At 74.5% G+C, this 50,811-nt stretch carries 45 protein-coding genes and 2 pseudogenes; 23 read left to right on the top strand and 24 right to left on the bottom strand.

Annotation, left to right across the window (positions count from 1 at the left end; genetic code table 11):
- Positions 1-134: 134 nt before the first annotated feature.
- Positions 135-560, bottom strand: coding sequence for a MarR family winged helix-turn-helix transcriptional regulator (locus tag E1300_RS19055; RefSeq protein WP_131758369.1), 426 nt, complete (start codon positions 558-560; stop codon positions 135-137).
- A 355-nt stretch (positions 561-915) separates the two neighbouring features.
- On the opposite strand from E1300_RS19055, the gene E1300_RS19050 reads away from it, so the two are divergent.
- Positions 916-1,431, top strand: coding sequence for an ATP-binding protein (locus E1300_RS19050; protein ID WP_165502905.1), 516 nt, complete (start codon positions 916-918; stop codon positions 1,429-1,431).
- Between the two features lie 14 nt (positions 1,432-1,445).
- On the opposite strand, the gene E1300_RS50130 is transcribed toward E1300_RS19050, so the two are convergent.
- Positions 1,446-1,604 (bottom strand): hypothetical protein, encoded by a 159-nt coding sequence (locus E1300_RS50130; RefSeq protein ID WP_165502904.1) that lies wholly within the window; start codon positions 1,602-1,604, stop codon positions 1,446-1,448.
- Positions 1,605-1,946: 342 nt separating this feature from the next.
- Here E1300_RS50130 and E1300_RS19045 point away from each other — a divergent pair, with 342 nt between their 5' ends.
- The 3 genes from E1300_RS19045 to E1300_RS19035 all read left to right on the top strand — a co-directional run bounded on the left by E1300_RS19045 (position 1,947) and on the right by E1300_RS19035 (position 6,366).
- Positions 1,947-3,512, top strand: coding sequence for an LCP family protein (locus E1300_RS19045; RefSeq protein WP_131758367.1), 1,566 nt, complete (start codon positions 1,947-1,949; stop codon positions 3,510-3,512).
- Positions 3,513-3,620: 108 nt separating this feature from the next.
- Complete coding sequence (locus E1300_RS19040) at positions 3,621-4,712, top strand: hypothetical protein (RefSeq protein ID WP_131758366.1); 1,092 nt, start codon at positions 3,621-3,623, stop codon at positions 4,710-4,712.
- 37 nt (positions 4,713-4,749) lie between these two features.
- Entirely contained in the window at positions 4,750-6,366 is a 1,617-nt protein-coding gene (locus E1300_RS19035) for a CocE/NonD family hydrolase (RefSeq protein WP_131758365.1), read from the top strand.
- A gap of 36 nt (positions 6,367-6,402) precedes the next feature.
- Here the strand turns inward: E1300_RS19035 and E1300_RS19030 are convergent, their stop codons facing one another.
- From E1300_RS19030 to E1300_RS19015, 4 genes are all read right to left on the bottom strand, one after another.
- Positions 6,403-7,476: a hypothetical protein gene (locus tag E1300_RS19030; RefSeq protein WP_207399840.1), complete on the bottom strand. Its 1,074-nt coding sequence runs from the start codon at positions 7,474-7,476 to the stop codon at positions 6,403-6,405.
- The gene (gene def, locus E1300_RS19025) at positions 7,473-8,018 is read right to left on the bottom strand and encodes a peptide deformylase (RefSeq protein WP_131758364.1); all 546 of its coding nucleotides are present in this window, start codon (positions 8,016-8,018) and stop codon (positions 7,473-7,475) included. Before def ends, E1300_RS19030 begins: the two co-directional genes overlap by 4 nt.
- 325 nt (positions 8,019-8,343) lie before the next feature.
- Complete coding sequence (locus E1300_RS19020) at positions 8,344-9,600, bottom strand: PucR-like N-terminal domain-containing protein (RefSeq protein WP_131758363.1); 1,257 nt, start codon at positions 9,598-9,600, stop codon at positions 8,344-8,346.
- A 109-nt stretch (positions 9,601-9,709) separates the two neighbouring features.
- On the bottom strand, positions 9,710-10,138 hold the full coding sequence (locus E1300_RS19015; RefSeq protein WP_131758362.1) for a MarR family winged helix-turn-helix transcriptional regulator: 429 nt from the start codon (positions 10,136-10,138) through the stop codon (positions 9,710-9,712).
- A gap of 131 nt (positions 10,139-10,269) precedes the next feature.
- Here E1300_RS19015 and E1300_RS19010 point away from each other — a divergent pair, with 131 nt between their 5' ends.
- The 3 genes from E1300_RS19010 to E1300_RS19000 all read left to right on the top strand — a co-directional run bounded on the left by E1300_RS19010 (position 10,270) and on the right by E1300_RS19000 (position 13,346).
- The gene (locus tag E1300_RS19010; RefSeq protein WP_278045366.1) at positions 10,270-12,057 is read left to right on the top strand and encodes an ABC transporter ATP-binding protein; all 1,788 of its coding nucleotides are present in this window, start codon (positions 10,270-10,272) and stop codon (positions 12,055-12,057) included.
- Positions 12,058-12,280: 223 nt separating this feature from the next.
- Positions 12,281-12,526: a hypothetical protein gene (locus E1300_RS19005; protein WP_131758360.1), complete on the top strand. Its 246-nt coding sequence runs from the start codon at positions 12,281-12,283 to the stop codon at positions 12,524-12,526.
- A 10-nt stretch (positions 12,527-12,536) separates the two neighbouring features.
- A complete protein-coding gene (locus E1300_RS19000; protein WP_131758359.1) occupies positions 12,537-13,346 on the top strand; it encodes a hypothetical protein in 810 nt (269 codons plus the stop codon).
- 58 nt (positions 13,347-13,404) lie between these two features.
- Here the strand turns inward: E1300_RS19000 and E1300_RS18995 are convergent, their stop codons facing one another.
- Complete coding sequence (locus E1300_RS18995) at positions 13,405-13,602, bottom strand: hypothetical protein (protein ID WP_131758358.1); 198 nt, start codon at positions 13,600-13,602, stop codon at positions 13,405-13,407.
- An 87-nt stretch (positions 13,603-13,689) separates the two neighbouring features.
- Between E1300_RS18995 and E1300_RS18990 the strand changes: the two genes are divergently transcribed.
- Complete coding sequence (locus E1300_RS18990; protein WP_131758357.1) at positions 13,690-13,944, top strand: hypothetical protein; 255 nt, start codon at positions 13,690-13,692, stop codon at positions 13,942-13,944.
- Between the two features lie 174 nt (positions 13,945-14,118).
- Entirely contained in the window at positions 14,119-16,455 is a 2,337-nt protein-coding gene (locus E1300_RS18985) for a thiamine pyrophosphate-binding protein (RefSeq protein ID WP_131758356.1), read from the top strand.
- 21 nt (positions 16,456-16,476) lie between these two features.
- On the opposite strand, the gene E1300_RS18980 is transcribed toward E1300_RS18985, so the two are convergent.
- Together E1300_RS18980 and E1300_RS18975 are read right to left on the bottom strand one after the other, a co-directional pair.
- Entirely contained in the window at positions 16,477-17,145 is a 669-nt protein-coding gene (locus E1300_RS18980; RefSeq protein WP_131758355.1) for a response regulator, read from the bottom strand.
- On the bottom strand, positions 17,142-18,512 hold the full coding sequence (locus E1300_RS18975; protein WP_242619235.1) for a sensor histidine kinase: 1,371 nt from the start codon (positions 18,510-18,512) through the stop codon (positions 17,142-17,144). The genes E1300_RS18980 and E1300_RS18975 overlap by 4 nt, the downstream gene beginning before the upstream one ends.
- A gap of 196 nt (positions 18,513-18,708) precedes the next feature.
- Here E1300_RS18975 and E1300_RS18970 point away from each other — a divergent pair, with 196 nt between their 5' ends.
- Both E1300_RS18970 and E1300_RS18965 read left to right on the top strand, forming a co-directional pair.
- Complete coding sequence (locus E1300_RS18970) at positions 18,709-19,536, top strand: ABC transporter ATP-binding protein (RefSeq protein WP_131758354.1); 828 nt, start codon at positions 18,709-18,711, stop codon at positions 19,534-19,536.
- Positions 19,533-21,881 carry an ABC transporter permease gene (locus E1300_RS18965; RefSeq protein WP_131758353.1) on the top strand — a complete coding sequence of 783 codons (2,349 nt, stop codon included), beginning with the start codon at positions 19,533-19,535 and terminating at the stop codon, positions 21,879-21,881. Before E1300_RS18970 ends, E1300_RS18965 begins: the two co-directional genes overlap by 4 nt.
- Before the next feature lie 54 nt (positions 21,882-21,935).
- Here the strand turns inward: E1300_RS18965 and E1300_RS18960 are convergent, their stop codons facing one another.
- Positions 21,936-23,411, bottom strand: a complete 1,476-nt coding sequence (locus E1300_RS18960) for a DEAD/DEAH box helicase (protein WP_131758352.1) — start codon at positions 23,409-23,411, stop codon at positions 21,936-21,938.
- A gap of 349 nt (positions 23,412-23,760) precedes the next feature.
- Positions 23,761-23,964, bottom strand: coding sequence for a cold-shock protein (locus tag E1300_RS18955; protein ID WP_131758351.1), 204 nt, complete (start codon positions 23,962-23,964; stop codon positions 23,761-23,763).
- 370 nt (positions 23,965-24,334) lie between these two features.
- Between E1300_RS18955 and E1300_RS53460 the strand changes: the two genes are divergently transcribed.
- Positions 24,335-24,469 carry a hypothetical protein gene (locus E1300_RS53460; protein WP_278045365.1) on the top strand — a complete coding sequence of 45 codons (135 nt, stop codon included), beginning with the start codon at positions 24,335-24,337 and terminating at the stop codon, positions 24,467-24,469.
- A 123-nt stretch (positions 24,470-24,592) separates the two neighbouring features.
- On the opposite strand, the gene E1300_RS18945 is transcribed toward E1300_RS53460, so the two are convergent.
- The 6 genes from E1300_RS18945 to pdhA all read right to left on the bottom strand — a co-directional run bounded on the left by E1300_RS18945 (position 24,593) and on the right by pdhA (position 29,531).
- Positions 24,593-24,991 (bottom strand): STAS domain-containing protein, encoded by a 399-nt coding sequence (locus tag E1300_RS18945; RefSeq protein ID WP_131758349.1) that lies wholly within the window; start codon positions 24,989-24,991, stop codon positions 24,593-24,595.
- Positions 24,992-25,092: 101 nt separating this feature from the next.
- Positions 25,093-25,482, bottom strand: a complete 390-nt coding sequence (locus E1300_RS18940) for a DUF4180 domain-containing protein (protein ID WP_131758348.1) — start codon at positions 25,480-25,482, stop codon at positions 25,093-25,095.
- Positions 25,475-25,966, bottom strand: a complete 492-nt coding sequence (locus E1300_RS18935; RefSeq protein ID WP_207399839.1) for a helix-turn-helix domain-containing protein — start codon at positions 25,964-25,966, stop codon at positions 25,475-25,477. Before E1300_RS18935 ends, E1300_RS18940 begins: the two co-directional genes overlap by 8 nt.
- A 46-nt stretch (positions 25,967-26,012) precedes the next feature.
- Positions 26,013-27,347, bottom strand: coding sequence for a dihydrolipoamide acetyltransferase family protein (locus tag E1300_RS18930; RefSeq protein ID WP_131758347.1), 1,335 nt, complete (start codon positions 27,345-27,347; stop codon positions 26,013-26,015).
- Positions 27,344-28,426: an alpha-ketoacid dehydrogenase subunit beta gene (locus E1300_RS18925; RefSeq protein ID WP_131758346.1), complete on the bottom strand. Its 1,083-nt coding sequence runs from the start codon at positions 28,424-28,426 to the stop codon at positions 27,344-27,346. Before E1300_RS18925 ends, E1300_RS18930 begins: the two co-directional genes overlap by 4 nt.
- Position 28,427: 1 nt before the next feature.
- Positions 28,428-29,531 carry a pyruvate dehydrogenase (acetyl-transferring) E1 component subunit alpha gene (gene pdhA, locus E1300_RS18920; RefSeq protein WP_131758345.1) on the bottom strand — a complete coding sequence of 368 codons (1,104 nt, stop codon included), beginning with the start codon at positions 29,529-29,531 and terminating at the stop codon, positions 28,428-28,430.
- A 121-nt stretch (positions 29,532-29,652) separates the two neighbouring features.
- Between pdhA and E1300_RS18915 the strand changes: the two genes are divergently transcribed.
- Positions 29,653-30,144: an Lrp/AsnC family transcriptional regulator gene (locus E1300_RS18915; protein WP_131758344.1), complete on the top strand. Its 492-nt coding sequence runs from the start codon at positions 29,653-29,655 to the stop codon at positions 30,142-30,144.
- Between the two features lie 54 nt (positions 30,145-30,198).
- Here the strand turns inward: E1300_RS18915 and E1300_RS18910 are convergent, their stop codons facing one another.
- Complete coding sequence (locus E1300_RS18910; protein WP_131758343.1) at positions 30,199-30,504, bottom strand: EthD family reductase; 306 nt, start codon at positions 30,502-30,504, stop codon at positions 30,199-30,201.
- 1 nt (position 30,505) lies between these two features.
- Positions 30,506-32,557 (bottom strand): phenylacetic acid degradation bifunctional protein PaaZ, encoded by a 2,052-nt coding sequence (gene paaZ, locus E1300_RS18905; protein ID WP_131758342.1) that lies wholly within the window; start codon positions 32,555-32,557, stop codon positions 30,506-30,508.
- 155 nt (positions 32,558-32,712) lie between these two features.
- Here paaZ and paaA point away from each other — a divergent pair, with 155 nt between their 5' ends.
- The 5 genes from paaA to paaE are packed head-to-tail and all read left to right on the top strand — an operon-like array spanning position 32,713 to position 36,498.
- Complete coding sequence (gene paaA / locus E1300_RS18900) at positions 32,713-33,672, top strand: 1,2-phenylacetyl-CoA epoxidase subunit PaaA (RefSeq protein WP_131758341.1); 960 nt, start codon at positions 32,713-32,715, stop codon at positions 33,670-33,672.
- Positions 33,669-33,962, top strand: a complete 294-nt coding sequence (gene paaB / locus E1300_RS18895; protein ID WP_131758340.1) for a 1,2-phenylacetyl-CoA epoxidase subunit PaaB — start codon at positions 33,669-33,671, stop codon at positions 33,960-33,962. Before paaA ends, paaB begins: the two co-directional genes overlap by 4 nt.
- A 10-nt stretch (positions 33,963-33,972) precedes the next feature.
- Complete coding sequence (paaC, locus tag E1300_RS18890; RefSeq protein ID WP_131758339.1) at positions 33,973-34,902, top strand: 1,2-phenylacetyl-CoA epoxidase subunit PaaC; 930 nt, start codon at positions 33,973-33,975, stop codon at positions 34,900-34,902.
- Positions 34,896-35,405 carry a 1,2-phenylacetyl-CoA epoxidase subunit PaaD gene (gene paaD / locus E1300_RS18885; protein WP_131758371.1) on the top strand — a complete coding sequence of 170 codons (510 nt, stop codon included), beginning with the start codon at positions 34,896-34,898 and terminating at the stop codon, positions 35,403-35,405. The genes paaC and paaD overlap by 7 nt, the downstream gene beginning before the upstream one ends.
- A gap of 1 nt (position 35,406) precedes the next feature.
- The gene (gene paaE / locus E1300_RS18880; RefSeq protein WP_131758338.1) at positions 35,407-36,498 is read left to right on the top strand and encodes a 1,2-phenylacetyl-CoA epoxidase subunit PaaE; all 1,092 of its coding nucleotides are present in this window, start codon (positions 35,407-35,409) and stop codon (positions 36,496-36,498) included.
- Here the strand turns inward: paaE and E1300_RS18875 are convergent.
- Positions 36,486-37,124, bottom strand: a complete 639-nt coding sequence (locus tag E1300_RS18875) for a TetR/AcrR family transcriptional regulator (protein WP_131758337.1) — start codon at positions 37,122-37,124, stop codon at positions 36,486-36,488. The two genes, paaE and E1300_RS18875, sit on opposite strands and share 13 nt — an antisense overlap.
- 12 nt (positions 37,125-37,136) lie before the next feature.
- A complete protein-coding gene (locus tag E1300_RS18870; RefSeq protein WP_131758336.1) occupies positions 37,137-38,051 on the bottom strand; it encodes a LysR family transcriptional regulator in 915 nt (304 codons plus the stop codon).
- A gap of 192 nt (positions 38,052-38,243) precedes the next feature.
- On the opposite strand from E1300_RS18870, the gene E1300_RS18865 reads away from it, so the two are divergent.
- A complete protein-coding gene (locus E1300_RS18865) occupies positions 38,244-39,179 on the top strand; it encodes an SDR family oxidoreductase (protein ID WP_131758335.1) in 936 nt (311 codons plus the stop codon).
- Positions 39,176-39,940, top strand: a complete 765-nt coding sequence (locus E1300_RS18860; RefSeq protein WP_131758334.1) for an LLM class flavin-dependent oxidoreductase — start codon at positions 39,176-39,178, stop codon at positions 39,938-39,940. The genes E1300_RS18865 and E1300_RS18860 overlap by 4 nt, the downstream gene beginning before the upstream one ends.
- A gap of 105 nt (positions 39,941-40,045) precedes the next feature.
- Here E1300_RS18860 and E1300_RS18855 read toward each other — a convergent pair whose 3' ends face one another.
- Together E1300_RS18855 and E1300_RS18850 are read right to left on the bottom strand one after the other, a co-directional pair.
- The gene (locus E1300_RS18855) at positions 40,046-40,450 is read right to left on the bottom strand and encodes a helix-turn-helix domain-containing protein (protein ID WP_207399838.1); all 405 of its coding nucleotides are present in this window, start codon (positions 40,448-40,450) and stop codon (positions 40,046-40,048) included.
- A 512-nt stretch (positions 40,451-40,962) separates the two neighbouring features.
- A complete protein-coding gene (locus E1300_RS18850) occupies positions 40,963-41,760 on the bottom strand; it encodes a bestrophin-like domain (protein ID WP_131758333.1) in 798 nt (265 codons plus the stop codon).
- Between the two features lie 384 nt (positions 41,761-42,144).
- Between E1300_RS18850 and E1300_RS18845 the strand changes: the two genes are divergently transcribed.
- From E1300_RS18845 to E1300_RS53985, 3 genes and pseudogenes are all read left to right on the top strand, one after another.
- Positions 42,145-44,175, top strand: coding sequence for an AGE family epimerase/isomerase (locus E1300_RS18845; RefSeq protein ID WP_131758332.1), 2,031 nt, complete (start codon positions 42,145-42,147; stop codon positions 44,173-44,175).
- A 30-nt stretch (positions 44,176-44,205) separates the two neighbouring features.
- Complete coding sequence (locus E1300_RS18840) at positions 44,206-45,876, top strand: DJ-1/PfpI family protein (RefSeq protein ID WP_131758331.1); 1,671 nt, start codon at positions 44,206-44,208, stop codon at positions 45,874-45,876.
- Positions 45,864-46,859, top strand: a pseudogene (locus tag E1300_RS53985) (thiamine pyrophosphate-binding protein); the annotation flags it as partial. The gene E1300_RS18840 and the pseudogene E1300_RS53985, both read left to right, overlap by 13 nt.
- 828 nt (positions 46,860-47,687) lie before the next feature.
- Here the strand turns inward: E1300_RS53985 and E1300_RS54205 are convergent.
- A pseudogene (locus E1300_RS54205) lies at positions 47,688-50,657 on the bottom strand (alpha-(1->3)-arabinofuranosyltransferase domain-containing protein); the annotation flags it as partial.
- Between the last annotated feature and the right edge of the window lie 154 nt (positions 50,658-50,811).

Here is a 50,811-nt window from a genome sequence, read left to right as displayed (position 1 = left end):
CCCCCGGATCCGGACGCAGGCCATCACTTCCAGTAACGCTTCACAGCTCAGCGTAGTTGGTGGTCTCGCGGGGGCACCGCGCGCCGTCCGGACGCCGCCCCGGCGGACGCGGCGCTACCGCCGGTGGCGAGGAGCTAGTTGGCGAGGCGCGCCAGCAGGCTCCGGACGTCGTCCTGCAAGGCGGGCGGAATCGCGTCCAGCAGATGCCGCCGGACCGCTTCCGCGTGGATCGGGCGGGCGACCGCGTGCAGCTCGTCGCCCCGGTCGGTGACGACGACCTCCACCCCGCCGTCCACCTCCACCCTGGTGATCAGTCCCCGCTGCGCCATCCGGGTCAGATGGTGGGACAGCCGGCTGCGGTGCCATCCCATCGAGGCGGCCAGCTCGTTCTGGCGGAGCCGCCCGCCGCCCAGTTCGGACACCCGCGCCAGCACGCCGAAGTCGGGGTCCGACAGCCCGGTCGCTCTCGCGATGTCCTCCGCCACCCGGACCCGGACGGCCTCGGCGGCGCTCCTCCACGCCTGCCAGAGCTCCATCTCCGTGGTGTTCAACGCGACCATGCGTCCAGCATAAAAACGACGGGCGCGCCGCTGTCACGGGCGAACGGCCGAAAACCGCGGGGCTGACGCGGACGGGGCGCGGTGTCATGGGAAGCGTCAACCCGGACGGGGTCGCCGTGATGTCACGGTGCGTGTGGGGCGGGCGGTGCGATCTGCGAAAACGTTCGCGCGGGATTCGGCGGGAACTGAACGCCGGAACGCTCCCCAGCCGTACAGCGAGGGTGACAGGCGACTTTCCGGACCGGAGGGAGCCGTCGCGGTGGGCGTCGAGGACGCGTTGCGAGCAGCTGGTCGGATCGGGGTCGAAGGGGCGGGCCTCGTGGCCGGCCCCACCCGTCATGGGGGAGGCGGTGCTGTGGGGGACGGGCCGGGAGGCGATCGTGCGGACGGCGGGAGTCCCGGGCCCGCCGTCGCCGCGGACGGGCGCGGCGGTCTGGTGGTGCTCGGCGAGATCACGCTGCCGGGGGTCCGGCGGTCCGTCGGGTACGCGCGGAGCTTCGTCCGCGACCTCCTGGCGGGCAGCCCGGCGGCGGACGACCTCGTGACGGTGGTGAGCGAGACCGTCGCGAACGCGGTCACGCACACGGCGTCGGGACGGGACGGCGGGCGGGTGTCCGTGGTCCTCGCGGCGGGGCCGGGCGTGTACCGGCTGGAGGTCGCCGACGACGGCGCGGCGGGCGGGCGGCCCTACGTGAAGGCGGAGGTCGGCGCGGAGACGGGGCGCGGGATGCGGATCGTGGACGGGCTCGCGTCCCGCTGGGGGTACCGGGCGGACGGCGCGCGCACGGTGGTGTGGGCGGAGTTCCCGGCCCCGGCGGCGGAGGACCGCCGCCGGGGCCGGGACGGGCTGCCGGAAGGCGGCGCCCGGTGAGGGCGCCGCGCGCGTCAGCGGCCCCGGTTGAGCTGCCGCGTGGGCAGCTGGCGGGCGTTGCGCCGGCCGTTGCCCGCGGCGAAGGCCGCGGAACGGACGTCGGGCGTCCGCCGCTTTCCCTTCTTCTTGGCCTTGGAGAAGGGGTCGGATTCCTGGTTGTGAATGGCACGCATAAAGAAACCACCTCCGAGCACGTCGAATTCGGCCGCGCAGGGGCCGACGAGAAAGAAAGGATGGAAAGGGGCGTGGGCGCACCGGACGTCGCTGGTCGCGGCACCTGCGGGCGAGCAGGGGGCCGGGACCGGCGAAAGAGTGGGGGTGCGCCGTGGCGCCGAGGGTGGGAGCGGGCCGCAGCAGCGCTGCGAGCGGCTCAACCGTGGGATATCAGAGCTCCATGGGGAATAGTTATCCATGAAGCACCCCGCGGTGTCAACCCGTTAGATCTCCTTTTTTCGTGAACCCGGAACGGGGCGAGAGGAGAGACATTGCGACACCGCACAGGGAGGGTCCCTCCGATGGGAAATCCGCGGCCCGACGGGTCTCGCGCAGCGTTCTACGACGCGTCCCGCAGCGCGCCCTACGACAGATCCGACGGCGCGGGCTACCGCACGTCCGACGGCGCGGTCTACGACTCGTCGCGCAGCGGGCCCTACGACACGTCCCGCGGCGGGCGTTCGCGCGGCGGGCGTTCCGGCGCGCCGCGCCGCCGGCGCCGCGGTCTCCTCCGTCCGCTCGGCCTGGCGGGCATCGCGGTCGTCGGCCTGATGGTCGCCGGGAGCCTGTCGGCGTACGGGTACTACTGGAAGCTCCAGAACGCCGTCCAGCACGAGGACGTCGACCGGCTGATCGACGGCAGCCGCCCCGCGAAGCTGAACAAGGCGCTGAACATCCTCGTGATCGGGTCCGACACGCGGGAGGGCGCGAACGCCCGGTACGGGCGGGGCCTGCGGAACAAGCCGCCCGCGTCCGACACGATGGTGCTGCTGCACCTGTCGCCGGGCGGCGGCCAGGCGATCGGGGTGAGCTTCCCGCGCGACCTGATGGTCCCGATCCCCACCTGCACGCGCAAGGACGGGACGAAGGTGCCCGGCAGCGCCGTCGCGATGCTGAACGAGGCGATCGCGCGGGCGGGCCCCACCTGCACGGTCAACACGGTCGAGCAGGTGTCGCGCGTCCACATCGACCACTTCGTGCAGGTGGACTTCACCGGCTTCAAGAAGATCACGTCGGCGGTCGGGGGCGTACCGGTCTGCGTGACGGGCGACGTCTACGACAAGGACGCGGGGTTGCGGCTCACGAAGGGGACGCACCGGCTGGAGGGCGAGCAGGCGCTGGCGTTCGTGCGGAGCCGCAAGGGGTTCGGCGACGGCTCGGACACCCAGCGGATCACGCGGCAGCAGCACTTCTTCGGCGCGCTGGCGAAGGAGGCCATGAGCCGCGGGGTGCTCACCGATCCGAAGCGGATGAACCGGCTGCTCAGCGCGACCGCCGAGTCGCTGACGACGGACAAGGGGCTGTCGGTCCGGGAGATGCTGAGGATCGGGCAGGGGATGCGCGACCTGAACGCGGGGAAGCTGCGGTTCGTGACGGTGCCCTCAGGCCCGTACGCGCCGGACAGGAACCGTGTGGCGCTGACGCATCCGGCGTCCGACCAGTTCTTCACCGCGCTCCGCGAGGACGTGCGGCTCCCGGCGCCGGCCGCGAAGGCGAGCGTGCCGCCGGGCAAGGTCCGGATCTTCAACGGGTCGGGTGTGGACGGGCGCGGGGCGCAGGTCGCGGCGCGGCTCAGGTCCGGCGGCTGGCAGGTCGGCGGGGTCGGCACCCTCAGGTCGGGCGCGACGGCCACCACGGCGTTCTACGGGGCGGGCGCGCAGGCGCAGGCGGCGGCGCTGGCGCGCCAGATGCCGGGCGCCCGCGTCGCGCCGCGCGCGAAGTCCGCTCCGGGCGTCGTCGATCTGGTCATCGGGACGTCGTTCCAGGGCTTCAAGGCGTCCGGCGGATCGGGGGCGTCCGGCGGGGTCCCGGTCCAGCAGGGGGAGAGCCGCGCGAGCGAGGCGGTGTGCGAACCGGTCCGGACCTGACGGCGCGAGCGGCGGACGCCCGCCGGACCGGTCCGTTGAGCAGAACGACCTCGAACGAACATTCCGCCACACCGGTGATGATCTTCGCTTATCGGCATAATCACGCGAATGGCGATGACGCTACCGGTGCGCTTCCGCGGTGACGGCGCGCGCGTGGCCGTGGAGACCGACGCCGCGCACGCGCCGCTGCGCGACTTCCTGCTCAACGACCTGGGCGACGACGCCGCCGCGATCGCCCGGGCCCGGGTGCGGCTGAGCGGCGACCCGTCCGTGCCCTGGCAGGAGCACCACCGCTTCCACCGGCTCGACTACGACGGGTCGGCCGTCCACATCCGCGACATCGGCGGCTGGGCCTCCTGCGCGGTGCACCCGGCCGTCCTCCGGCAGGTGCTGGAGGAGTACCAGCGGCAGGTGGACGAGGCGCGGCACCGCCGCGTCCCGCCCGCCGAGGACGTGGCGACCTCGCTCGCCCTCGGGGCCGCGTCCCCGCGCACCCAGGGCTGGACGCTCGTCCAGACGCCGCGCGCCGCGCTGGAGGACATGGCGGGGCTCACCCCGCACCCCGACCGGTGCCTGCCGCACGGCGTCATGGGGACGGGCTCCGGCGCGTGCTGGGCCGACCTCGCGGTGCTGGACGGCGCGGGGCGGCTGCGCGGCGGCACCAAGACGTTCATGCCGCGCGGCGTGGACGTGGCCCGGCTCGTGATGGAGCTGGGCGAGGCGCTGCCGCGCGCCCGGTTCCTCACGTCCGTCCCCGGCGCGTGGACGGCGGTGATCGCGGGCGTGCCGGTGCACGGCTACGTCGATCCGGACTCCGTCCTGCGGCTGCCGTGCGAGCCCATCCAGGTCGCGGGCGTCGCCAAGCACGTCCTCGTGTTCTTCCCCGAGCTGGCCGGGTCCGGCGTGGACCTGGAACCGGCCGCCGCGCAGGCGGCGGGCTCGGTCGCGACGGTGAACGGGCCCCGGCACGTGCTGACCGCGTTCCTGCTGCACGACGTGCAGTGCCACCGCCACCACCTCGACGTCGTGCGGGCCGCCCGTCCCGGCTGGGAGCACACCGGGAACGCCTGCCACCTCCGGGTGGACGTGCGGACCGTCCGGCTGGAGCACCTCTGGCTCCCCGGCCACGCCTGCGAGCTGCCCACCGGCGACTTCGCCAAGGTGCTCCGGGCCTACGAGGGCCTCATCACCGCCCAATGACCGCCTACCGTAGGGGAAACGATCTAGGAGGGGCGCGATGGCCGTCGCCGGAGACCTCATCGACCGGTTCCTCGGGCTGCCCCGCACGGCGCCCGTCGACTACGGGGTGGCGCGGGACCTGCGCGTGCCGATGCCGGACGGCGTCGCGCTGGTCGCCGACCTGCACCGCCCGCGCGAGGCCGGGCCGCTGCCGGTCGTGCTGATGCGCACCCCCTACGGCAAGCACAGGGCGGACGCGCGGCTGTTCGCCGGCGTCCTCGCGAGGCGCGGTTTCCAGGTCGTCGTGCAGAACACGCGCGGGGTGTTCGGGTCCGGCGGCGAGTTCCGGCCGTTCCACGACGAGAAGGACGACGGGCTCGCCACCCTGGCGTGGCTGCGCGCCCAGCCGTGGTGCGACGGGCGCGTCGCGGCCGCCGGGGGCAGCTACCCCGGGTTCGCCGTGTGGGCGATGGCCCCCTACGCGGACCCGCCGCTGGCGGCGATCGGCCTCGGCGCCACCGCGTCCGAGTTCGCCGGCTCCTTCTATCCGGGCGGCGCGCTGGCGCTGCACAACACGCTCGTCTGGTCGGCGAAGCTCGGCACGCGGGACCCGGCGCGGACCGGCCGCCGCGCGCCCGGCCCGCTGCACGACCGGCGCGTCCGCCGCGCGATGCGGCACCTGCCCGTCGGCGAGGCGGACACGGCGGCGATCGGGCGGCCCGAGCCGTTCCTGCGCGAGGTCACCGCGCACGCCGAGGACCCCGGCTTCTGGGCGGCCACCGACCACAGCGCCGCCGTCGCCGCGACGACCGCGCCCGCCACCATGGCGACGGGCTGGTGGGATCCGTTCCTGCGCCGGCAGCTCCGCGACTTCGCCGCGCTGCACGAGGCCGGACGGCAGGCGCGCATCACGATCGGCCCGTGGGGGCACGACGCGAAGGCCATGTTCGCGATCCTCGCCGACCAGGTGGAGTGGCTGGAGGGCCACCTCATGGGCGACCGCGCGGCGCTCCGCCGCGCGCCCGTCCGGCTGCACCTCCAGGAGTCCGGCCGGTGGCTCGACTTCGAGCGCTGGCCGCCGCCCGGGACGCGGACCACCCCGCTCTACCTCACCGGCGGGCTGAGCTGGGAGCCGCCCGCGGGCACCGCGGACGAACCGGTCGCGTTCACCTACGACCCTCTCGACCCGACGCCGAGTGTCGGCGGCCCGCTGCTGCTGCCCGGGCGGGGCGGGCAGCGGGACAACACCGCGACCGAGCGCCGCCCCGACGTCGCCGTCCTCACCGGCGCGCCGCTGGACCGCGACCTCGACCTGATCGGCCCGGTGTCGGCGACGGTCCACGTGCGGGCGGGCACCGGCCACGGCGACCTGTTCGTGCGGCTCTGCGACGTGGACGGGCGCGGCGTCTCCCGCAACGTCACCGACGGCGTGCTGCGGATCTCCGCGCCGGGGACCGTCCGCGCCGAGGTCGAGATGCACCCGACCGGCTACCGGTTCCGCCGCGGGCACCGGCTCCGCGTCATGCTGGCGGGCGGCGCGTTCCCGCGCTTCGCCCGCAACCTCGGCCGGGGCGAGCCCGCCGGGCGGGCGGTCGCGTCGCGGCGCGTCCGCTTCGAGATCCTGCGGGACGCCGCCCACCCGTCGGCCCTGCACCTGCCCGTCTGGCACGGCTGAGCCCGCGGGGACGGCTGAGCCTGCGGGGGCGGCCGGTCAGCCCATCCGGTCGTACATCTCCTCGGTGCGCCGGACGCGCTCCGCGTCCGCGAGCACGATGAGGATCCGCACCAGCCGGCCGTCCTCCCCGTACTCGGCGTGGACGGGGAACAGCCCGTCGCCCCAGCTCGTCATGAGGCACATCGTCCGCGTGCCGCCGACCTCGATGACGCCCGCCTCGTGCTCGGACGCCCTGACCCGCGCGAGGACCTGCCAGTGGTGAGAGTGGGGGCGGAAGTCGTAGGCGAGGCGGCGGTCCGGCCCGGCGTCGACCCAGGCGCCCACCGCCCGCGCCCGCCGGACGGCCTCCGGGACGTCCAGGCCGGCCCACCCGTACACGCCGTCCTCGCCCGGCGTGCCGAGCGGCGGCGCCTGGAACTCCGCCGCCGCCTCGCCGGCCGAGCGGCCCCAGAACGCGACGTCCGCGCGCCCGTCCACCGGGTTCTCGTGCTCCCACGCGGCGAGGCCGTCCGCGTCGATGAGGCTGAGGCGGGCCGCGTCCACGCCGACCACGCCGAGCCGCCGGAACGTGAAGATCGGGACGTCCTCCACCTCGACCGCGACGACGTCCCAGCGGGCGCCGACGCGGCCGAAGTCGCGCCGGACCGCCGAGACCGTCAGCTCCCGGTCGGTCGGCAGCCCGGCCGCGACCACCATCGGGACGCCGTGCACGGTGAAGCCGTCTCCGCCGGCCTCCGCGGCCCGCTCGGCGCGCTCCCGGTGCGGGACCCGCCGCCCCTCCGGGACGAGCCGCGCGTCCAGGCCGTGCGCGCGGCGGTGCGCCTCGAACGCGGCGACGGTCTCCTCGAGGGCGTGCGCGGGGACGTCGTACAGCCACCGTCCCGGCTGACGGTCGAAGCCGCGCGCCGCCCGTTCGGCGTCCGGGCCCGCGACGGCGAGATCGACGGCGTGCGCCACGCTCTCCCGCGCCTCCGGGGGCAGGCCGTCGAGCAGCTCCGCGGGCATGGCCGGGGCCGCGTCGCCCGACCAGAGCCCGAGGTATCCGGTGTCCGCGACGACCAGCCGGCCGGACGGGCAGGTGATCGTGCCGAGCGCCACCTCTGTGATCATTCGGGCAGTATGTCGGCCTCCGTGCCCGCGCGCAGCTCCTCGTACTCCCGCAGCACCTTCTTGCGGGCCCGCGCCGAGAGGCGGTCGATGTAGACCCGGCCCTCCAGGTGGTCGGTCTCGTGCTGGAGGCAGCGCGCGAGCAGGCCCGTCCCCTCGACCGTCACCGGCTTCCCGGCCACGTCGAGGCCGCGCACCGTGGCCCGGTCGGGACGCGCGACCCGCGCGTGCGGCCCCGGCACGGACAGGCACCCCTCCTCGTCGTCGTCCAGGCGCCGCTCGTCCAGCGGCGGCAGCTCCAGGACGGGGTTGACGACCACGCCCTTGCGGCGCTCGCCGCCGTCGTCCGGGCAGTCGTACACGAAGATCCGCAGATCGACGCCGACCTGGTTGCCCGCGAGCCCGACGCCCTCCGCCGCGTACATGCTCGCGAACATGTCCTCGGCCAGCTCCGCCAGCGCCGCGTCGAACTCCTCGACCGGCCGGCACGCCCGGTGCAGGACCGGAGTCCCCACCAGGGTGATCGGCCGCACCCGTCCCGCCATGCCCGTCCTCCTCAAGGCTCGTGTCGCACCGGTGTCCATCTTCGCGGTTCCGGGCGCCCGGCCCGCACCGTCCGAGGGGGACACCGCGCGCACCTGCCTCTCGTCGCCGCTTCGTCGCGCCGGGCGGGCCGCTCGGCGCAGGCGCCGGGCCGTTCGTCGACGCGGGCCGCCGAAGCGTCCCGGAGCGGGTGCGGGGTCGCTACTTTCGACTCATCCGCCGGCCGGCCGACGTGATCCCGCTCCATGGAGAGCGGGCCGCTTCGGGGGGAGCGGTACGCCCGGTGAAGGGCGCCGCGGCCGGGCCGGTGGAACGGGGGGAGAGGGGTCACTTCGGGGGGAGTGGCCCCTCCGCCCGTCCCCGGCCGGCGGGGGACAGCCGCCTGTCGCCCGGGTCCAGGCGGACGAGGTGGTGCAGCAGGAGCAGCAGCTCGATCCGGCGGTCGGGGTCGGTCATGACGCCGCCGAGGACCTCCTCCAGGCGGCGGATCCGGTACCGGACGGTCTGCTCGTGCACGAGGAGCCGCTCCGCCGCCGCCACCGCGTTGTCGCGGCACTCCATGTAGGTGAGCAGCGTCCGGGACAGCGCGTCCCGCCGGTGCGGCGGCAGCGCCATCAGCGGCGCGAGCCGGTTGCCGAGCGCGACGTCGAGGAGCTCCTCGCTCTGCGCGGCGACGAGGCTCGGCAGGTGGTCCAGGCAGCGCAGCGGCTCCTTGCCCGGCAGCACGCCGCGCTCGATCAGCGCGAGCCCGCACCGCGCCCAGCGCAGCGACAGCGCCGCCCGCGCCGGCGGGACGGTCGGGCCGATCGCCGCCGAGCGGGCCGTGCCGATCGCGGCGAGCCGCCGGTCCCGTCCCGGGCCGTCCGGGTCGGGCCAGATCAGGTACGGGGCCGGAGCGTGCCAGTCGGCCAGGAAGGCGGGCGGCAGCACCGGCACGGCCCGGTCCGGGTCCGGCCGGACCGCGACGGCGGCGAGCGTCCTCGGCGTCTGCCAGCCCGCCGACCGCGCCAGCTCCTCGATCGCCTCCGCGCTCGCCGGCGGGTCCATGACCAGCAGGTCGCGGAGCCGCCCGCGGTACCGCTCGCGCTCGCCGGCCAGCTCGCCCTGCGCCCGCGCGTACCCCTGCCCGGCCGCGCTCGCGACCCGCTCCAGGAACACGAACAGCGACTCGGTGATGAGGCCGAGGGTGTCCAGCGACCAGCCGAGCCGCCGCGCGTCCTTGATGAACCGCCGGCACGCGACCTGGCCGCACACCCGGATCGCCGTCTGGAGGCCGTCCAGGCTGCGCCCGGAGCGGGCCTCGTGGGCGCCGATGCGCTCGAAGATGCGGGTCACGGCGTCCCAGGCGATGTCCTGCCGGCCGAAGGCGTCCACGAACAGCCGGACGGCCTGCTCGACGGCCCACCGCATCCGGCGCCCGTACCGGCTGTCGGCCGGGCGCGCGTACTCCGGCACGAGGCCCTGGATCTCCTGGACCATCTCCAGCGCGGCGGCCTCCAGGTGGGGGCGCAGCGGTTCGGCGAGCCCCACGGGTACGTCGCGGAGGGGGAAGTCCGAGGCGGCGGACGAGCTGGAGCGTCCCATGGCGCCCTCCCGAGACAGCGTCCCCCGTGCGGATTCCGGCCCTCTCAGGGTCGGCTCCCGCCGGGTCGAGCGATAGCGGGCGCGGTATGTTTCGGCACCCGCGGATTTGTCACCTCGGTGACGAATGCTCGCGACCGTCGATGACGGCGAGGAGCTCCCGCAGGGTCTCGCGCTGCTCGGCGGACAGGGGTGCGAGCACCTCCCGCGCGGCCTCGCGGCGGATCCCGTGCAGGCGCTCGCGGACGGCCCGCCCCTCCCCGGTCGGCTGGACGAGCAGCGACCGGCGGTTGGCCGGGTCGGGCGTGCGCGTGACGAGCCCGGACGCCTCCAGGGCGTCCACGAGCGTGGTGACCGAGCGCGGCACCACGCCGAGCCGGTCGGCGAGCTCGACCATCCGCAGCGGCCCGTCCGCGCCGACGATCACCCGGAGCGCGCGGGCCTGGGACGGGGTCAGCCCGAACGGGGCGAGCCGCTCGGACTGCTGGTGGCGCATCCGCTTGGCCGCCCGGAGGAAGAGGTCGGCCAGGTCATCGTCCATGATTCCGAGTCTAGCTCATGATTCAGCGGAATAATTGTGAGCTAACCTCAGTTAGAGTGGCATCGCCTGCGGCGTCGGCGCCCCCCCGGCGCCGGCCCGGCGGGCACGTTCCCTACAGCAAGGAGCCCCCCGTGCGTCCGACCGATCATCCGAGGGACGGCGAGCGGCGGGTCGACCGCCGCCGGATCCTCCGCCTGTTCCGCCCCTACCGCGGCCGCCTCGCCGTCGTCGCGCTGCTCGTCGGCCTGTCCTCGCTCGTCTTGCTCGCGTCCCCGTTCATGCTCCGCCACGTCCTGGACGTCGCGCTGCCCGAGGGCCGCACCGGCCTGCTGACCCTGCTCGTCCTCGGCATGATCGCGGTGGCGGTCGCGACCAGCGTCTTCGGCGTCCTCCAGACCTACATCTCGACCGGGGTGGGGCAGCGGGTCATGCACGACCTGCGCACCGCCGTCTACGCGCACCTCCAGCGGATGTCGCTCGCGTTCTTCACCCGCACCCGCACCGGCGAGGTGCAGTCGCGGATCGCCAACGACATCGGCGGGATGCAGTCGACCGTCACCTCCACCGCGACGTCGCTGGTCTCGAACTTCACCTCCGTCACCGCCACCGTCGCCGCGATGCTCGCGCTGGACTGGCGGCTGACCCTCGTCTCCCTCACCACGCTCCCGTTCTTCGTGTGGATCAGCCGCCGGGTCGGCAACGAGCGGCGGCGCATCACCGGGCGGCGGCAGCGCCAGCTCGCCGCGATGTCGGCGATCGTCGAGGAGTCGCTGTCGGTCAGCGGCATCCTGCTCGGCCGCACGATGGGCCGGTCCCGCGCCCTCACCGACCGGTTCGCGGACGAGTCGCGCGGCCTGGTCGACCTGGAGATCCGCGCGAGCATGGCCGGGCGGTGGCGGCAGTCGACGATCCAGATCGTCATGTCGGCGATGCCCGCGCTGACCTACTGGGCCGCCGGGCTCACCGTCTCGCGGGGGCACCCGCTCGTGTCGATCGGCACCCTGGTCGCGTTCACGACGCTCCAGACCAGCCTGTTCCGCCCGACCGTCCAGCTCCTCCAGACCAGCGTGGACGTGCAGAGCTCGATGGCCCTGTTCGGCCGCATCTTCGAGTACCTGGACCTGGAGCCCGACATCGAGGAGCCCGCCGAGCCGCGCCCGATGCCGCGCGTCCGCGGCGACGTCCGCTTCGACCACGTCGGCTTCTCCTACGAGCCCGGGAAGGACGGCGCCGACGCGCTCACCGACATCGACCTGACCGTCCCGGCGGGCACGTCCCTGGCCGTCGTCGGCGAGACGGGCGCGGGCAAGACGACGCTGAGCTACCTGGTGCCGCGCCTGTACGACGTGACGTCCGGCAGCGTCTCCATCGACGGCGTGGACGTGCGGGACATGGCGTTCGCCGACCTGGCCGCCGCCGTCGGCGTCGTCTCCCAGGAGACCTACCTGTTCCACGCCTCCGTCGCCGACAACCTCCGCTTCGCCAAGCCGGACGCGTCCGACGCGGAGCTTCGGGCGGCGGCGCGCGCCGCCCAGATCCACGACCACATCGCCGGGCTCCCCGACGGCTACGACACGCTCGTCGGCGAGCGCGGCCACCGCTTCTCCGGCGGCGAGAAGCAGCGCCTCGCGATCGCCCGCACGATCCTCCGCGACCCGCCGGTCCTCGTCCTGGACGAGGCGACCAGCGCCCTCGACACGCGGACCGAGCACGCCGTCCAGCAGGCCGTGGACGCCCTCGCCGCGGGCCGCACCACCATCACCATCGCCCACCGGCTGTCCACCGTCCGCGACGCGGACCAGATCGTCGTCCTCGACGGCGGGCGCGTCGCCGAGCGCGGCACGCACGCCGAGCTGCTCGCGCTCGGCGGCCGGTACGCCGCGCTGGTCTCCCGCGACGACGCCCTCACCGCCGCATGAGAAAGGCCGGGATTCCGCAAAGAAACCGCCTCCGCGCTGCACGAATCGTTCAAGCGGCCACCCGCGAGATGATCTCTCCATTATCTTGTTCGGGTCGCCTCTGTGAGAATCTCGACGGCGTGTCGAATATGACGTCCGCTCATTTACCGGACCCTTGCGGATCTCAGAAAACTTGACGCGGCGGACGTCGACTTCACCGCCGCAATGCGGAATCGTTCACCGCATGGATTCACGAATTCGAGCCGCCGCCACGGCCGGTCCGACCGGCTGGCTGCTGACCTTTCTCAACGCCCGCGAGCATGCCCTGCGCACCCACTCCGGACTCGCCGCCGGACCGGCCGAATGGCTGCTGGTCTTCCTGGAGGTCGAGCGCGCCGAACTGGCCGGCCGGCAGCGGCCCGCCCTGCTCTCCCGCCGGGGCCGGTCCGAGGAGTACCCGTTCGGCCGCCTGAACGCCCGTAGCGCATAGAGCGGAAGCCATGATCATCGAAATGTTGCTCGCCGCCCTCATCGGCGGCGCGGTCGGGGTCGCCGAGCTCGTCGCCCGGTACCGCGACAAGCCGATCGCGGCGCTGCTGTCGCCGGGCGGGATCCTGTTCGTCTTCGTCAACACGAGCGCCTCCATCGTCGCCCTGATCGCCATCACGGCGCTCGGCTGGACGTTCGGGCTGCCGGAGACGATGCCCCCGACGACCGCCGTGGTCGTCCGCGTGCTGGCCGCCGGGATCGGCTCGGCCGCCATCCTGCGCATGTCGTTCGCCCCGGCGCAGAGCCGGGCGACCGGCACCGGCCCGATCGCCCTGCTCAACGGCATCCTCCGCATCGCCGACGGCGAGCTGGAGCGCAAGCGCGCCCTCAGCCGCCTCTCGCACAACGACCTGTCGGGGCTGTCGTTCGAGCACGACCACGCGGCCCTCGCCGAGCTGTGCTGCCACCTCATGCGCGAGTTCGACCTGAGCGAGGCCCAGCGGCTCGGCGGGCTCGCCGCCGAGCTCAGCCACCGCGAGGACCTCACCGACGCCGACAAGCTCGACTGCTGGGGCCTGGAGCTGACCCGGCTGGTCGGCGAGCGCGCCCTGCGCCAGGCCGCGCGGCGGCTGCGGGACCGGCCGCGCGAGGAGGCCCGCGTGCCCGTGCCCGAGGACGAGCGGCTCGCCCCGGTGGCGGCCGAGAGCGACTACTCGGCCGAGCCCTCGGCGGGGCCGCTGCGCCCGCCGGCGGCGAAGGCGTCCCGGCTCGCCGCCAGCACCGCGGGGCGGATGGAGCGCAAGTCCTTCAGCGACGCCTGACCCGACGTGAAATGCCGGTGTGCCCGCACGGGGGCACACCGGTTATTTCATACCCGCACTATTTCTGCCGGGAGGTCAGCGGTGACGCGTTCTCCGGCTTGTCCCTTTCTTCCAGGGCCGCGGCGATCCGATGCAGTGCCTCCGCCATCGAGATCAGCGCCTGCACCTGGGCCGCCGCCATGAGATTACGCGGCGAGGGATCGGCCGCCTGCGCCTCCGCCGCCGCGTCGCACGCCTGCTGGCTCCACCAATGCACCCGGCGATTCTATTCGGGACGCACGGCGCGGAACATGCCGCCGCGCCGCCGCCCGCCGGGGCCACGACTCAGGAAAGGCATTGCCAGGTGAACACATGGCCGCGGGTGCCCGCGGATCCCGGGCCGGCGAACGCGGCGCGGGCCGAGCCGGGCGCGGGGCACCCCCGCTGGGCCGCGAAGCCGGTCCGGCGGCTGACGGCGGGCGAGCTCGCCGAGGCGCTGGAGTACCTGGAGCGGCACCACCCGGACGACGACGTCCTGGGCCGCGCGCTCGCGGGCGAGTTCGCCCGGCGCACCGCCGCCGAGTACCGCACCGTCCCGGCCAAGCACGCGCGCCCCTGACGGCCTCCGGGCGAGCCCGGGGGCCTACGGGTTCTGGGCGAGCGTCCTGGACGCGGGTTCGCGGGCGGGTGGGGGGTAAGAGGCCGTTCGTCCCTTATCGTTCCTGTCGGGCCGTCAGCGCCGACGGCCGCCGGCCGCTTGGGCGCCGATGCCGCCGCCCCAGGAGTGATGCACATGAACACGCCTCCCGTTCAGCCCTCCGTCCCGCCCTCCGCGGCGGGGGCGCCCGACCGCGACGCGGTGCTGCGGGCCGTGGAGCGGCGGGTCCTCTGGCTCGCCACCGCGATCATCGACCACGCGAACCGGGTCCGCCCCAACCGCACCGGGCTGAAGGTGGGCGGCCACCAGGCGTCCAGCGCCTCGATGGTGTCGATCATGACGGAGCTGTGGTTCGAGCGGCTCCGGCCCGGCGACCGGGTCTCGGTGAAGCCGCACGCGTCCCCGGTGCTGCACGCGATCAACCACCTGCTGGGCGAGCTGGACGCGGAGTACCTGACGACGCTGCGGTCGTTCGGCGGGCTCCAGAGCTACCCGTCCCGCGTGAAGGACCCCGACCCCGTCGACTACTCCACCGGCTCGGTGGGCATCGGCGCGACCGCGCCGATCTGGGGCGCGCTCGCGCGGCGCTACGTCTCCTCCGTCGCCGGGGACGCCGGCACCGGGCGGCAGTACTCGCTGGTCGGCGACGCCGAGCTGGACGAGGGCGCCTGCTGGGAGGCGATCCTCGACCCGATGGTCCGGGACCTCGGCGAGGTCGTGTGGATCGTCGACCTCAACCGGCAGTCGCTCGACCGGGTCGTCCCGGAGATCGGCGCGGGCCGCCTCCGCGGCATGTTCGCCGCCGCGGGCTGGCAGGTCCTCACCGTCAAGTACGGGCGCCTGCTGGAGGAGCTGTTCCGCCGCCCCGGCGGCGACGCGCTCCGCCGCCGCATCGACGAGATGACGAACCCCGAGTACCAGCGGCTGCTGCGCTGCGACGCCGCGCAGCTCCGCGAGCGCCTGCCCGACGGCGACGCGCTCCGCGACCTCGTGAGCACCCTGGACGACGCGACCCTGCACGCCGCGATCCGCAACCTGGGCGGGCACGACCTCGGCGCCCTGCGGCAGGCGTTCGACGAGATCGACGACACCCGCCCCACCGTCGTCTTCGCCTACACGGTGAAGGGCTACGGGCTCGCCACCGAAGGCCACCCGCAGAACCACTCCGCCCTCCTCACCGCCGACCAGCTCGCCGAGCTGGCGGCGCGCGTCGGCGCGGACCCGGCCGACCCGTGGGCCCCCTTCCCGGAGGACGGTCCCGAGGCGGCCCTGTGCGCCGCGACCGCGGAACGGCTGCGCCGCGAACCCGTCGCGCCGTCCGTGCCGCCCGCCGTCCCGGCCGACCTGGGACGGACACCGTCCGGGAAGAAGTCGACCCAGGCCGCCCTCGGCCGCACCCTCCTCGACCTCACCCGCGCCGCCCCGGACGCCGCCCGCCGCGTCGTCACCCTCTGCCCGGACGTCAGCTCGTCCACGAACCTGGGCGGCTGGGTCAACAAGGTCGGCGTCTGGGCCGCCCGCGAGCGCCGCGACTGGTTCGAGGACGACCCCGAGACGATCCTGCACTGGCGCGAGCGGCCCACCGGGCAGCACCTGGAGCTGGGCATCGCCGAGACCAACCTCGTCGGGCTCCTCGGGGAGCTCGGCGCCACCTGGTCCCGCTGGGGCGAGCCGCTCCTGCCGATCGGCGTGCTGTACGACCCGTTCGTGGAGCGGGCTCTGGAGCCCTGGTCGTTCGGCATCTACGCGGGCGGCCAGTCCATCCTCGTCGGCACCCCGTCCGGCGTCTCGCTCGCGCCGGAGGGCGGCGCCCACCAGTCGATCACCACGCCGTCCGTCGGCCTGGAGCAGCCCGGCTGCGTCACCTACGAGCCCGCGTTCGCCCTCGACGTCGAGTGGACGCTGCTGGCGTCCCTCGCCCGCCTCGGCCGCCCGGACGGCACGTCCGCGTACCTGCGGCTGTCCACCCGCCCCGTCGACCAGGCCCTCGCCGCCGTCCCGGACGACCCGGCCGCCCGCGAGCGGCGGCGCCGCCAGGTCGTCGCGGGCGCCTACCCGCTGCGCCGGTCCCCGTCCGCGGACGCCCCGGCCGTCACGATCGCGGCGATGGGCGCCCCGCTGCCCGAGGCCCTCGCCGCCGCCGACCGCCTCGAATCCCTCGGCACGCCCGTGGACGTGGTGTGCGTGACCAGCCCCGGCCTGCTCTTCGACGCCGTCCAGGCCCGGACGGGACGCGCCGGCGCCGAGACCTGGATCCTCGACGCCGCGTTCCCCGCCCGCCGCGCCGCGCCGCTCGTCACCGTCCTCGACGGGCACCCCCACACGCTGGCGTTCCTGGCCGGGGTCAACGGCGTCCGCTCCGTGCACCTGGGCGTGTCGAGCTTCGGGCAGTCCGGCGACCTGGACGACCTCTACCGGCACCACGGCATCGACGCCGACAGCATCGTCGCCGCGGCCCTGGACCTGCTCTAATCCCGAGCGCCCCCGGCCGGGTCAGGGCTGGCCGGGGACGATGAGGCCGGTCTCGTAGGCGACGATGATCGCCTGGGCGCGGTCGCGGAGGTCGAGCTTGGACAGGATCCGCGCGACGTGCGTCTTCACGGTGGCCTCGCTGAGTCGCAGCTCCCGCGCGAGCTCGGCGTTGCTGAGCCCGCGCGCCAGCCGCTGGAGCACCTCCAGCTCGCGGGACGTCAGCGGGGACAGGTCGCGGTGCAGCGCGGCGTCCCGGTCGTCGCGGGCGGCGAACCGCTCGACGAGCCGCCGGGTGATGGACGGGGCGAGCAGCGCGTCCCCGGACCGGACGAGCCGGACGGCGGCGACCAGGTGCTCCGGCGAGACGTCCTTCAGCAGGAAGCCGCTGGCGCCCGCGGTCAGCGCGGCGTACACGTACCGGTCGAGGTCGAAGGTCGTGAGCATGATGACGCGCGGCGGCCCGGCGGCGCCGGACAGGATCCTCCGGGTCGCCTCCAGGCCGTCCATGCCGGGCATCTGGATGTCCATGAGCACCACGTCCGGCCGGGTGCGGCGGACGGCGCCGACGGCCTCGGCACCGTCGGCGACCTCGGCGACCACCTCGATGCCCGTCGCGCTGAGGATCATCGAGAAGCCGGTGCGGACGAGCGCCTGGTCGTCGGCGATCAGCACGCGGGGCGGGTCGGTCACCGCGCCTCCAGCGGGAACCTGGCGCGCACCCGGTAGCCGCCGCCGGGCCGGGGCCCGGCCTCCAGCGTGCCGCCGTAGACGGCCGCCCGCTCCCGCAGGCCGATCAGCCCGTGCCCGCCGCCCGTCCGGGCCGCGGGTGCGGCGCCGCCGCCGGTGTCGGTCACCTCGACCAGCAGCGCGCCGGGGCCGTGCTCGACGGAGATCCGCACGGCCGCGCCCGCGGCGTGCTTGAGCGCGTTGGTCAGCGACTCCTGGACGACCCGGTACGCGGCGAGGTCGATGCCGGCGGGCAGCTCCGCCGGTGTCCCGGTCTCGGTCAGCTCGACGTCCACGCCGGTGGCGCGGACCCGCTCGGCCAGCGCCGGGACCTGGTCGAGGCCGGGCTTCGGGGCGAGGTCGAGGTCCTCCGGCGGACGCGCGGCGTCGCCGTTCATCGTCAGCAGGCCCATCGCGTGGCGCAGCTCGGTCATCGCGGCGCGCCCGCCCGACTCCACCGCGAGCAGCGCCTCCTGCGCCCGCTCGGGCGCCTCGCGCATCACCATGCGGGCCGCACCCGCCTGAACCACCATCACGCTGACATTGTGGGTCACCACGTCGTGGAGCTCCTGCGCGATGCGGGAACGCTCCCGCTCGACCGCGCGGAGCGTGGCGGCGTCCCGCTCGGCCTCCAGCGTCCGGACCCGCTGCTTCCACGTGTGGATCGCGTTCGCCGCGAGGCCGATCGGGATCAGCACGATGAGGGTGACCAGGCCGGGCCGCAGCTCGGGCACGTTGGCGTCGTGGCCGGCGGCGATGAGCACCGCCCCGACCGCCGCGGCCGTCACCGCGGGGCGGTGGTAGGGGCTGTACATCGCGGCGCTGTAGGCCGCGATCACGCACGAGGCGAAGGTGAAGGTCGGATCGAACGACCGGCCGGAGTGGTACAGCAGCGTCGCCCACAGCACGACGGAGAAGGCGGCGAGCGGGTAGCGGCGCCGCAGCACCAGCGGCAGCGCGGTCAGCGCCGCCAGCAGGACGTACAGGGTGAGCTGGGCGTGCGAGGGCGGACGGTCCCCGATGGAGATGTCGGCATGCGGGCCCCGCTCCGGCGGCGAGAACCGGTCGGGCGGCAGGGGCGCGTCGGGCGGCAGGGGCCGGTCGGGTGGCGGGGGGCGCTCGCCGTCCACGCGGAACACGGCGGGCGGCGCCGGCCCGTCCTGCGCGTTCGCGTTCAGCGTCCCGTTGACGGTGGCGAGCAGCAGCAGGACCGCCAGCACGGCGTCGGCCGCCCACGCCCAGCGGGACAGGCGCGGGGGCAGCCCCATGGCCGGCCGCCGCAGCGCCCGCCACAGCTCCCGCCGGCGGTCCGCGAAGCCGGGTCTCTGCACGGCACCAGAATCGCAAAGCGGCCGGACCGGTGCATCCTTCCGGCGGTGGGCTCCCGCGTCCGCGCGGACTACATCGCGGGGATGACGCCCCGCGGCGTCCGCCGCGCGGTGTACCGGATTGCATCAGCGCGGGCGACGCGGCGGCCGCCTCCGCCTCCCTACCGTCGGGGTCCCACCGGACGGCGAGGAGCCCCTCATGATCGAGATACGCGGCGTCAGCAAGGTGTACGACGGGAGCAGACCCGCCCTGGACGGTCTCACCCTGGACGTGCGGGCGGGGGAGGCGCTCGCGGTGCTGGGGCCGTCCGGCAGCGGGAAGTCGACGCTGCTCAACCTCGTCGCCGGGCTCGACAAGCCCAGCGCCGGCAGCGTCACCGTGGACGGCGTCCGCGTCGACGAGCTGGCCGAGGCCGCGCTCGCGCGCTACCGGCGGGCCCGGATCGGCATGGTGTTCCAGTTCTTCAACCTGCTGGACGACCTGACCGTCCTCGACAACGTGCTGCTCCCGGCGCAGCTCGCCCGGACCGCCCGCGGTGAGGCCCGCTCGCGCGCGGCCGAGCTGCTGGAGCGGCTCGGGATCGCTGGGCACGCCCGCGCGTTCCCCGGCCGCCTCTCCGGCGGCGAGCGGCAGCGCGTCGCGGTCGCCCGGGCGCTGATGAACCGGCCGCCGCTGCTGCTGGCCGACGAGCCGACGGGCGCGCTCGACACCGCGTCCGCGGCCGACGTCCAGGAGCTGCTGACCGGTCTCAACGCGGACGGCCAGACGATGCTGCTCGTCACTCACGACACCGCGCTCGCGACGGCCTGCGCGACCCGGACGATCGAGCTCGTGGACGGCCGGATCGCCGGATCCACGACCCCGCGGGGCTTGGACCCCGGAGGCGGTGGCGCTCCAGCCGGAACCGGGCTCCAGGCCCCCGAAGGCTCCCGGCCGGAACTCGGCGGCGTCCCCTCCAGGGACGGGCACCCGGGCTCCCAGGGCTTCCGGCACGGAAGCGGGACCGGCGGGCGGGCCGGACGGTGAGCGCGCTCGGCAAGGTGGTCCGGGCCGGCGTCGGCCGGCGCCGCGTCCAGACGGTCGTGACGGTCCTCACCACGATGATGGCGGTCACCGCGTCGGTGCTGGCCGCCGGGCTGATCGTGGAGTCCAGCGGCCCGTTCGACCGTGCCTTCGCCCGGCAGCACGGCGCGCATCTGGCGGTCCGCTTCGACGGCGCGAAGGCGACCCCCGCGCAGCTCGCCGCGACCGCCCGCGTCCGCGGCGTGACGGCCGCCGCCGGTCCCGGCCGCGTGTTCTCGCTGCGCCCGCGTCCGGAGGGCGCGCCGGAGGGCGCCGACATCCCGCCGCTCACCGTCGCCGAGCGCGCCGCCGCGGGCGGGTCCGTCGACGTCCTCGACGTGACCCAGGGCCGCTGGGCCGCCGCCGCGGGCGAGATGGTGGCCGCCGCGAACACGCCGTTCCGGGTCGGTGACACGCTGGCGTTCCCGGACGCGCCGGGCCGCCCCCGGCTGACCGTCGTCGGGAAGGCGCGGTCGGTGGGCAGGACCGCGGACGCCTGGGTGGCGCCGGCGCAGGCCGCGGCCCTCGTGCCGCCGGGCACGGCGCCCGCCTACCAGATGCTCTACCGCTTCGCCGCCGCGGACACCGACGCCCAGGTCGCCGCCGACCGCGCCGCGGTCACCGCCGCCGTGCCGCCCGGATCGGTGACCGCGGCGGGCTCCTACCGGACGGCCCGGCACCTCGTGACCCGCGAGTCCGCCGTCTACGTGCCGTTCGTCGTCGCCTTCGGCGTGCTCGGCCTGTGCATGTCCGTCCTCGTCATCAGCGTCGTGGTCAGCGGCGCGGTCGGCTCCGCCACCCGCCGCATCGGCATCCTGAAGTCGCTGGGCTTCACCCCGGCGCAGGTCGTCCGGGCCTACGTGGCGCAGGCGGTCATCCCGGCGGCGGTGGGCACGATCCTCGGCACCGTCTGCGGCAACCTGCTGGCGATCCCCGCCCTGCATCACGAAGGCGACGCCTTCGACACCGGCACCGACGCGACCGTCCCCCTGTGGATCGACATCGCCGTGCCGGCGGCCGCCCTCGCCGTCGTCGCCGTGACCGCGCTCGTCCCCGCGCTGCGGGCCGGGCGGCTCCGGGCGATCGAGGCGACCGTCCTCGGCCGCGCCCCCCGCGCCGGGCGCGGCCGGGCGGTCCGGCGGCTGCTCGGCCGGCTGCCGCTGCCCCGCCCGGTCAGCATGGGCCTCGCCACCCCGTTCGCCCATCCGGCACGGTCCGCCGGGATGGTCGCGGGCGTGGTGCTCGGCACCGTCGGGATCACCTTCGGGCTCGGCCTCGGCCTCTCCCTGGACCGCATCGACGCGGGCCTCGAACGCCGCTCGCCCGGCGCCGTCGAGGCGCACACGATGGGCCGGCCCGAGCCGGGGGCGCCGCCCAAGGCCGCGGACCCGGACGCGGTCGCCCGCGCGATCGCCGCGCAGCCCGGGACCCGGCGGTACGTGCGCATCACGCGCAGCGAGGTCGGCGTGGCCGGGCTGTCGGGCTCGGTCGCCGTCAGCGCCTATTCCGGCGACGCGTCCTGGGCGTCCTACGAGATGATCTCCGGGCGCTGGTTCACCGGCCCCGGCGAGGCCGTCGTGCCGTCCGGCTTCCTGAAGACCACCGGGACGCGCCTCGGCGACACGGTCACGCTCACCAACGGCGCACGCCACGTCACGCTGCGGCTCGTCGGCGAGGCCCTCGACCTGAGCGACGAGGGCAGGTCGGTCCTGACCGACGCCCGCTCGCTCACGGCCCTCGGGCTCAGGACGGACACGCCGATGACGCGGTTCGCGATCGACCTCGCGCCCGGTACCGACGCGCGGTCCTACGCCGACGGGCTCGACCGCGTCCTCCGGCCGATCGGCGGTGGCGCCGAACCCGACGAGCAGGAGTCGAGTCCCGTGGTCATCGCGATGGACAGCCTGATCGGCATGCTGACGCTGCTGCTCGCGGCCGTCGCCGGGCTCGGCGTCCTCAACGCGATCGTGCTGGACACCCGCGAGCGCGTCCACGACCTCGGCGTCCTCAAGGCCCTCGGCATGTCGCCGCGGCAGACGGTCGCGATGGTCATCACGTCCGTCGCCGGGATCGGGCTGGTCGCCGGCGCGATCGGCGTCCCGCTCGGCGTCGCGGTGCACTCGGCCGTGCTGCCCTCGATGGGCGACGCGGCGGGCACCCGGATGCCGTCGTCGGTCCTCGCCGTCTACGACGCGCCGCTGGTGGCCCCGCTCCTGCTGGGCGGCGTGGCCATCGCCGTCCTGGGCGCCCTCCTGCCCGCCGGATGGGCCGCCCGCACGAGGACCGCGACCGCCCTCCGCACCGAGTGAGAAAGCGGCGGACCCTGGAGGCCCCCGTCCGGGCCTCCAGGGTCCGCCCGGCGGTCAGCTGTTCCGGGACGACGCGGCGCGCCGCGGCCTGCGCCGCGGCGAACCGGCCCGCGCCCGCTGCGGCTCCCGCTGGGAGTCCCGCTGCGGCTGCGGCTGCGGCTTCCGCTCGGCGCGGCGCGGCTGGGGGGCGGGCCTCGTCGCGGGGGCGAGCGGCTCGTCCGACGGGGGCCGGGCGCCCGTGACGCGCGCCAGCTCCGGGTCGCCGGGACGCACCGACGCCGTCGCCGGGACGATCCCCGCCGCGGCCATCAGCGCCTTCATCTCGCGGCGCTGCTCGGGCAGGACGAGGGTCACGACCGTGCCCGTCCGCCCCGCGCGGGCGGTGCGGCCGCCGCGGTGCAGGTAGTCCTTGTGGTCGGCGGGCGGGTCGATGTTGACGACCAGGTCGAGGTCGTCGACGTGGATGCCGCGGGCCGCGACGTTGGTGGCGATCAGGACCGGGACGTCGCCCGTCCGGAAGCCGTCCAGCGTCCGGTTGCGCTGCGACTGGGTCTTGCCGCCGTGCAGCGCCGCCGCGCGGACGCCGCGCGACGACAGCTTGCGGACGAGCCGGTCCGCGGCGTGCTTCTTCGCCACGAACATGATGACGCGGCCGTCGCGGGCGGCGATGTGCGCGGCGGTCTCCTGCTTGTCGTCCTCGGCGACGTGGAGCACGTGGTGCTCCATCGTGGTGACCGCCCCGGCGGACGGGTCGACCGAGTGCGTCACCGGGTCGGCCAGGAAGCGGCGGACGAGCTGGTCGACGTTGCGGTCCAGCGTCGCGGAGAACAGCATCCGCTGCCCGCCCGCCGGGGTCCGCTCCATCAGCCGGGTGACCTGCGGGAGGAAGCCCATGTCGGTCATCTGGTCGGCCTCGTCCAGGACGGTGATCTCCACCCGGTCGAGCCGGCAGTCGCCGCGCTCGATCAGGTCGGCGAGCCGTCCCGGGGTGGCGATCAGCACCTCCGCGCCCTGCCGCAGCGCGGACGCCTGGCGCGCGATCGACAGGCCGCCGACCACGGTCGCGGCCCGCAGGCGCACGGCCGCCGCGTACGGGGTGAGCGCGTCGGTGACCTGCTGGGCCAGCTCCCGCGTCGGGACGAGGACCAGCGCGAGCGGGCACCGGGACTCGGCGCGGCGGCCCGCGAGCCGGGCGAGCGCGGCGAGGCCGAAGGCGAGGGTCTTGCCGGAGCCGGTGCGGCCCCGGCCGAGGACGTCGCGTCCGGCGAGGGCGTTCGGCAGCGTCGCCGCCTGGATGGGGAACGGCGCCGTCACGCCCTCGCGGGCGAGCGTCGCGAGCAGCGCCTCGGGAAGCGGCAGATCCTGGAACGCGGCGACGGGCGGCAGCCCCGGCGTGGACGGACCGGCGGGCGCCGGCTCGGCGGCACGGCCCGGCCGCTGGGCGGGACGCTGGGCGGGGCGGCGGCGGGCGCTGTCGGAACGGGGCCGCGGGGAGCGGCCTCCGGCGTTCGGGTGGGCGGTACGGGGCATGGCGAAAGCCTTCCTCGGTGATGGCACGTGTCGAGGAGTGCTCCGCTGCTCCGAACCGGGCGGCCTCAGCGGGCCGGGCGAAGAAATCTCAGAAACGAACCGGGTACGGCGCGCGGCGGTCGTGCCGCGCATGTGCTGGAGCGCCCTGAGATCACTCTGGGACGCTCTGAAGCGCTTCGGGGCGCCCTGGATCACTCTGGGGCGCTTGAGGTGCTTGGGGGCGCACAGGGCGCCGAGAGGCCGGATACGCCGGCCTCGGGGTGCCGAAGCCGTCCGGACGGACCGGACGCTCCGGCGAGCCGGTGCCGTGGCGGGCGGGCACGGGGCCGCGCCCGCCGCGGCGCGGGCGTCACGCGGGAAGGATGTTCTCCGCCTGCAGGCCCTTCTGGCCCTGGGTGACGTCGAACGACACCTTCTGGCCCTCCTGCAGCTCACGGTAGCCCTGCCCCGCGATGTTGGAGTAGTGGGCGAAGACGTCGGCGCCGCCGCCGTCCTGCTCGATGAAGCCGAAGCCCTTTTCCGCGTTGAACCACTTGACGGTACCGGTGGCCATGATGGTCTCCTCTGGGGTCTCAAGTCCCGGTCCCGCGCCTTAGGGGAGCCGGAGACGCCGCGATGGCCCATCCGGAAGATCCAGAACAACAAAAATGCGCCTGACGAAGGATCCGGCAGGCGCACACAAATGTCTATGGGAACCGCAACGGCCACCACACTACCACACGGTTCACGGAACCGGCCCCGCAACGTGCACACCGGGCCTCCGCAGGATGAAAATCCAGATCAGAAGCCGATGCGGGTCCCGTCACGGCCCGGACGGGCGCATACTTGCGGTAATGAAACCTTCCGGAGCCGCGCGACGGCGACACCTGCCCACCAGTCCCTTCCAGCCACCGCCACCGGCCGCGCCCGCCAAGGAGTTCGGCGTGTCGGACCGGGTCACCCACGACAAGTACGGCCTCGGCCGCGTCGTCGAGGTCGAGCGCAACGCCGTCCTCGTCGACTTCGGCGAGCGGACGGTGCGGATCAGCGCGCCGTACGCGAAGCTCTTCCTGCTCTGAGACCCCACCGGCCGCGCCGCCCCGCGTCCGGTGGCGTCCGGCCGCGCGCCCTGCCGTCCGTCCACGCGGACGGGACCGGGCGGCGTCCGCGACGCGCGCCCGGCGCCGGGGCCTCCGGCGTGCTCAGGCCGCGGCCGAACCACCGTCGTCGGCCGGGCGGAGCGCCGCCTCCGCGACGGACCCGCGGACCGTGAAGGCGTCCCGCAGCCCGGTCATGCTCAGCAGCCTCGTGAGGTGCGGGTCGGGGGCGGCGAGGACGACGCCCGCGCCCCTCGCCTCCGTCCGCCGGCGCGCGCCGACGAGCATGGCGAGGCCGGACGAGTCGCAGAAGGTCACGCCCGAGAGGTCGATGACGACCAGCGGCCCCGGGTCGCGCATGACGGTGTGCAGGCGCTCCCTGAGGTGCGGGACGGAGGCGGCGTCGAGCTCGCCGTGGAGGGCGACGACCGTGTGGTCGGTGAACCGCTCGCGGGTCAGCGCTGCCGTGCCGGTGGAGGTGGTGCCGGGGTGTTGCGGCGTCATGGCGCCGTACCTATCCGAGCCCCCGAGGGAGATCATTGTGTGGGACCAGGGTGGCGCCGGCTTGGCCGCCCGCGTCGGGAACCCCTCGTCCGCGCCAGAGTCTACGCCTCCCGCCCCGCACGGTGATCGAGCGCGCGGAGGCGGGCGTCGAGGGCGTCCAGATCGGTGACGAACCACACGTGCCCGCCCGCGTTCGACTCGCGGACCAGCGCGCGCAGCGCCGAGCTCGCCGCCAGATGCTCCGAGATGTCGCCGACGACGGCGAGGCGCAGCCGGTAGTTGGCGAACTTCTGCATGAGCTCCCCGGCGAAGCGGGTGCCGAGGGAGAAGAACCCCTCGTCCAGCCGGGTCGCGGGCACGGCGACGACCTCGGCGCCGAGGAACGCCGCGCCGATCAGGTCCAGGCCGTCCCGCTCGGTCGCCACCGGCGGCCCGTCCGGGTCGCACACGAGCACCTGCGCGCCCGCCCGCTCCTCGATCACGTCAGGCATCCCCGTCCTCCCCGCGCGGCAGGCCGCCGCCCTCGCCCAGCAAGCCGCCGCCCTCGCCGAGCAGACCGCCGCCCTCGCCGAGCAGGCCGTCGATGAGCCCCAGGACGCCGGCGGTGGTGGCGGCGTCGCCCAGAATCACGATCTTCATCCGCTCCCGTTCCTCGTCGTGCACGACCTGGACGCGCAGCGGCACGGCGGAGTCCCGCCGGCCGTTGACCCCCGCCAGCACGAGCGTGCCGATGCGGTCGGCGGCGGCCCGGCCGACGCCGTCCACCTGCACGATGCTCGACACCTCGACCGGCCCGGCGGGCGCCGCGGCCGGGGACCGCCCGGTCAGCTCCGCCAGGTCGCGGTGCGCGATCCGGTACTGCTTGCCGATCCGGACGGCCTTGAGCCGCCCGGCGCGGATGTAGCCGCGCACCGTCCGCACATGCAGGCCGAGGAGGTCCGCGACCTCCTCGACCGAGTACATTCTCTCCGTCATCACTCCCTAAATTACCGTCTATAGGGAGTGATAGGGAAGTTTGAGGCTAGACCTCCGCGAGGAGGATCGCGGGGTTCTCGACGAGGTCGGCGACGTGCCGGAGGAAGCCGCCCGCCGCGCCGCCGTCGCAGACGCGGTGGTCGAAGGTCAGGGAGAGCTGCGTGACCTTGCGCGCCACCACGTCCCCGTCCACCACCCACGGCCGGTCGGTCACCCGGCCGACGCCGAGCAGCGCCGCCTCGGGATGGTTGATGATCGGCGTGGACCCGTCCACGCCGAACACGCCGTAGTTGTTCAACGTGAACGTCCCGCCGGTCAGCGCCGCGGGCGGCAGCGCCCCCGAGCGCGCGAGCCCGGTGAGCCGGGACAGCTCCGCGGCGAGCCGCGCGGTCGTCATCAGGTGCGCGTCCCGGACGACCGGCACGACGAGGCCCCGGTCGGTCTGCGCGGCGAACCCGAGGTTCACGTGCCCGTACCGGACGATCTCGCCGCGCTCCGCGTCCACCGACGCGTTCAGCTCGGGGAAGCGCCGCAGGCCGTCCACGCAGATGCGGGCCAGCAGGGCGAGCAGCCCGATGCCGAGCCCGGGCCGGGACCTCCGCAGCCCGTCCCGCACGGCGAGCAGGCCCGTGGCGTCGACGTCCACCCAGGTCGTGGCGTCGGGGATCTCGCGGCGGCTGCGGCTCAGCTTGTCGGCCACCGTCCGCCGGAGTCCGCGCAGCGGGATGCGCTCGGCGGTGAACCCGCCCGCCGTCCCGGAAACGGCCGGCGCGGCGGCCTCGCGGCCCCGCTCGGCGGCCGTCTCGGCGGCCGTCTGGATGGCCGCCTCGACGTCGCGGCGCAGGATCACACCGCGCGGCCCGGTGGGCTCGACCGCCGCGAGGTCCACGCCGTGCTCGCGCGCGATCCGGCGGACGAGCGGCGAGATCACGCGCGGCGCCTGCCGCCGCCCGAACGGCACGGTCTCGGACGCCGTGGTCCCGGCGGGCTTCCTCGCGGCGCCTCGGCGCCTGCGCGTCCTGCGCGTCCCGGGCGCGTGGCCGGTGCCGTACCCGATCAGGACGTTGCCGGAGCCCGCCCGCTCCTCCTCGCGGTACCGGGCCGCCGCCGGATGCACGTCCGCGGCCTCCGGCGCGCCGACCTCGATCAGCGGCGCGCCGACGTCGAGGACGGTCCCCGCCTCGGCGTGCAGTTCCAGCACCGTCCCGGCGAAGGGGACGGGCACCTCCACGGCCGCCTTGGCGGTCTCGACCTCCACCACGACCTGGTCGACCTGGACGGTGTCGCCGACGGCGACCTTCCACTCGACGATCTCGGCCTCGGTCAGGCCCTCGCCGAGGTCCGGCAGGCGGAAGACCTGCCGTGCGGGAGCGGTCGTCACGACGCCTCCCGCACGCGGTTCACCGAGCCCGGCCCCGCAGGCGCCCGGGTGCCCGGGGAAGGCCGCTCCGAGGCCGACTCCAGGTAGAGGACGTCGGGCTCATCGTCGAACTGGAGCCGGTCCACCGCGTCGAGGACCCGGTCCACGTCCGGCAGGTGCGAATGCTCCAGCTTCGGCGGCGGGTAGGGGATGTCGAAGCCGGTGACGCGCAGCACGGGCGCGGCCAGCGAGTGGAAGCAGCGCTCCTGCACGCGCGCCGCGATCTCCGCGCCGACTCCGGCGAACCCCTGCGCCTCCTGGACGACCACGCAGCGGCCCGTCCTGCGCACGGACGCCACGACGGTCTCGTCGTCGAACGGGACGAGCGTCCGCAGGTCTACGACCTCCAGGGACAGGCCGTCCCGCGCGGCGGCCTCGGCGGCCTGGAGCGCCACCGGGACGCCGGGCCCGTAGGCGACGAGCGTCGCGTCGCCGCCCTCGCGCCGTACCGCCGCGCTGCCGAACCGTGGGGCGCGCCGGTCCCCGGTAGAGGTCTCGTCCTTGGCCCAGTACAGCCGTTTCGGCTCCATGAAGACCACCGGGTCGGGGTCGTCGATCGCGTCGCGCAGCAGCCAGTACGCGTCGTCCGGGGTGGCGGGCGTGACCACCTTCAGCCCCGGCGTGTGCGCGTAGTAGGCCTCGCTGGAGTCGCAGTGGTGCTCGACGCCGCCGATGCCGCCCGCGAACGGGATGCGGATCACCATCGGCAGCGCCACCCGGCCGCGGGTGCGGTTGCGCATCTTGGCGACGTGCGAGGCGATCTGCTCGAACGCCGGGTAGGCGAAGGCGTCGAACTGCATCTCCACCACGGGCCGGAACCCGCCCATCGCCATCCCCACGGCGAGGCCGACGATGCCGGACTCGGCGAGCGGGGTGTCGAAGCACCGGTCCTCGCCGAACTCGGCGGTCAGCCCGTCGGTGATGCGGAAGACGCCGCCGAGCGGGCCGACGTCCTCGCCGAAGACGAGCACCCGCTCGTCCGCGCGCAGCGCGTCCCGCAGCGCGGCGTTCAGCGCCTGCCCCATCGTCATCGCGGTCATCTCAGCCCTCCGCGCTCAGCTCGGCGAGGAGCCGCGCCCGCTGCTCGCGGAGCTGGGGCGTCGGCTCGGCGAAGACGTGCTCGAACAGTTCGGCCGGCTCGGTGTCCGGTTCGGCGCTCATCCGGTCGCGGAGGCGGGCGGCGAACTCCTCGGCGGCCTCCCCGGCGGCGGCGACGTCCGCGGCACTGAGCAGCCCGCGGTCGCGCAGGTACGTCTCCAGGCGGGCGATGGGGTCCGCAGACTCCCACCGCTCGACTTCCTCAGCGTCCCGGTACCGGGACGCGTCGTCGGCGTTGGTGTGCGCGTCCATGCGGTACGTGTGCGCCTCCACCAGGAACGGTCCATCGCCCGCGCGCGCGTACCGGACGGCCTCCGTGAGGACGGCCAGCACCGCGACGAGGTCGTTGCCGTCCACCTGCTCGGAGCGGACCCCGTAGCCGACGCCCTTGTACGCGAGCGCGGGCGCCGCGCTCTGCTTGGCCAGCGGCACCGAGATCGCGTACCGGTTGTTCTGGACGAGGAACACCACGGGCGCGCGCAGCACCGCGGCGTAGTTGAGCGCCTCGTGGAAGTCGCCCTCGCTCGTGCCGCCGTCGCCGACGAACGCCATCACGACGCCGCCCGTCCCGCGGCGGCGCAGGGCCTCGGCCATGCCGACCGCGTGCACGGTCTGCGTGGCGAGCGGCGTGCACTGCGGCGCGGTGCGGACGGCCTCCGGGTCGTACCCGCAGTGCCAGTCGCCCCGCAGCAGGGTGAGCACCTCGACGGGGTCGATGCCGCGGGCGACCAGGGCGACCGAGTCGCGGTAGGTCGGGAACAGCCAGTCGTCCGCGCCGAGCGCGAGGACGCCGGCGACCTGGCAGGCCTCCTGCCCGCGGCTCGACGGGTACACGGCGAGCCTCCCCTGCCTGGTCAGCGCGGTCGCCTGGCGGTCGAAGCGGCGGCCGAGGACCATCCGCCGGTACGCGTCCACCAGCCGCGCGTCCGCGGGGGGCGGGTAGCCCTCCGGCGGCGTGCCCGGGCTGCCGTCCTCCTGGACGAACCGCACCGGGACGGGCGAGGGGAGCAGACCGTCGACGCTCGGACCGGGTCTCCGTACGGACATGGCGACGCTGCCTTTCCGCTGGACGTTTGTCAGGAGCAGCGTCCGCTTCCACCGCCAGCCGTTCAAGACATCGGGCACAATGAGCGACAAAGTGCTCTGATCTGGGCCGATGGGAGGCCGAATGTCGATCGAAGAGGGCACCGGCGGCGCGTGGCCCGGACGTTCTGCCGCCCGGCTCGACCAGGTCGACCGCGCGATCATCGCTGAGCTGCTGCGCGACGGCCGGATGTCCGTGCGCGCCCTCGCCGACCGCGTCCACATCTCCCGCGCCAACGCCTACGCGCGCCTCACCCGCCTGACCGACGACGGGATCATCACCGGATTCACCGTCCGGCTCGACGCGCAGAAGGCGGGCCTCGGCACCAGTGCCTACATCTCGGTCACCATCGAGCAGAACGCCTGGCGCGCCGTCTCGGCCCGCCTCAGGGACATCCCCTTCGTCGAGCACTTCGCCATGGTCGGCGGCGACTACGACGTCCTCGTCCAGGTCAGGACCCCGGACAACGCCGCACTCAGGAACGTGGTCCTCGAATGCATCCAGGGCATCCCCGGCGTCCGCTCCACCCGCACCTGGCTCGTCTTTGAAGAGGCCCAGGGAAGGGGGAGTTTCTGACCGGCCGGGAGCGTCACGACGTTCTCAGTGCCGTCGTGACGCTTCCCGGCGCGGTTACAGGTCGATTTCGGTTACTTCGCCGCTGAACATTACGGTGCTGGCGACGTCGTAGGTGGCTGCGTCCTGGGCGGCGGCGCCCATCTCCGGGCTCGTCAGCGACGCCTTGAGGGCGTCGGCGTCCTCGAAGTACAGCTCCGCGACGAGGTAGGGCGCGTCGCCGCCGAGGGCCTGGGGGTGCGTGAGCGTGAACCTCTTGAGCCCCGGGACGGCGCGGACCAGCGGGACGTGCCGCTCCTGGTAGCCCTTGTCGAACGCGTCCGGGTCGGCGGGCGAGAAGTACTGGACGGTCAGGCGCTGCATGTCAGTCCTCCGGTGTGGGCGCGGGCCAGGTCTTGGCCACGAGGGTGAGCACGTCGTACGTCGCGACCGGCTGGCCGTCCTGGTTGGAGACGACGGCGTCCCAGCGGACCTCTCCGTAGTCCGCGTTGCTCCGCGGAGTGATCTGCTTGACGGTCAGGGTCACCTGAATGGTGTCATCCGCCTTCACCGGAGTCAGGAAGCGGAGTGTGTCGACGCCGAAGTTGGCCAGGACGGGTCCGGGGTCCGGGTCGACGAACAGGCCCGCGGCCAGGGACACCACGAGGTATCCGTGGGCCACGATGCCGCCGAAGAGGGGGTTGCGGGCGGCGGCCTCGGCGTCGGTGTGCGCGTAGAACGTGTCGCCGGTGAACTCGGCGAAGTGCTCGATGTCGGCGAGCGAGACGGTCCGGGGCGCGGAGGCGATGGTGTCGCCGATGCGGAGCTCGGCGAGGGACTTGCGGAAGGGGTGGACGCCCGTCTCGGTGCGCGCGGCGCCGGTCGTCCAGTGCCCGGTGACGGCGGTGAGCAGGTCGGGCGACGCCTGGACGGCGGTGCGCTGCATGTGGTGCAGGACGCCTCGGATGCCGCCCAGCTCCTCGCCGCCGCCGGCCCGGCCGGGACCGCCGTGGACGAGGACCGGGAGCGGCGAGCCGTGCCCGGTGGACTCCTTGGCGTCGTCCCGGTCGAGGACGAGGACGCGGCCGTGCCAGGGTGCCAGCCCGAGGACGACGGAACGGGCGACGTCCGGGTCGTGGGTGGCGACGGACGCGACGAGGCTGCCCTTGCCGCGGGCGGCGAGCCGGGTCGCCTCGTCCAGGCCGTCGTAGGGGAGCAGGGTGGCGACCGGGCCGAACGGCTCCACGTCGTGGGGTTCGGTGGCGCCGGGCCGGGCGCGCAGGACGAGCGGGGTCATGAAGGCGCCGCGCTCGGGGTCGCCGTCGAGGAGGGGCGCGCCGGCGGGGTCGCCGATGACGACCTCGGCGCTCGCGCGGAGCGCCTCGACGGCCTTGCGGACCTCGTCGCGCTGGCCGAGGCTCGCGAGCGCGCCCATCCGGACGTCCGGGTTGCGCGGGTCGCCGACCGTGACGGCGGCGAGGCGCGCGGCGAGCGCGTCGGTGACGTCGCCGGCCAGCGCCGAGGGGACGATCACGCGGCGGATGGCGGTGCACTTCTGGCCCGCCTTGACGGTCATCTCGGTGACGACGCCCTTGACGAACAGGTCGAACTCGGGGTCGTCGGGCCGCACGTCCGGGCCGAGGATCGAGCAGTTGAGGGAGTCGGCCTCGACGCCGAGGACGACGCCGCCGTCCAGGACGCCGGGGTGGCGGCGGAGGATGCCCGCGGTGTGGGCCGATCCGGTGAAGGCGACGGAGTCCTGGACGGTGAGCGCGTCCAGGAGGCCGTGCGGGCTTCCGGCGAGGAGCTGGAGTGTGCCCTCTGGGAGGATGCCCGACTCGATGATCAGCCGGACGGCGCGCTCGGTGACGTAGGCGGTCTGGCTCGCGGGCTTCACGATCGAGGGCAGCCCGGCGAGGAACGCGGGGGCGAGCTTCTCCAGCATCCCCCAGACGGGGAAGTTGAAGGCGTTGATCTGGACCGCGACGCCCGGCCGGGACGTGTAGACGTGCCGTCCGACGAACGTTCCGCCCTTGCCGAGGGGCTCCAGGCCGCCGTCGAGGACGATCGTGTCGTTGGGGAGCTCGCGCACGCCCTTGCTCGCGTAGCTGAACAGGGTGCCGATGCCGCCGTCCACGTCGATCGCGGTGTCGCGCTGGGTGGCGCCCGTCCGGACGGAGAGGGCGTACAGCTCGTCCTTGCGCGCGGTCAGATGCTTGGCGAGGGCCTTGAGCAGGGCGGCCCGCTCGTGGAAGGTCAGGGCTCGCAGCGTGGGGCCGCCGGTCTCCCGGGCGTGCCGGACCATCTCGGGGACGTCCAGGCCGCGGCTGGAGACGCGCGCGACCTCCTCGCCGGTGGCGGCGTCGAGCAGTGGTTCCCCGTCGTCCGCCGCCCGGAACCATCGTCCGGCGGCGTAGCTCTCCAGTAGCGCGCTCACACTGTCTCCTCTCCCAGGGCGGGACGGGGCACCGGGGGCAGGGCCCCCTTTGGTGTGTTTTCGGTGGTCACGCCTGGTTGCGCGAACCGGCCGTTCCATGCGACCTTATTACTGACCGAGCGATAAGTAAATAAGCCCGCCGTTACGGAGGGACCATGACCACGACCCCGGCGGAGCCGGATATGGAGGGCCTCCAGGAGGCGTTCGACGCGACCATCGCGCGCAACGACCGCATCGAGCCCCGCGACTGGATGCCGGACGCCTACCGCCGGACGCTCGTCCGCCAGATCGCCCAGCACGCCCACTCGGAGATCATCGGCATGCAGCCGGAGGGCGCCTGGATCGGGCGCGCCCCGTCGCTGCGGCGCAAGGCGATCCTGCTCGCCAAGGTGCAGGACGAGGCCGGGCACGGCCTGTACCTGTACTCGGCGTGCGAGACCCTCGGCGTCTCCCGCGCCGAGCTGACCGAGCTGCTGCTCGCCGGCCGGCAGAAGTACTCGTCGATCTTCAACTACCCGACGCTGTCCTACGCCGACGTCGGGACGATCGGCTGGCTCGTCGACGGCGCCGCGATCTGCAACCAGGTGCCGCTGTGCCGCACGTCCTACGGCCCGTACGGCCGCGCCATGATCCGCATCTGCAAGGAGGAGTCCTTCCACCAGCGGCAGGGCTACGAGCTGCTCATGACGATGATGCGCGGCACGGACGCCCAGCGGGAGATGGTGCAGGAGTCGGTGGACCGGTTCTGGTGGCCGTCGCTGATGATGTTCGGCCCGCCGGACGCGCAGTCGACCAACACGGAGCGGTCGATGGCGTGGGGCGTCAAGCGCAACTCCAACGACGAGCTGCGCCAGAAGTTCGTCGACATGACCGTCCCGCAGGCGGAGGCGCTCGGCGTGACGCTGCCCGATCCCGAGCTGCGCTGGAACGAGGAGCGCGGCCACTACGACTTCGGCGAGCCGGACTGGGACGAGTTCGCCGCCGTCATCCGGGGCGACGGGCCGTGCAACGCGCAGCGGCTGGCGCACCGCCGCGCCGCGCACGAGGACGGCGCCTGGGTGCGCGAGGCCGCGACCGCGTTCGCGGAGCGCTCCGCCGGGGAGGCGGCCCGATGAGCGCCGACCGGCGGGAATGGCCGCTGTACGAGGTGTTCGTCCGCGGCAAGCGCGGCCTCAACCACGTGCACGTCGGGTCGCTGCACGCCCCCGACGACGCGATGGCGCTGCGGCACGCCCGCGACGTCTACACCCGGCGCAACGAGGGCGTGAGCATCTGGGTCGTGCGCGCCGACGCGATCACCGCGTCCAGCCCGGACGAGAAGGACCCCCTGTTCGCGCCGAACGGCGACAAGGTCTACCGGCACCCGACGTTCTACGAGATCCCCGAGAACGTCCCGCACATGTGAGGGGGCACCCATGAGCGACGACCACGGCAGCGTCTTCGACGGGCTGATCGACGGGGATCTCGGCGGCGACTCCTCGCAGTGGGCGTTCGGCACCGGCTTCGAGGACCCCCTCGCCGGCGTCGACACCACCGTGCCGGCGGGCACCGACCCCGCCGAGCTCGCCGCGTACTGCCTCATGCTCGGCGACGACGCGCTGATCATGTCGCAGCGCCTCGCCGAGTGGTGCAGCCGCGCGCCGGATCTCGAAGAGGACATCGCGCTCGCGAACATCGCCCTCGACCTCCTCGGGCAGGCGCGCCTGCTGCTGGCGCGGGCCGCCGCCGCCGACCCCGGCGCCGTCCCCGTCCTTCCTGAGGGCTCGCCGGTGCCCGCCGAGGACGCGCTCGCCTTCTTCCGCGAGGCGGGCGCGTTCCGCAACGTCCGCCTCGCCGAGGTGCCGAACGGCGACTTCGCCCACGCCGTCGTGCGGCTGCTGCTGTTCTCGGTGGCGCGGCTCGCGCTGCTGGAGCGGCTCCGCGGCAGCGCCGACGCGGTGCTCGCCGCGGTGGCGGGCAAGGGCGTCAAGGAGGTCGCCTACCACCGCGACTGGGCCGGACGCTGGTTCCTCACCCTCGCGCAGGGCACCGAGGAGTCGCGGCGCCGTCTCGTCACCGCCCTCGACGCCCTGTGGCCGCTGCTGGACGAGCTCGTCACCGCCCATCCGGTCGAGGTGTCCGTGGCGCGCGCCGGCGCCGGCGTCGATCCGGCGTCCCTGCGCGGCGAGGTGGACGCCGTCCTCGACCAGGTCCTCGCCGTGAGCGGCGTCGACCGCCCGGACCGCCCGCCGCTCGCCGGCGTCGCCGGGCGGACGGGCCGCCACGGCACGCACACCGAGGCCTTCGGCCTGCTCCTCGCGGAGATGCAGGTCGTCGCCCGCGCCCATCCGAACGGGCGCTGGTGAGCGCCGTGACGGCCCGGGAGCGCGCGGTCGAGGCGGCCGAGCAGGTCCGCGACCCGGAGATGCCGATGCTGACCCTCGCCGACCTCGGCGTCCTGCGCGGCGTCGAGCTGGACGGCGACGCGGTCGTCGTGTCGATCACCCCGACCTACACCGGCTGCCCCGCCATGGCGACCATGCGCGACGACCTCGTCCACAGGCTGAACGACGCCGGGTTCGCCCGCGTGGAGATCCGGGTCGTCCTCGACCCGCCGTGGTCCAGCGACTGGATCTCCGAGCGGGGCCGGGCCGCGCTCCGCGACGCCGGGCTGTCGGCGCCCGGTCCCGCGCCCCGCCGCACCGGGCCCGTGGCGCTCACGCTCGGCCCGCCCCGCCGCGCCCCGTCCTGCCCGCGCTGCGGCTCGGCGGCGACCCGGCTGACCTCGGAGTTCGGCGCCACCGCCTGCAAGGCCCTCTACCGCTGCACCGGCTGCCTCGAACCGTTCGAGCACGTCAAGGAGATCTGACATGCCCACCCCCGCGCCGGCCGCCGCGCCGTCCCGGTCGGCCGCCTTCCACACGCTGACCGTCGCGGCGGTGGACCGGCTCTGCGACGACGCCGCGGCGATCACGTTCGCGGTGCCGGACGGGCTGCGCGACACGTTCGCGTTCCGGGCGGGCCAGTCGCTCACGCTGCGCCGCGTCATCGGCGGGCGGGAGGAGCGCCGGTCCTACTCGATCTGCGCGCCGGCGGGCGCCGCACCGCGGATCGGCGTCCGCGAGATCCCGGACGGGCTGTTCTCGTCCTGGCTCGTCCGCGAGGTCGTGCCGGGCACGCGGATCGACGTGCAGGCTCCCTCCGGCTCCTGGCAGGCCGACCCGGAAGGCGGCGAGCGGCACCTGTGCATCGCCGCCGGATCGGGCATCACCCCCATGCTGTCAGTCGCCTCGACCGTCCTCACCCACCCCCGCGCGCAGGTCTCCCTCCTCTACGGCAACCGGACGAGCCGCACCGTGATGTTCACCGAGGAACTCGGCGACCTGAAGAACCGGTATGGCCCCCGGCTCCAGACCGTCCACGTGCTCTCCCGGGAGCCGCGCGAGGTCGAGCTGTTCTCCGGCCGCCTCGACGCCGGCCGGCTGCGCCGCCTCCTCACCGGACTCGTGCCCGTCGAGGTCTTCGACCACGTCTGGGTCTGCGGCCCGCTGCGGATGGTCGAGGACGCGCGGACCGTCCTCACCGACCTCGGCGTGCCCGCGGACCGCGTTCACGTCGAGCTCTTCTACGTCGACGCCCCGCCGCCCGAGCCCCGCCGCGTCGAGGACGGCCTCCCGTCCGGGGCGACCACCGAGCTCACGACGATCCTGGACGGCCTGCGCACCACCACGACCGTGTCCCGCGCGGCGACGATCCTCGACGGCGCCCAGGCCGCGCGCGCCGACCTGCCGTTCGCCTGCAAGGGCGGCGTCTGCGGGACGTGCCGCGCCGCCGTCCGCGAAGGCGAGGCCGACATGCGCCGCAACTACGCCCTGGAACCGTCCGAGGTCGCCGCCGGTTTCGTCCTGACCTGCCAGTCCTTCCCGGTCGGCGACCGGGTGACGGTGGACTACGACGCCTGACCGCGCTCACCACGGGCGAGGCCGTCGAAGGCGAGGGTCGTGATGGCGTCGGCGACCGTCGCCGGGTCGTAGGCGCCGTCCGGCCGGTACCACTCGACCAGCGAGTTCACCATGCCGAACAGCAGCCGGCTCACCAGCGCGGGCGGCACGTCGGCGCGCAGCGCGCCCTCCGCGACCGCGTCCGCGACGAGCGCGGCGAGCCGGTCGTCGAGCCAGCGCCGCCGCTCCAGCGCGGCCAGCTCGACCTCGCTGTTGCCCCGCACGCGCAGCAGGAGCGTGACGGACGGCTGGTGCGCCACCAGCACCTCGACGCTGCGCCGCACCACCTCGCGCAGCCGCTCGTAGGCCGTGGCCCCGGCGCGCTCCCGGGAGGCCTCGGTCACGACGGCGGTGAGCTCGTCGAGCGCGTCGTCCAGGGCCTCGCCGAGCAGCTGCTCCTTGCCGGTGACGTGGTGGTAGATGGCGGGCTTCGTCAGGCCCAGCTCCTTGGCGAGGTCGCCCACGCTCGTGGCGTCGTACCCCTTGCGGTTGAACAGCTCCACCGCCGCGCGCAGGATCGCCGACTGGTCGTAGCCGGGGCGCCCGCGCCTGCGGCGCGGCGGCGGTTCGGCGGGCCCGGTCGTCATCCGTGCAGCATCTCACGCTGTTCCGGGCGTTCCGCCACCGGTGATGTGCGCGCGTGCGCACCTGCGGAAGGCCGCGACGAGGCGGCCGCGGTCGCCGGCGCGGGTGGCCAGCACGACGTGGCTCGGCTCGACGCCCTCCAGCGGGACCAGCGTGAGGTCGGGACGCAGCACGGCGCCGGCGCGCCCGGCGACGATCGCCACGGCCTCCCCGGCGGCGATGACCTCGAACTTGTCCTCCACGGCCTCGATGAGGGGGCCGTCGGGCGCGGGCCGTCCGCCGGGCCGGGGGTCGATGCGCCAGTAGGCGTTCAGGGCGGGGTCGGAGCGCCGCACCCGCGGGACGGGCTCGTCGGCGATGTCGTCGAGGGTGACCGACTCCTTCCCGGCGAGCCGGTGGTCGCGCGGCACCAGCAGCATCCTGGGCTCGTCGTGGAGGACGGTCACGTCGAGCCGGTCGGTGGGGAACGGCAGCCGGGTCACGACCGCGTCCACGCGGTGGTCGAGGAGGGCGGCGCGCGGCTCGTCCCAGCGCAGGTGCAGGGTGCGCACCTCCGCGTCGGGATGCCGGCGCCGCAGCTCCCGCACCGCCGCGGTCACGATCAGGCCCGCCGTGTACCCGACCGTGACCAGGTCGGGCCGCGCGGCGGCCCGGGTCCGCGCCGCGGCCTCGGCGGCCGAGCTCAGCAGCGCCGTCGCGAGCGGCAGGAACACCTCGCCCGCCGCGGTGAGGCGGCTGCCCCGCGGGGTCCGGTCCACGAGGCGGGCGCCGAGCTGCCGTTCGAGCCGGCGGAGCTGCCGGCTCAGCGACGGCTGCGTGAGGTGCAGCGCGGCGGCGGCCCGCCCGAAGTGCCCGTGCTCGGCGACGGCGGTGAAGCACCGCACCAGCCGCAGGTCGAGGTCGCCCGCGGTCTCGGACGCGTCGGTCATGCCCCGAGCGTACCCGCGGCCTCCCCGGACGAGCCCCGGGCCAATGACCGTGACCTGCGGTGATACGCGAACCGTAACGCGCCTTGCGAAACATTCATTGGACCCGCCGCGCTCCGCGGACGCACAGTGAGGGCACCGGCCCGGGGCACCGACCTCCGGGCCCGGCTCCCCATCCTCGAACGGAGTGCACCCATGCGTGTTTTCGTCACCGGCGCGACCGGGTTCATCGGCACCGCCGTCGTCCGCGAGCTGCTGGACGCGGGACACGAGGTCCTCGGCCTCGCGCGGTCGGACCGGGCCGAGGCCGCCCTCGCGGCCGCCGGAGCCCGTGCGCACCGCGGCGATCTGGACGACCTCGACAGCCTCCGTGCCGGGGCGGCGGCGTCGGACGGCGTCGTCCACACGGCCTTCGACCACGGGCTCGACGACCGCACCGCCGGCGAGGGCGTTATCGACGGCGCCGGCATCGACTTCGCCGGCGCGGCCGCCAAGGACCGCCGCGCCGTCGAGGCGCTCGGCGAGGCGCTCGCGGGATCCGGCAAGCCCCTCGTCATCACCGGCGGCACCAGCGGGCTGGCGGCCGGCCGCCTCGCGACGGAGGACAGCGTGCCCGAGCCGGACTCCCTGGCGGGCCTGCGGTTCGCTGTCGAGGAGGCGGCGATGCGGTTCGCCGGACGCGGCGTCCGCGTCTCGGCCGTCCGGCTCCCGCCGACCGTCCACGACGAGGGCGACCACGGCTTCGTGCCGATGCTCATCGCCGTCGCCCGCGCCCGGGGCGTCTCCGCCTACCCGGGCGACGGCGCCAACCGCTGGCCCGCCGTCCACCGGCCCGACGCCGCGCACCTGTACCGCCTGGCCGTGGAGCGCGCGCCCGCGGGCTCGCGGCTGCACGGCGTCGGCGAGGAGGGCGTGCCGGTCCGCGACATCGCCGAGGCCATCGGCCGCCACCTGGACCTGCCGGTGACGGCCGTCCCCCACGAGGAGGCGGCGGACCACTTCGGCTTCCTCGGCCCCATCTTCTCGATGGACGTCCCGGCGTCGAGCGAGGCGACCCGGCGGCGGCTCGACTGGCATCCCGCCGGCCTCGGCCTTATCGCCGACCTGGACAAGGGGCACTACTTCTCGTGACCACCACCGCGGTCGAGACGGCTCGCCAGGCCCTCGGGGCGGTCGGCGTGGGCCTGCCGGTCTCCTTCACCAGCCTGCCGCCCTACGACGCCCAGCGCGCGGCGGCCGTCCGGCTGGAACGCGCCGGCTACCGCGCGGCCTGGACGAACGAGGTCGTCGGCGGCAAGGACGCCCTCGTCCAGGTGGCCCTGCTGCTCGGCGCGACCGAGCGGATGGTGTTCGGCACCGGCATCGCGAACATCTGGGCCCGCGAGCCGCAGACCGCGCACGCCGCCGCGGCCCTGCTCGCCGAGGCCCATCCGGGCCGCTTCGTCCTCGGCCTGGGCGTCGGGTACCCGGAGCAGGCGGCCGCCACCGGCCGGGAGTTCGGCAGGCCGCTCGCCATGCTGCGCGACTACGTCGGCCGGATGGACGCGCCGACCTCACCGCCCGCGCCGGACGCCCCCTACGCCCGGGTCCTCGGCGCGAACGGCCCGAAGATGGTCGCGCTGGCGGGCGAGATCGCCGACGGCGCACTGCCCGCCATGCAACCCCCGGCCTTCACCGCACAGGCCCGGGAGACGCTGGGGCCGGACCGGCTCCTCCTCGTCGGCCAGCGCCTGGAACCGGACCAGGCCCCAGACGCCGCCGCGGCGGCGATCCGCGCCCACGTGGCCGCGGGCGCCGACCACGTGATCCTCATGGCCCCGATCAACACCGACTTCACCGAAGGCGTGAACCAGTTGGAAACCCTGGCCCCCGCCCTAACCGCCCTCACCTGACCGCTCTCACCTGACGCGCGCCCCGGCGGGCGGGTGGCCTGGTGGACGCTCGGCCGCGGCGGCTGTGTCGTGAGCTTCGCTCGTCGGGCACCCGCGCGGGGTGGGTCAGGCTGTGCGGGTGGCGTCGCTTTCGCGGGGGTCGGCGCCGGTCGCCGCGGTGGGGGCGACCGGGTAGCGGCGCCGGCGCGGCGGGCGGGCGTTCGACTGGACGTGCGCGCCCGGTGGCGGGCGGCCCACCACGTGGCCGCCGGTGCCCTTGGCGGTGAACGCGCTCTGCACCCGGAAGTTGCACAGGTCCTCGACGGTGCAGTCGAGCGCGTCGGTGAGCGCGCCGAGCAGGAGCAGCGACATGCGCTCGGGACGGGTGCCGATCTGGCGGTAGATCTGCGAGGCCGACAGCGTGATGCCGCGGGCGGTCAGCATGGGGATCAGTTCGGAGATGTTGTACAGGCCGCGGGTCGCCATGACCTCCCGCAGTCTCCAGGAGTAGGCGATCGTATGGTCGGTCACGGGGTGTCCTCAGTGGGTGCGGTGCCGCGGCCGGAGGCGGGAAGGACCTCCCGTGGCCGGCGGTCGCTGCGGGCTGGGGGCGCGAGCCTGCGGGACGGCCGCCGAAAAGGCCCGGCACGCCCGCTCTCGACGGAATGTTCGACAAGGGAGGGGGCACAGCGGCCGAGGAATGCAGCGGGCGGTCGATCTTCTCGACGTGGTCGCAACGGTAGCATCGAATCCTCGCTTGCCATGCGAAACTTTCGCGCATCCTGCGAATACTGATCAACTGGATCGCGTGGAAAACTCACTGTGCCACACCTACCCTCTGATTATTTTCGACGAACGCCGGTCAGGCAAGTGGACGTTCGCTCCTTCTGCGAGACATTCGCACCTCCTGCGAGATGCACCAATGTCGCCGTCCGCGTGCCATCCGCCCGGCCGCGGTTCGCCGGGTTCAACCGGGACCAAAGCCCCGGAATTCGATTTGCCGCTATCATCCGGCCGCGGTGCCATTTCTGGGGCGTCCCGTGTCAGGCACGCGGCAGTCCGTTCCGGTCGCAGGGGATCTGGGCGGCGTTGTAGTGCTTCAGGAAGTCCCGGTTCGCCTCCTGCTCGGTCCGCCGCATCGAGCTGGGCGAGATCGGGACGAGCCCGCGGAACGGGCGGTCGATGTCCCAGATGAGGTACAGCGACGCCACCAGCAGCCCCGCCAGCACCCACAGTCCGGCGAGCTGGAGACGGTGCCTGCGCCGCGGCAGCGAGAGCGCGTACCCCGCCACCATGGCGATGACGGTGAGGACCATGAACCAGAAGACCGCGCCCGGGATGGCCGGCGCCGACTGCTCGATGCGGTCGCGGCGCTCGGAGAGGCGGCTCCGGTCCGCGTTCGTCAGCATGCCCAGCACCGTGGGGTCGTGGACCTCCTGGAAGTCGTCGTGGAGCGCCTCCGTCCAGTGGTCCACGGTGGGCGAGGGCGCGTTGTGGGCGCCCATCGAGTGCCACTCCTTGGCGATGACCGCCCGGGCATAGCAGAGGGAGTCGGCCTTGACCCTCTCCCTGGCCGGCTCGGGGAGGAGGTCCGCCGTGGCGTGCAGGCTGTCGATCGCGGCCGCCTCGGCGCTGGCGGCGCTCCCGGCGCCCGAGTAGGACTGCGCCGCGAGGACCAGGACGAACGCGATGACCAGCACGGCCAGCGTCTCCAGCGGGCCGACCAGGTCCCGGACGGAGATGCCCTCGTCGGGGTCTTCCGCGTACCTGTATCGGCGTCTGAAGAGAAGTGCGAGCGTTATCGCCGCCACCACGAAGACGGTGGCCAGGATGATGTCCATGCGGTGAGCCTAAGGAGCTCAATGCATTGCCGTCACCGGAAGTCGGTAGGCGGATCGCCATGCCTGATTCGCATTTCCTGCGAGCGTGTTCGCGCTTTCCGCTAAAACCACTCCGGTGCGCTCGGGGCTCCCGCGCGCTTGAACGACAAGTGACGTTCGGCTGCGATTAAACGGCTCGCGGAAGCGGTAGAAGTGGCTCTGAATGGAAATGGTCGACGACCAGGCGGGGAGGGGATAGCGGCAGAACTCCGGGCGGGACGTGTGCGAACGCCCGTCCCGGAGGCCGCCTCTCCCGCCGCGTCCCAGGGACGCGTATTCCGCAGACACCTCGTTAACAGGCCGCGGCCGGCGTCCGTCCCGCCGCGGCGACGAGCAGGGGGAACCATGGCTTTCAAGAACCAGGCCGAGACGATGACGGTGGCCGGCAAGGTCACCGGCGTCGACCAGGAGGCCGGGACGTTCACGCTGCGCTGCCGCAGCGGGGACGACGTCGTCGTCAACGTGGGCGTGACCACCTACTACGAGGTCATGTCCAACGTGGACGGCGTGCCGCGGGACCGGACGCAGGCGCCGCCCGACGACGGCGGCAACCCGGGAAAGGCGGGGCTTGCCCGCTATCTGGCCGAGGACGCGCTGGTGTTCGCGCGCGGCAACCACATGGAGGCCGACGGCAAGGAGCGTTTCGACGGCCGCACCATCTTCGTCCTGAAGTCGAGCCCGGACAGCAAGTACGGGTTCGAGGAGACGCACTGGTGGATCGACCAGATCAGCCGGCTGGCCGACCGGTGGCTGGACCAGCTGATGAGCGGCGACCGCAACTACACTAGCGAGGACTGGGCCCGCGCGTACCGGACGCAGCGGAATGCGGTGGGGCAGGCCGGTGACGACACCACCCAGGAGTGCGCGACCCTGTCCCGCCTCATCTACGGCCTTTCCTCGGCGTACCTGATGACCGGCACCGACCGGTACTTCGACGCCGCCAAGGCCGCCGTGGACTACCAGCGCCAGGCGTTCCGGTCGCTGTCGCACGACGGCCGCCACTGCTTCTGGGCGTTCGGCCGGCGGAGCGGGTCCGGGGGCGAGAAGCTGCTCGTCGCCTCCGAGTTCGGCGACGACTACGGCGCCATCCCGCTGTACGAGCAGATCTACGCGCTCGCCGGGCTCGCCCAGTTCTACCGGATCAGCGCGGACTGGGCGGCGCTGGACGACATCCGCCGCACGGTGCGGACGTTCTTCGACTTCTACCGCGACGACGAGGCGGCGAAGGAGCGCGGCCTACCGGGGTACGGCGGCTACTTCTCGCACCTGGACCCGGTGACCCGGCGGCCCGACGTGCCGGCGCTCGGCGACAACGCGTCCCGCAAGAACTGGAACTCCGTCGGCGACCACATCCCCGCCTACCTGGTCAACCTGATCCTCGGGCTCGACCCGCTGCCGCGCCGCGCCAGCCGCCAGGAGCTGGACGCGCTGCAGGACGAGTCGATCGGGCTGCTGGAGGAGACCGTCACGCTGATCATCGAGAAGTTCCCGGACGAGTCCAGCGACTACGTCAACGAGCGGTTCCACGCCGACTGGACGCCCGACCACGCGTACAAGTGGCAGCAGAACCGCGCGGTGGTGGGCCACAACCTGAAGATCGCCTGGAACCTGACGCGCTGCTCGTTCTACCTGGACCGGCGCGTGCAGGACCTGACGTCGCACGGGCGGCGCGACGAGGCCGAGCGCAACAAGCGGCTGAGCGAGCGGTGCATCGAGCTGGCGACCGAGCTCGGCGACCGGATGGCGGAGATCGGCGCGGTGGACCCGGTCCGCGGCGGCATCTTCGACTCGGTGGAGCGGGAGCCGGGCAACGGCATGCCGATCGAGTTCAGCTGGGGCACCACCAAGGACTTCTGGCAGCAGGAGCAGGCCATCCTGGCCTACCTGATCCTGCACGGCGCCACGCAGGAGGAGCGGTACCTCGACCTCGCCCGCGAGTGCTCGGCGTTCTGGAACCTGTTCTTCCTCGACCGCGACAACCAGGGGATCTACTTCCGCACCGACGAGGACGGGTCGCCGATCACCGAGGGCATGTTCGGCGGGAAGGGCGGCCACTCGGTCTCCGGCTACCACGCGTTCGAGCTGAACTACCTGGCGCACCTGTACACCCGCGCCTACGTGGACGCCGGCGGGACGGGCAGGTTCAGCCTGCACTTCAAGCTGCTCGACTCCCGGGGCCAGGACACGATCAACGTCCTGCCCGACTTCATGCCGGTCAACAAGGTCGAGATCGCGAGCGTGTTCGTGGACGGCGTCGACTACACCGACTCCCTCAAGCCGGACGACCCGAACAACTTCCAGATCGCCGTCGACGACCTGACGGCGAGCGCCCGGGACGGCGCGATCGACCTCATGGTCGAGTTCGCGGTGCATTGAGCCGTCCGACTCACGGGACAGGAGAACGTCATGACCGACCAACCGACCGATCGCTCCCTGGCCGGCGCCCGGGTGGCCGTCCTGGTGGAGAGCCAGTACATCCCGGGTGAGCTGCGCCAGCTCCAGGAGGGCTTCGCCGCCTATGGCGCCGAGGTCGACCTGGTATCGCGGCTGTGGGGCCAGCCGAGCCTGCACTTCTACTCGACGGTCGAGCCCGCGGGCGAGGACGACGTCCCGCCGATCGAGTGGATCGAGGTGAGCATCGACGTCGACGACGTGCGGCCGTCCGACTACGACGCGGTCGTCGCGGTGGCCAACTACCCGACGGTGCGCATGCGCTACCTGGAGGCGCCCGAGTCCACCGAGGCGGCGGCCGAGGCGGTCCGGCAGGTGCCGGCGGTGCGGTTCATGCGCGACGCCATGCGCGACCGGCGGGTGGTCAAGGCGGCGCCGTGCCACGCGCTGTGGCTGCTGACCCCGTGCCCGGACGTGCTGGCCGGGCGCCGGGTGACCTGCAACGGGGTGCTGATCGCCGACGTGCTGAACGCGGGCGCCGTCTACACGCCGCCGCCCGCGGGCGCGCCCGCCGCCGAGCAGGTCGTCGTGGACGACGACCTGGTGACCAGCACGTCGTGGCACGCCACGGCCAAGCTCATCGACACGGTGCGCGACCTGGTCGTGGACCGGCGCCGGTCGGGCGTGCCCGAGCGGTCCGGGCGCGGCCGCGGCGGGCGCGCCGGGCGGGCGGACCGGGGCGGGGAACCGGACTCCGTGGTCGCCCGCGCGTTCGACCTCGGCGCCGAGCACGCCGAACCGGCCCGCCGCGAGGGCGGGACGGGCCACCGCCGCGGCAAGGTCCTCACGGTCCTGTCGGAGTGGGGGTACTGGGGCGAGGAGCTGGTCGGCCCGCTGGACGAGCTGGACCGGGCCGGGTACGCGGTGGACTTCTGCACGCCGAACGGGAGGCGGCCCAACGCGATCCCGGTGAGCATGGACGCCGACTTCTTCGACCCGCCGCTCCAGCGTCCGGTGACCTCGCCGGAGATGGCGGCGCGGGTCCGGGAGATGGACGACCCGTCCACCGAGCAGGGCGCCCGGCTGGAGAACCCGATCAGCCTCGCCGGCTGGTTCCCGCAGCGGCCCCCGTTCGCCCATCCGCAGTTCGTCCGGCTCCTGGAGGAGTACCGGCGCGACCTCGGCGAAGCGGAGCGCCGCGCGGTGGACGAGTACGACGCGGTGCTGCTCGTCGGCGGCTCCGGGCCGATCGTCGACATGGTCAACAACCAGCGCGTCCACGATCTGATCCTGGCGTTCCACAAGGCCGGGAAGCCGATCGCGGCCGAGTGCTACGGCGTCGCGTGCCTGGCGTTCGCCCGGGACATGAACCAGCGCCGGAGCATCCTCGAAGGCAAGCACGTGACCGGCCACTGCCTGGAGTACGACTACCAGGACGGCACCCACTTCGTGGAGGCGCGCGGCCGGTTCCTCGACTTCAACATGGGGCCGCCGCCGTACCCGCTGGAGTTCATGCTGCGGGACGCGACGGCTCCGGGCGGCGCCTACCACGGCAACTTCGGCAGCCCGGTCAGCGTCATCGTCGACTACCCGTTCGTCACCGGGCGGTCCACCGGGGACAGCGTCCTCACCGGCCGGAAGCTGGTGGAGGTGCTCGACGAGGGCCTGCGGCGGTGGGGCTGGTGACCGCCGGGTCGGGGCCCGCGGCGGCCGACCTCGCGTCGGGCTCCGCGGCGACGGGGAACGCCGCCGCCGCGGTCACGGGTCACCGCCGGCTGCTGGAGCAGCTGCGCGCCGACGGCGTCCGGCACCTGTTCGGCAACCCCGGCTCCACCGAGGAGGGGCTCCTGGACGAGATCGCGCGGTTCGCGGACGTCGAGTACGTCCTCGGGCTCCAGGAGGCGGCCGTCGTGTGCACCGCCGACGGGTACGCGCAGGCCGCGGGGCGGCCGAGCGTCGTGCTGCTGCACAGCGGCGTCGGCCTCGGCAACGCCGTCGGGAGCCTGTGCCACGCCAGGCAGCGCGGCACCCCGATGGTGGTGCTGGCCGGGGAGGCGGGCGTCGCCTACGAGCCGCTGGAGGCGCACATGGCGGCCGACCTGGTCGCCATCGCCCGTCCCGTCACGAAGTACGCGACCCGGGCCGTCCATCCGGGGAGCCTGCTGCGGCAGTTCCGGCGCTGCCTGAAGGTCGCGGCGACGCCGCCGCGGGGGCCGGTGCTGCTGGCGCTGCCGCAGGACGTCCTCGACCAGCCGAACGGCGAGCCGGTGGTGCCGACGGTCGTGCCCGACACGCGCGCGGTCCCCGAGCCGGGGCTGGTGCGGGAGGCGGCGCGGCTGCTGGCGGGCGCCTCGTCGCCGCTGATCGTGGCGGGGGACGGCGTCGCGGCCGGCGGCGCGGTCGCGGAGCTCGCGGAACTCGCCGAGGCGTGGGGCGCGCAGGTGCGCTTCGGGATGGCCTCCGAGCTGCTGCTCCCGTGGACGCATCCGCTCAGCGGCGGGCTCATGGGGCACATGTTCGGCGAGGACAGCGCCGCCGCGGTGGCCGACGCCGACGCGGTCCTGATCTGCGGCACCTACGTGTTCCCGGACGTGTTCCCGCTGCTCACATCCCCGTTCCGGGAGGACGCCCGGATCGTCCACGTCGACCTCGACCCGTACGCGATCGCCAAGAACCACCCGGTGACGCTCGGCCTGGTCGCCGACCCGCGGCCGACGCTGCGGGCGCTGACGGCGGCGCTGCGGGAGGAGACCGGGGACGCGGGCGCCGCCGCGGCCGCGCGGTCCCGGGCCGCGCCGGGCGCCGGGCCAGACCGCGACGAGCAGCAGGACGAGGAGCAGGTTCAGCCCGGCGACCACCGCGATCCGCTGCGCCCGGTCGGGACCGTAGACGAGCTCGACGACCCCGCGGGTGCCGGCGGGTACCAGCCAGCCCTGCTTCCAGCCGTCCAGCCGGACCGGCCGCAACTCCGTGCCGCCGACGGTGGCGCGCCAGCCGGTGTTGTAGTTCTCGTTCACGGTCAGGAACGACTGCCGGGCGGCGTCCACCTCAAGCTTCCGCGAACCCGACCCCCAGCTGATCACCCTGACGGGCGCCGCGGCCTCCGCCCGGGCGGACGCCTGGCCCGAGGAACGGGCGGTGGATCCGGCCAGGGCTCCCACGGTGACGGTCTCGACGCGGTAAGGGTCGAACGGGACGGACGTCAGGCGGTTCTGCCCGGCGCTCACCTGGGTCTGGCGGCAGGCGGCGAAACGGAGCGGCCGTCCGGCGAGGAGGTCGCCATAGGTCCCGGAGACCCTGGTCGGGATCTCGGTGCGGCCCAGCCGCAGCTTCGGCCCGAACCCGCAGCCGAGCTGGAACGGGAAGGACCGCACGTCCCGCAGCGGCTTGACGCCCGGGATCGTGAGGTCGGTGAGCTGCACCGGCTGGAGCCGCCCCTCCTGCCGGAAGGTGAGGGTCAGCCGGTCGGTGGTCAGCGGCGCGAAGGCGAGGCGCCCCCGCGCGTCCGGCAGGACCTCGCGGCTCTCGCCGTTCCGGCCCTCGATCACGATCCGGACGGGCCCCGACGCGCCTGGCGGGCGGTTCAGCGTCAGCGAGGAGATGCTCCTGGCGCCCTGCCACTGGACGGTGAACGTGGGCGCCTTGTCCTTCTCCGCGGCGATCCACGTCGTCGCCGGGTCGCCGTCGAACCCAGACCGGGCCTGGTCGGCGGGGTGGTCGGCGAGGGCGGAGCTGGCGGCGACGAGGGGCTGGCCGCCGACGGCGGTGTACCGCTCGACCAGGCTCTTGTCGGTGAGGATGGCGGTGCCGGTGACCGGGGCGCGGGCAGCGGAGGCGGCGGTGAAGGACCGGTCGAACGCGTCGCCCTCCTCGTCCGCGGACGCGAGCGTCGGCGAGCACACCCAGCGGAGGCTGCCCTTCATGCAGGCGGACGTGGCGCCGGGCACCCGGCTCATCACGTACGTCGCCGGGCCGGTCACCGCGGCCGGGGCGGGCAGGGTGTAGGTGCGGGTGGGCTTGACCCCGGCGATGGACAGCTCGGCGATCCCGGCGCGGGTGAACGCGGGCACGGCGGGGCGGGTGGCGAGGGCGGTGATCCGGACGCGCAGCCAGCGGGTCGGCCCCGCCGGGACGCGCAGCTGCTGCGCCGCCCCGGTCGGCTGGACGGCCTGCTCCAGCGTCCCCCGCTCGGTCTCCACCGCGACGCGGGCGACGGCCGGGCCGAGCGCGGCGTCCTGGACGAACGCGGCGGTGAGGCTCGGCAGCTCGCGGGCCCGGTCGAGGTCGACGCGCAGCCACTGGCCGATCGGCCCCGCCCAGCCGCCGGTCTGCCAGGACGTGCGCGGGTCGCCGTCGAGCGCGGCGTAGGGGCCCGCGCCGGGCCTGCGGGCCTGCGGGATCGCGTCGTCGTCGGCCGCGGAGCTGGACGCGGCGACGCCGCGGACGCCGCCGCCGTAGGTGACGTGGGTGGTGTAGCGGTCCCAGCCGTCGTCCAGGACGTCCGCCGCGCGGTGCCGCTGCCCGGCGGGCAGCGTGGGCGAGGTCTGGTGCAGCTCGCCGAAGTTGCGGCGCAGCAGCCGGGGCGAGTCGGTCACGACGGGCGTGCCCTTGAGGTCGGGCGCGTCGTCGTCGAGGAGGACGGGGCCGTCCGGCAGCGCCTGGTCGTCGGCCATCGCGAGCAGCGACTCCGGCCCCCCGTACACGCGGACGGGGTTCCCGGCGCCGGTGAGGCTCGCGACGTCGTCGGCGCCCTCGACCTCGTAGACCTCCAGCGCCGGGTACCGCTGGTCCACGGCGGAGACGGCGTCGTCGACGAGGTCGCCGCCGACGGGCGCGCCGAACGAGGCGACCTTCCGCAGCCCGGACGAGTCGTCGAGCGCCCCGTGCAGCCGGGCGGGCCAGCCGCCGCGCAGCGTCTCGCGCCGCAGGTCGTTGCGGACGAGCACGTACCGGACGCCCATCCGGCCGAGGTAGTCGCCAAGGCCCGGGGAGCCCTGGCCCGACCTGACCTGCTGGTCGATCGCGTCGAGCGCGCGGGTGTAGCCGGGCGACCCGGCCGGGACGAGCTGCCGGACGCCCCACCGCGCGAGCAGCAGCGGCTGGACGATGTCGTCCATCGGGCGGCCCCACAGGTACTCGCCGAACGGCGCGCCGGGCAGGGCCAGCACGCCCTGCTGCCCGGCCCGCGCGTTGAGCCAGGACGCCGCGTCCCGCCAGTAGCGCGGGACCTGCTCGAAGTCGCCGGGCCCGGTGAGGCCGTGCGAGACGGCAGTGATCCCGATGCCGCCGAGCGCGACCGCGGCCGCCGCGGTCACGCTGACCAGCGTGCCGAGCGCCCGGCGCAACGCCGCGCCCTTCGCTGGCCCGTCGGCGAGGCTCCGGACCGGCCCCTCCTTCGCCCGGCGCCCGGCGACGGCGAGGAGGTGCGCGAGGCCGAGCGCGAGCGGCAGCCGGACGACCGCGTCGAACTTGTGCAGGTTCCGCAGCGGGCCGAGCGGGCCGTCGAGGAGGTCGCGGAGCTGCCCGGCGAACGGCCCGGGGATGTCCGAGAGGTGGCCCATCGACAGGACCGCCAGCCCGGCGAGCAGCGTCAGCAGCAGGAACGTCCGCTCGGGCAGCAGCCGTCCGAGCAGGCCCGCGAGCCCGAGCGCGGCGACGACGCCGGTGCAGACGATCGGCACCGGGCTGAGCGACAGGCCGTGCCCGACCGGCCACCAGACCTGCCCGTCCACGATCAGGTAGTTGACCCAGCGCTCGGCACCGCGCAGGACGTTGACCAGGCCCGTCGGCCCGGTCGTCGTGGCCGCCTTCTCGGTGTAGGTGAGCCAGGAGAACCCGTACGTCCCGGTGAGCAGCAGCGGGAGCAGCCACCAGGCGGTCGCGGCGCCCGCGGCGGCCGTCCACCAGGCCAGCAGCCGGATCCGGAACGTGCCCCGGGGCCGCGTCAGCACGTACACGAACGGGACGACCAGGACGGCGACGGTCGCGGTCGCGTTGATGCCGCCGCAGCAGGCGATGGCGAGCCCCGACCGGGCCGCGGCGCGCGCCCGTCCCCCGCCCCCGCCGACGGCACCGGCCAGGCCGGGCGGCCCGGACGCCGCGGTGACGAGCGGCAGCACGATCCACGGGAGCATCGCGACGGGCATGTACTCGGACGAGATCTGGCCGAGCGTCGCGAGGGCGTTCGGCGCCAGCGCGTACGCCATCGCGGCGATCACCCGGGTGCCGGGGCCGCCGATCCCGAGCCGGACGGCGAGCCGCCACGTGCCCGCGAACGCCAGGCACATCAGCAGCGCCAGCCAGATCCGCTGGCTGATCCACGCGGGGATCCCGGCGAGGTCGCCGAGCGCGAAGAACGGGCCCATCGGGAAGAGGTAGCCGACGGCCTGGTTCTGGAGCTGGCCGAACTGCTCGGGGTCCCACAGGTGCAGCGCGCGGCCGAGGAACCCGAGCGGGTTCACCGCCATGTCGATCTTGGTGTCGGCGAGGATCGCGCCGGGCCGGGTGCCGAACGAGAGCGCGGTGAGGGCGAGGCAGCCCGCGAGCACCCGCAGCCGCTCGCGCAGCCGCTCCGCGGCGTCCGGGGCGAGGCCGCCGGGTCCGGGCGGCGGCCCGCCGGGG

The sequence above is a fragment of the Actinomadura fibrosa genome (assembly GCF_900659615.1).
Taxonomy (GTDB): domain Bacteria; phylum Actinomycetota; class Actinomycetes; order Streptosporangiales; family Streptosporangiaceae; genus Spirillospora; species Spirillospora fibrosa.
The sequence above is the reverse complement of the archived record's forward strand: the minus strand, read 5'-3'. Positions and strand labels throughout refer to the sequence as shown.

Excerpts from the sequence above, each read along its gene's own strand:
- E1300_RS19000 (WP_131758359.1), top strand. The coding sequence starts at position 12,537 with ATGATCATCGAAATGTTGCTCGCCGCCCTCATCGGCGGCGCGGTCGGG.
- E1300_RS18865 (WP_131758335.1), top strand. The coding sequence starts at position 38,244 with ATGCGTGTTTTCGTCACCGGCGCGACCGGGTTCATCGGCACCGCCGTC.
- E1300_RS18870 (WP_131758336.1), bottom strand. The coding sequence starts at position 38,051 with ATGACCGACGCGTCCGAGACCGCGGGCGACCTCGACCTGCGGCTGGTG.
- E1300_RS19055 (WP_131758369.1), bottom strand. The coding sequence starts at position 560 with ATGGTCGCGTTGAACACCACGGAGATGGAGCTCTGGCAGGCGTGGAGG.
- E1300_RS18850 (WP_131758333.1), bottom strand. The coding sequence starts at position 41,760 with ATGGACATCATCCTGGCCACCGTCTTCGTGGTGGCGGCGATAACGCTC.
- E1300_RS18970 (WP_131758354.1), top strand. The coding sequence starts at position 18,709 with ATGATCGAGATACGCGGCGTCAGCAAGGTGTACGACGGGAGCAGACCC.
- E1300_RS18845 (WP_131758332.1), top strand. The coding sequence starts at position 42,145 with ATGGCTTTCAAGAACCAGGCCGAGACGATGACGGTGGCCGGCAAGGTC.
- E1300_RS18945 (WP_131758349.1), bottom strand. The coding sequence starts at position 24,991 with ATGACGCCGCAACACCCCGGCACCACCTCCACCGGCACGGCAGCGCTG.
- E1300_RS19040 (WP_131758366.1), top strand. The coding sequence starts at position 3,621 with ATGGCGATGACGCTACCGGTGCGCTTCCGCGGTGACGGCGCGCGCGTG.
- E1300_RS18925 (WP_131758346.1), bottom strand. The coding sequence starts at position 28,426 with ATGACCGCGATGACGATGGGGCAGGCGCTGAACGCCGCGCTGCGGGAC.
- E1300_RS19045 (WP_131758367.1), top strand. The coding sequence starts at position 1,947 with ATGGGAAATCCGCGGCCCGACGGGTCTCGCGCAGCGTTCTACGACGCG.
- E1300_RS18875 (WP_131758337.1), bottom strand. The coding sequence starts at position 37,124 with ATGACGACCGGGCCCGCCGAACCGCCGCCGCGCCGCAGGCGCGGGCGC.
- E1300_RS18940 (WP_131758348.1), bottom strand. The coding sequence starts at position 25,482 with ATGCCTGACGTGATCGAGGAGCGGGCGGGCGCGCAGGTGCTCGTGTGC.
- paaA (WP_131758341.1), top strand. The coding sequence starts at position 32,713 with ATGACCACGACCCCGGCGGAGCCGGATATGGAGGGCCTCCAGGAGGCG.
- paaB (WP_131758340.1), top strand. The coding sequence starts at position 33,669 with ATGAGCGCCGACCGGCGGGAATGGCCGCTGTACGAGGTGTTCGTCCGC.
- E1300_RS19015 (WP_131758362.1), bottom strand. The coding sequence starts at position 10,138 with ATGGACGATGACCTGGCCGACCTCTTCCTCCGGGCGGCCAAGCGGATG.
- paaE (WP_131758338.1), top strand. The coding sequence starts at position 35,407 with ATGCCCACCCCCGCGCCGGCCGCCGCGCCGTCCCGGTCGGCCGCCTTC.
- E1300_RS18955 (WP_131758351.1), bottom strand. The coding sequence starts at position 23,964 with ATGGCCACCGGTACCGTCAAGTGGTTCAACGCGGAAAAGGGCTTCGGC.
- E1300_RS18960 (WP_131758352.1), bottom strand. The coding sequence starts at position 23,411 with ATGCCCCGTACCGCCCACCCGAACGCCGGAGGCCGCTCCCCGCGGCCC.
- E1300_RS18935 (WP_207399839.1), bottom strand. The coding sequence starts at position 25,966 with ATGACGGAGAGAATGTACTCGGTCGAGGAGGTCGCGGACCTCCTCGGC.
- def (WP_131758364.1), bottom strand. The coding sequence starts at position 8,018 with ATGGCGGGACGGGTGCGGCCGATCACCCTGGTGGGGACTCCGGTCCTG.
- E1300_RS19030 (WP_207399840.1), bottom strand. The coding sequence starts at position 7,476 with ATGATCACAGAGGTGGCGCTCGGCACGATCACCTGCCCGTCCGGCCGG.
- E1300_RS50130 (WP_165502904.1), bottom strand. The coding sequence starts at position 1,604 with ATGCGTGCCATTCACAACCAGGAATCCGACCCCTTCTCCAAGGCCAAG.
- E1300_RS18840 (WP_131758331.1), top strand. The coding sequence starts at position 44,206 with ATGACCGACCAACCGACCGATCGCTCCCTGGCCGGCGCCCGGGTGGCC.
- paaC (WP_131758339.1), top strand. The coding sequence starts at position 33,973 with ATGAGCGACGACCACGGCAGCGTCTTCGACGGGCTGATCGACGGGGAT.
- E1300_RS19035 (WP_131758365.1), top strand. The coding sequence starts at position 4,750 with ATGGCCGTCGCCGGAGACCTCATCGACCGGTTCCTCGGGCTGCCCCGC.
- E1300_RS18910 (WP_131758343.1), bottom strand. The coding sequence starts at position 30,504 with ATGCAGCGCCTGACCGTCCAGTACTTCTCGCCCGCCGACCCGGACGCG.
- E1300_RS19020 (WP_131758363.1), bottom strand. The coding sequence starts at position 9,600 with ATGGGACGCTCCAGCTCGTCCGCCGCCTCGGACTTCCCCCTCCGCGAC.
- E1300_RS19005 (WP_131758360.1), top strand. The coding sequence starts at position 12,281 with ATGGATTCACGAATTCGAGCCGCCGCCACGGCCGGTCCGACCGGCTGG.
- E1300_RS18985 (WP_131758356.1), top strand. The coding sequence starts at position 14,119 with ATGAACACGCCTCCCGTTCAGCCCTCCGTCCCGCCCTCCGCGGCGGGG.
- pdhA (WP_131758345.1), bottom strand. The coding sequence starts at position 29,531 with ATGTCCGTACGGAGACCCGGTCCGAGCGTCGACGGTCTGCTCCCCTCG.
- E1300_RS18915 (WP_131758344.1), top strand. The coding sequence starts at position 29,653 with ATGTCGATCGAAGAGGGCACCGGCGGCGCGTGGCCCGGACGTTCTGCC.